This is a genomic window from Halomonas sp. XH26 (assembly GCF_024138895.1).
GTDB lineage: Bacteria > Pseudomonadota > Gammaproteobacteria > Pseudomonadales > Halomonadaceae > Vreelandella > Vreelandella alkaliphila.
Genome location: NZ_CP071889.1, coordinates 2,072,050 through 2,129,720 on the forward strand (window position 1 = coordinate 2,072,050; position 57,671 = coordinate 2,129,720).

The following is a 57,671-nucleotide window of genomic DNA, read 5'->3' on the forward strand; positions in this document are numbered from 1 at the left end:
CAGGAAGTCATTGATGCCGCTAACGAAGCAGGTATTGCCATGGTATTTACTGGCATGCGCCACTTCCGTCATTAATCGCCTCGTCTTGCCATAAAAACAGGCCCCCAGCGGATTTTTCCGATGGGGGCCTGCTTGCTGATAGTGCTGTTTATTTATAGCACTATTTATTTGTAGTACTTGCGCCTGCGCTTAACCTAGATCAATACACAGATATTTTGTCTCAAGGTACTCTTCCAAACCTTGATGCCCACCTTCACGCCCAAGACCGGACGCTTTTACGCCACCAAAAGGAGCGGCTGCATTAGAAATAAGGCCGGTGTTAATTCCCACCATGCCATACTCAAGTGCATCGGCGACGCGCCAAACGCGACCCAGATCTTGTGAGTAGAAATAGGAGGCTAAACCATACTCAGTGTCGTTAGCCATCTCGATAGCAGTTTCCTCTTCATCGAAGGGAAAAACTGCCGCCAGAGGGCCAAAGGTTTCTTCGTGAGCCACCTTCATCTTATCTGTTGCAAAGCTAATCAGCGTCGGAGTAAAGAAGTTTCCACCGAGTGGATGCGGATGGCCACCTAGCAGCAGCTCAGCCCCATTGTCGACCGCATCCTGCACATGCTCACTGACCTTTTTGACCGCCTCACCATCGATCAAAGGACCAATGTTAATATTGGGCTCGGTGCCATTACCTACGTACAGCTCACTATTCATAGCAACCGCCAACTTCTCACAGAAGGCGTTAATAACGCTGGACTGCACCAAAAACCGATTAGTGCATACGCATGTTTGGCCAGCATTACGAAACTTCGCAGCCATGGCACCTTCTACAGCGGCATCAAGGTCTGCATCTTCAAAAACGATAAAGGGCGCATTGCCACCCAGCTCAAGGGATATTTTTTGCACGTGCTCAGCCGCCTGAGCCATGAGCTTGCGGCCAACTTCCGTAGAACCCGTAAAGGTAATTTTGCGCACTTTGGGTGATTGAGTAAGTGCACTGGCGATATCTGCAGCACTGCCAGGCACTACATTAAACACGCCACGGGGAATGCCTGCTCTTTCTGCCAACATGGCGAGAGCCGTTGCAGAAAATGGCGTTTGGCTTGCAGGCTTAACGACAATCGTACAGCCCGCTGCTAACGCGGCGCCTGCTTTACGCGTGATCATAGCAGCCGGAAAATTCCAGGGAGTAATAGCCCCCACAACACCGACAGGCTGTTTTGTCACCACAATACGCTGGTTCGCTTTAGCGGCGGGAATAGTCTCGCCATAAACACGGCGCGCTTCTTCTGCAAACCAACGTAAAAAACTAGCGGCATAGACAATTTCGCCCTCCGCCTCTTTTACTGGCTTGCCTTGCTCGTAGGTCATGAGCAAAGCGAGATCGTGTTTATGCTCCAGCATGAGATCATGCCACTTCAGCAGCAGATCAGCTCGTTCTTGAGCGGTCAACGCACGCCAAGCGGGTAACGCAGCATCCGCTGCATCGATAGCGCGCTCAGTCTCAACTTTACCCAGTCGAGGCATATCGCCCACGGACTCACCCGTCGCAGGGTTTAAGACATTAATTTGCTCACCGCTGTCGGCGGCCACCCAGCTACCATCGATATAGGCAAACGGGCAATACAGCTGTGTTTCTTTCAGCGCTTCCATGACAGACTCCTGACCAAATATTGGCCTCACGGGCTCATTGACCTGTTCATGCTAAGACGAAACCGCGTGTTTAACCAAATCTTTGCAATGAAATCTGCCAAAGATTCTTAGCCGATATTTCAGCTGATTAACGTTAAGAACTCCTGCCGCGTTGCTTGGTTGCTGCGAAAACTCCCCAGCATCACAGAAGATGTCATGCTTGAATTTTGCTTTTCCACACCGCGCATCATCATACAAAGATGGCGTGCCTCAATCACCACAGCGACACCTCTTGATTGGGTAACTTGCTGCACTGCCTCAGCAATTTCACGCGTCAAGTTCTCTTGAATTTGCATACGCCTAGCATACATATCAACAATACGGGCAAACTTCGAAAGTCCTAGTACTTTTCCGCTAGGCAGATAGGCGATATGGCATTTGCCAATAAAGGGTAGCAAGTGGTGCTCGCACATGGAGTACAGTTCAATGTCTTTTACAAGGACCATTTCATCTGTTTGTGACTCAAATACTGCGCCATTAACAATCTCCTCAAGTGATTGCTGGTAGCCAGCATTCAAGAACTGCATTGCTTTTGCGGCTCTTTTGGGCGTATCGCGCAGTCCTTCACGGTCAGGATTTTCACCGATTGCGGCGATAATGTGGCGATAGTGTTGAGCAATGTCGTCGGTCATTTGAAGCCTCATCAAAACTGTACGTGCTAGCCACTGAAAAACGTCTGGACTACTAAAGCGTTTAATCAACAGCGAAATATTGCTATCTATCAATAGCTGAGAGCTGTGCGCCAATCATGTACAAAAAATATACGCTAAACAACTTTTGCACAATAATAAACACCACATCCCGTTATTTTAACGCACCTAACCCTGCTGTGGCAGAGTGCCGCGCACCCCCCTTTGAGACTATTTAAGCTGTGCTATCATGGGTCGAACTAGTCAGCTTAATTCGTAGCGCTCATCTGAGAGTTCCTTATGTCATTCAAACCTGCACCGTTTTTCTTAACTGCCCTATTGGGAACTGCATTGGCAACACCCTTGTTAGCCGCCGAACAGACATTAACACTACCTAAAGGTGCCAGTGTCGGTGTCGAGGTCATCGAAGAGTTTGCTTTTACCGACAGCCAATCGCGTTATGAAGATATCTTACTTCATCCAACCCAAGCTGGCAGTGCCTCGCATCAGTTGCCCGAATACTGCGTTTTAGTCGCCAATGCACAGTACACTAATGGACGCATTCGCATTACAACTCAAGACGCAACCTGCATTGAAACACACGATGCTGAAAGCGCTATTTTCACCGGTTCATTTAGTGCCAGTGCGTATGCAGAAGACGGTCAGTATGGTCTTGCCTGTGATGAGTCGCCTTGCACCTTATCGCCAGGCCAAGCATTCGTGGTGACACTGGATGAAAATATCGATATCAACGCTCAAGATAACCCTTCAGCGGAGATTAATGCTGCTCGACGAGAGGCTGATGGAGAAGGCGTAGCCAACCCCATCCCATCAGATCGGCCTGACCCCGATGCAAGCGCTGAAAACCCACGCTCCGTCAATCAACCTGAATAAAACCATGTCACTCATCGTCAATGGGGGCGATGCTTAATTAACTATCGGTGCAATTGTTATGCTAGCCAAATAGGCTTTTCAAGCTGTAACAACTGCTGCTCAAGCTGGCGGATGTGCTGATCCCAATAACCGCTCTCCGCCAGCCATGGGAACGCACGAGGAAACGCTGGATCATCCCAGCGAGAAACAAGCCACGCGGTGTATCGGATAAGACGATAAGCCCGCAACGGCTCGATTAGCGACAGCTGGTGTTGCGGAAATGTTTGCTCCTCTTCATAGCCTTCAACAATTTCACTTAGCTGTGCTCGCCAGCCAGATGGATCATCAACGGGTAACAGCATCCATACATCTTGGATAGCGGGCGCCATAAGGCAATCGTCAAAATCCACCAAGGTAAATGATTCATCTCTTCCTAAAACATTGCCCAGATGACAATCACCATGCGTTCGAATCATTTGATCGCTGGCGATGGGGTGCTTTTCAAGATGACGAAGAATTTTCTGTACAACGTTGTGATAAGCGCGCTGCTGATGCTTGCTTAGCCTTTTACTTTCGATAACACGGGCCTCAGCATCATGAATATCGCCCTGCCACTCTAATGTTGGACGGTACTGAAACGCCTTTCGTGATGACACTGCATGTAACCGCCCTAACGCATTACCTAATGCAAAAAGATGCGAAGGGTTGTCTAACTCAGGCGCTTGACCACTGCATTGAGGGTAAAGTGTGAAGCGAAATTGCTGGTAAGTATGGAGTGATTTGCCCTGCTGATCCCGCCAGGGCGCAACAACGGGCACATTAGCAGCAGCCAACTCTTGAAGAAAATCATGCTCTTCCTGAATGACCTCATCTGCCCAACGATCAGGACGATAGAACTTCACAACCCAGCGCTTACCGTCATCGTCACGAAACATCAGCACTCGATTTTCATAGCTATTAAGTGCAAACGGTTCGCCAGCTGGCCAAATCCCAACAGACTCCGCAGCAGACATCACGGTGTCCGGAGAAAGCGTACTAAACGGGTGTGGCATATACCGCTCCTGTGCAAATTAAGCCTGCATTCTATCAATTATGCACCAGAGGTGTTCGAGCAACTGCCCAAACATCGACACGTTTAGCCCCCGCACGAAGCGCTGCTTCAGCAAGTGCTTGGCAGGTCGCGCCAGTAGTAACAACGTCGTCAATAATCGTGAGATGTGATGGGAGTGGACCATTAATATGAAAGGCACCTACTAAATTTTTTGCTCGCTCATTTCTGTTTAACGTCCGTTGAGAAGGCAGCTGTTGACGACATTCAGCCGTTAACACGGGCAGTTTGACCCGCTTGCCTAGTTGATCAGCCAACCAGCGAGACTGATTAAAACCACGCTGCCGCGCTCGAGTGGTATGCATCGGCACAGGCAAGAGACCTCCTCCCAAATAGCTGGGAGCTTTACTCATCATCAGCTCTACCAGCAATATTCCCGCACGGGGCGACGCATTAAATTTAAAGTCATGAACTAACTCTTTTATAGGCTCTTCAAATAAAAGCTCCACCGTCGCGACGGTAAACGCTGGAGGGTTCTCTCTACAGTGCCCACAAACAAATTGAACGGATGCTATGTCCCCAACATCCAAAGGCTCTTTACACTGCCAGCAGCCATTGGCATTCCACGGCAACTGTGCAAAACACTCCTGGCACCAACCACCACTGGTTTGCCCAGGAGAAAGGCAAAACGCGCAGTAGCCTGGCAGCCCCTTTTTGGCCCAAGTGTTTGCACCATGTACCAACCGCGTCAGAAACATACTTTTCCCAGACTGGTTTAATTAACAATTTTAATGATACACCGTTGACATTAATACGAATGCTGTTAATATACGTCTCGTCTTCAGCGGATGTGGTGGAATTGGTAGACACGCTAGATTTAGGTTCTAGTGCCGTAAGGTGTGGGAGTTCGAGTCTCCCCATCCGCACCAATTTTTGATCCAACTTATACGGATCATAGCTTTCAGCGATATCAATCGCATTGCCAACCGAAGGTGTGACACTTAGGTGTGACATTCGGAATTTAAAAATGGCATACGGAAGCTACCTTTCAAGAAATCGTCATAACTCAATTTTCTACGCTCGTGTAATCATTCCTCTCGCTCTTCGAAGCCATTTTGGCGGGAAGCGGGAATTTCGGCTTAGTTTGAAAACCCCCTGCAAAGCAACAGCCAAGCGTCGTGCTATGGAAATTTGGCTCAGCTTCCAGGTTGTCTATGATGCCTTGAGGAATGGTAAGTCATTGAACGACATTCATATCCCTTATGGTGCCCTTGCGGCTTTAAAACCCCATCAGAAGTCGCAGCAAGCCCAGGCCCCTCTCTTTGCTTTATCTGACATACCCATACCCATGCAACGTCCGCCCTCAAAGCCACTAGCGCTTAAGGGACTGGTGCTTCATTACATGAAAGACGCCTATCTTGGCCAAGAGGTAGAGGTAGATTTTGGTTGTCCCGAAAAAGAAGCGGACATCATCATCAGGCTCAGGGATGACCTCGATCGGCGTATGGGCAGGTCCGCGCTCACTCAAACAGCTCATTCATCTTCACATACAGCCGTTGCTGACCAGAAGCTATTTACCGAGGTAGCTGATGACTATATAGAGCTGTATAAACGGAACCGTGAATACGACAAGACACTGCGGTCGAGCACTTTCGATAAAGAATCTCGAAACGTTTCTTTCTGGAAGTATTATTTTCAGGAGACCTGTCTTCATGAGATCGACATCAACGCATGTCGAGAAGCCGAACAGCACTGCCGTAACTACCCCAAAAATGTAGACGCAAAGATCGCCGCAACTATGTGCCGTTCGTCTCACGACAGACCTATCACAGGTTCCCAGGCGACCAAGAACCGCTTACTAGTGCTAAAAAACATATTAGAGCACGCGCGTAAATACGGCTGGATTGAGACCAACCCCGCCAGCGTTATAGACACAACGCAAAGACGGAGTGCCAGTGAAGTCGACAAGCACCCCTTCACCATTGAAGAGTTGAAGCTGATATTTCCTGGCTCAAGCTATGGCGACAGCTTCACTACCCGTTTCAAGAAGCGTGATACATCTTACGATTGCGCTAAATACTGGACGCCTCTTATCGCACTACTGTCGGGCGCTAGGCTTGGAGAAATCATCCAGCTTGAGCTAGACGACATCAAAAATGAGGCCGGAATCTGGTTCTTTGACATTACGACCGAAAGCAGCTCCAAAGATAGCGGCAAAGAGCTTAAGACCAAGGGATCACGACGACGTGTTCCCATCCATTCGGTGCTTATTAAGATTGGCCTGCTTGATTACGTTAAGCAAAGACGGGAGCACCCTCTTCGCCCCACTGGACTTTTTGATCAATATGTCCGAGGCGCACCAGGAAAAGGAAAAATAATCACCGAGTGGTTCAAAGGCGGGCCTAACGGAGTCGATAGACACGGTAAGCCACGTATTCGCTACGGCTATTTGGATAGATGTGGCGTTTTGTGCCGCCCAGATCAACGAGCTGATGGTTCAAGCGTGTCATTTCACTCGTTTAGACACACGTTTGCCGACGCTGCTCGACGAGGCAAACTGCCTAATGGCGAAATCTTGCGTGATGAAGACACCCGCTGGATATTAGGACACGCCAGCTCATTGATGACATCGCGGTATGGCAGGGGCAAAGAATTATCGTTTTTGCAGTCAGTAGTTGAAGCCGTCCAATATCCTGGGATTGAGTTATCGTCAATAAGATGGCAATCCTTTCAAAAGAAATCCGGTGTAAGCGCAGTCCATTCGTAAGCGAAACAACGAATACACACCGAAGCTGACGTCCAGCTTCGGTGCTGCTGCCTACTTCGTTAGGGCTTAGCAAGCTCTTCCTTGAGCCGCATAATGCTCATAAAACCCTTTCTCAACTCGTCGGTTATCTCGGGATCGCTACTGTCGGTAGCATGACGCCAAACCTCAAGTAGATTACGCTCATTCTGCGACGTAAACGCTCCAAGACTCTGCTCAATAGCTGCCAACGTATCCGGCACATACTCGCTCATCACTGCTCGGAATAACCACGCCAGGTCGACATCTAACACGCGCGCCATTGGCCGAACCTTATCCAGGGGCAGCCTTGTCTTACCGCTTCTTATCATGGTGATGACGTTATGGTTGCTGTAACCAAGCGCGTTGGCTAGATCTGCATTCGCCAAACCCAGCTCTTTCTGACGCTTCACAACAAAATCCGACACGCTGCTACCGTTCAACATCGCAATGCTCCTTCGTTAATGGACATGAGCATTATTTTCCGCTGAGGACTGGTGTGAAACGGAAAGTTAGCGGCGTAGTCAGCCCAATGTGAGCGGAAGTTTTCACAGCAATAATGTGACGTTTCGCCACTTATACTAAGGCCGAAAAATGTGACGTTTGTAAGCCAAGTATAAGAGTAAATGTGACGTTTTGTTTTGACCCTCTGAAACAACCTCAAACCCCCATGATACGGGGGTTTTCTTTTGCTCAAGATACCCTCAAAACGCCAAAAACAACGTCAACGTAACGTCACATTTTTGGGCGAATTTTCAAGACTTATAGTTAAGCGCAAAAGAAGCGTTTTAAGACGCTTCCCGATCCGACATATACGTTGACTAGCATCGAGCTGGGAAACGTCTCACAGACGAAATTTGACAGCTTCCCGACACACTCAATCGTCAATCGCTGACAGCAGGAAACAACATCACCCCGATCATGCTCAAAAAGCGCTCAGAGAGACGAACATCCAGGCAGAAGGCTCGGCGGCCGCCCGCTCACTCCGACCAATTTCCCTTACTTGTATTATTACTAATTACTTCGGAGAGGATATTTATATAGAGGGAATGAGGCATTCAATACAAGAACTCTGCCTCAACACGATCCTCGGAAATGAGGTGAAAGCCGCAGCTCCACATTTTCTCAACCTATTTTCTGCTTACAAGTAATACAAGTCCTTCGGAATAGGGGTTTATATAGATGGAGTGAGGCATTCAATACAAGAACTCTGCCTAAGCTGAAATCCTCGGAACAGGGGTTTCTCCCCTCGCAGGCTCAGGGAAAGCAGACCACCAAAGGCACGGTCTCTTCCGATCCAGGCTACCTCGTGTCTCAGGCTGTTCCGCTGACTTCGAGAATTCCGCCGAACACCACGAAAACAAGGTCTATTTTTTACAAGGCACAGCCTCGTCGGCACCCCCTCCCCGAACACCATGAAAACCAGACCGGTTTTTTCAAGGCACAGCGAATCAAACCGAAGAACCTCAGATAGAAACAAAATGCCAAGAGAGCAAAACAACAAGACCAGAACCGGAGAATCAACCGCTCATGGAGAAGCTTGAAGCCAGAGAAAAGGAATCTGATCGCGGAGACACCAGCCTATGAGAGAGCCGTGTAAGCAGCAGCCTACTCACAGAAGCCCGATTATTCACCGGTGAGAACTGTTTACGCCGTGTAAGTGGCAGAGCCTTGTGAGTTTTGCTCGTAGGCAGAGACCGTGTAGGAAAGACTGAGAGTGGCGAAAGCGTTAGGGAGGAGAATTTGGCGGGAATGCCGCCTCTGCCATCGCCACGCTCTTACACCGAACCTTGGCCGCCCACCATTGGGAAAGGCTTTGCCTACATACGCTCACCAAGCCAAGGCACTTCGGGAAAGGCTTTGCCTAGATTTTTCGAGAGAGCCACGGCGCTGCGGGTCTGCCGTTACCTGATTAGCTCGGCATTGAAAACGGCTCTGCCTACATTCATCTGAAGCTGCCAAGGCGTCTCCCTAATAACCGTGGGATCGGGAAAGGCTCTGCCTACATAGGATAACGGCTGCCAAGGGAGCTGCCTCACGACAACCGCCACGCACAGGGAAAGCCGAACGATTTCCAATCACGCCAAGGCAGTGATCACGGCAGTGTCCATGAGGTGCAAACCGAGGGGTAAAGGATGAGGCGAAGTTCTTGTATTGAATGCCTCACTCCATCTATATAAAACCCCTATTCCGAAGGTATTAGAATCTTGTAGCAGTAGAGATGGTTGGCGGAAAAAACGCCTTACTTAGATAGAAAAACAAACTCTCGGAGAAAGAAGAGAAAAACTGGCCAAGACGCCCCGCACCTGCTTCTCTTTGGCCATCACCTACTGACTCAGGTCGATCTCAGCCCCAAGGTGCTGAAAATACATGTCCGCCTGGAACACAAACTCAGCCTGATAACCTCGGAACTGAGCCTCGGTCATCATGTCACTTAGACTCTCAGGAAATTCGCCTCTCCAGATGGCAATCGCCTCGGCCATAGTGACGCTGCGGCTAACCTTTAACCGCGCACCCTTCGCCTTAACGAATAACCTTGGCCCTCTCTCAGGGTGCTTGGTCATGTAGACGGTAATTTCGGCGAGGTCGTTTGTCATCGTCGCTCTCCAGGATCTTGCTTAGGCAATCGACAGCTAGACCATCCAGCGGTGCTTTCTTCACCTTGAACGATCACAACACATTTGTTCCTCTGGTCTTTTCCGCTTCAAAACCCACCAAATTCACTCACCAAGACGTTTTCTCACGCTGATAGCTAGGTAGTCTTAGCTTTCTGCTATCGCGCCTTTAAACGCACTACAGAGCGATTGGTGAGAGATCGCAAGCTTCACAATAAACACCGGCTATGACTCTTGGCCCTGCGCTCGCGTCAATGTGATGTATATTCCGTCCTACTGGGACCGCCCATTCCGTTTGAACATGATTTCGTATCCCGTTATACAGTGACCGATTTTAAGTCGTCTCTGGAATCATTGGTCACGTTCATGAGAATACCCATGCGGAGGGCTTATAGTTTTTAGTGCCAGGGCGTCATCACAAAAGGAGCGAACAAGTTTACCGCTACCACACCGCCTAATCGGATACCCGCTATATCTATGCAGGTGCAGCCGATGACTTTACTGCCCATTTCGGGCAAATACGGAGTGGAAAAAATGCAACCAATCAAAGCAACAAAACCCTTACGAAGCCCGCACCACTGCTGGCTTTCGACCACCTAAGCAATAGTTAGTGTAGTAGCTGTTTAATTACACTAACTAACAGGTAATAAACGTGATTGAAAAAGAGACTGAACAACCGAGGTCAGTTACTCACTCTCTGCTGTGAAAGCATTGAAGATGAGGGAAGTGAGGGAATGAGCGCGCGGCGCGGCGCTCGTCAGATAGAGCTGATCACCCTTTCATGTCCGATCCAGCCTCTCCAGCACCAACGTATTGATACTGACCTTCACCCTCTTCGTATCTCACGTAGCTAGCTACGCTTTAGCCTTTCAGCATGAAAGGTGCAGAGCAATCCCGTCTCCGAAGTAGCAAAGACTATTTTCTTAACGATAACGGTCTTGCTCAGCGTTGACCTCACTCTCTCTGCTTCGGTGAGCAGCTACGGGATTAGGTTTTCCGTTTGCTTGAAGGAGTGTTTGCTGAAATCACTAGGATTAGTTTGCCTAGCGTTCTCCTTCGACTTTCCAGTTAATAAGCTCGGCACTCTCAGACAACAGCTCTAATCGAGTTACTGCTGGTTCAGATTTTCACGTCACCAGTCACACTCACCCTTTCACTGATGAATCACTCGCCGCTGTAAACAATAAAGTAAATTTAGATTAGAAAAGCGCGTCCTAGAATAAGCTGAGGAGCCAAGTCAGGAAGCAGACCGTTGAAAGATAAAACCGAAAAAGCGTTAGTGTCACCGGGCTGGATGCGTCTGTGGATGGTAGTCAGCGCACTCTGGTTCTTGCTGTGCGTAATCCTGTTCATCACTACTATTTTTCATCCCATCCTGTGTATTCCGAATTGCTTTTGATGGCTCTGTGGTCGGTGCTTCTACCAGCTCTGGCCTTTTGTTCCGGCCTCACCATCCGTTGGATTATTCGAGGTTTCCTTTCAAGCTAGCAGCAAACTACCATTGCTTTGCTTCCCATCCATAAAACACCTTCCAAAAGCCCTATTTAAGCCTTCCAGGACGTTCTTACTAGCGACCCAAGGAAGTCAGCCCCCTCCCAGCTTCGCTCCTTAAAACGCAAATTTGGAAGCGTTGGAGCTTAGTTGCAACGTAATCAATTCGCTGTTCACTTGACTCGGGCTATTCTTGAATCAGGCGAAGTAAGCAAGGAGCTTAAGCAAATGAAAATCTCAGTTGATGAGGCGCAGCAACAGTTAGAAGAGGTCATCGCGTTGGCACAGCAAGGACATGACATCACCATCAGCGGGGACGCAGGCACCGTGAAACTCACGAAGATCCCGACGACAGCGAATGGTGATGACCATGGCTGGCAGTCAATATTCGGCGTGATGAAAGATCAAATCACTTACGTGGAAGGCTGGGACGCACCGCTTACGGGTGATCAAGCAAAAGAAATATTCGGCGAGGAAAAAGCCTAGAGGTAGTGAGTGCAAGCCTCATCCATGGCCAGCAATGCTATGCTCCAGGCTTCCCTGATCAATGCGGGTGTTGAGGTTCGCGAGTTTCGGCCTCGCTACTACATTCACATCCCGCACCAAGTATAAGAACAGTCAAGTATAAGCGCCATTGGCTCAATTTAATCAGCCACTTACGATCTACCTCTCCGAAGCAATAATCTGCTTGCCATGTCTCCATCCCCTGTAGATAATATCACTGTGCATGCAGCCAGTTCGGAATGCACACACCTGCGGAGGTATCGGAGAAACATACGTTCGGCCACAGGTGAAAAGTCAGTGAAGTTATCAGTGATTCATGCCAGAGGGAGCCGACGAAAGGTGACCTACGCAGACAGCGATAAACTTACCGACGACAGCCAGAAGAGATCCGCGACAATAGGCTGTGCCTGAAGAGGTTCTCCTGATCACCATCAGGGGTCACTGAACGGGGCGTTGCGGGCGTTACATGGGATCGCCCGGATCTCACAGATCCATGTGACGTTGTTCAGTGCAGTGAGGGATGGCCCCATACGGATGTCGGATCGTTTGATCTTATACAAGCATGGGTGGCTGGAGGGGAAAAGCCTTACCGGAGCCTTGATGCGAATAGCGTCTGCTCTGGTAAGGAGTTTTCCACCCTCCCCACCGGATGCCATATTAAAAAGACTATTAAAAAAACTACTTTTATAGAAAAAACGAATAAACCCAAAAAAATCGACGATAACCAAATACCTCTGCTTATCACTGAAAATCACTTTACCTCTCAAGCCTTACTCTTAGCCAACAAGCGCACTAGACACCCAACACTAAGTCCTTACACCAAGTCATTTTAGCCTCTCTGCTCTCTGCCTAACTGACCTAACTGACCTAACTGACCTACTGACCTACTGACCTACTGACCTACTGACCAACCTGACCAACCTGAAAGTAACCGTTCAACAGCCGCTAATCCTAACTACCAAGTCAAAACTGAAATTCGCGAACGCGCGCGCCGACGTCGGGGACACTTTGCCGGAGAAGAGTTCGCCAATGAGTCGGGCCTGAACTGAAACCCCTAGGTTTTTTCGCGGATGCTGTGGGGAGTGCTGCCTATTCGAGAGACGAAATAGGCGCCTCCCTTATAGAACCAAGGGGCGGATTTTCTGGTGCCCCACTGCAACAAGCAATACCCTTATACATAGAAGCTAAGCGTCAGCTCTCTGGCTAGCGCTAGATCGAGCAGATAAGCGCCCTTGGGCGAGTTTGCATCCGACACATTCGCATACTAGCTCTACCCATTTCTTCTTAAGCTGAGCACAATATCATCCGCAATTGTTTGCCTGATCTCGATGAGCTCTCTTAAACGGTCTAGCTCTAACCTAACCATCATAACAGTGCCATCGGTCAAGTGTTTTTTTCCGTTGCCTCTGCACCATTCCTCAAAAACAACAGCCATATCCTTGGCTTCTACACCTTCAAAGTTGAAACCAGTTTCAGGATGAATATATCCAGAAAGACTACTCACCTGACTTGTGATCAAGTCTTGACAATGCCTGTAAATTTCGCCGCTGAGCGCATTGAAAACGCCCTCTTTTTGGATAATTTTAATAGTTGTCAAATAATCTTTGACACGGCCATCACCGTAATTATTGGATATACCGCCTGGATGACGCATCGACATTAAAAGAAGCATGCGATAAAGATTGACTCGACCCTCTTCTAAACCATTAATCGCTTTTTTAGCATCAAAAGTCAGCTCTCTAAGCTTAAGGCTGGCACCCAATACGTTTAATTCTGAGAACCCACCCCAGAGTGCGATGGATAACCCAATCACAAACGAGAGTCCAAGCATAGATACAAACGCTCCACCCTCTATTTGGCCAGCCAAAAGTAGAATCAATGCAAGGCCTCCAACGAAGACAGCTGACACAATAGCGGCCGTCTCACGCTCGTTTTTGTTAATCAGTGCTCTAAACTCAGCCCAAAGGCTCTTTTCCGTTTCCTGGCTCATGCCCACCTCGGTAAATTACGAATAAATTGATCGTCTTGAGTGCGACCAGTATCGACCGAGATAGGTAACGAACACAAAACCATCCCAATAGCTAAACGCTCATATTAGCCACCAGCTTCCGCCTTTCCTGAAATCCAAATGGCAACAGCGTTGTTGAAGGCTGGCTGACAGACACTGCATGCAGAGGATTTTACAGAGACCAGCAATGCTAATCATCCTGCCATCATCGGGATTAGTGGTTTTTCTTGCTGACGCGAAAACCTGCGGCTAAACACTTCGCAAAAGATGTTTAAAAGCGCGTAGCATTGCGCTGAAGGGTTTCACAGCGCAGAGAGGGAAAAGCGCTCACGGTGCAAATTTGAGCGCTTGAGGGCATCATTTATGTCGGCGTTAACTTGCTTGCTTACTCATTTGCAGGTTAGCTTCATCCAACCACCCCTCCTCAGCAGCCTTACGGCAAGCTCGCTTCACCGATGGAGTGGAAATTCCAAAATGCTTGGCAGTCTTGGCTATCGACTGCTTGTTTTGTGATCGCCACAGCGCCACTGCTCGATCATCTATGACCTTCTCACGACCAAACTGTAAGCCGTCTTTCTTTGCCCGCGCGATACCGGCCATTTGCCGCGCCTTTATGTTACTCCGTTCTAATTCGGCAATTGCAGCTAGCATCGTTAACATCGCCTTACCTATCGGAGTGCCCAACTCAAACCCCTCTCTAATTGAGATAACGGCCACTCCTTTCGCGTGCAGGGATTCGACGGTGTTTAAAACATCGATGGTATCGCGCCCTAACCTATCGATGGCATAAACAACCAAAGTGTCACCCTCGCGCACATAGTTCATTAAATTGCTAAAGCCCTCACGCTTCTCCGTTTTAACAACACCAGAGACAGCAGCATCTTCAAACCAACGATCAACTGAGTAGCGAGACTCTATTTCACTTTTTTGCGAACCAGTCTGTTGATCGTCAGTGCTCACTCTTAAATAACCGACAATAGCACCCATAAAAACTCCTTCGGCATATAGCTCACAACTTGGGTTAGCAGTATTATATATGGATCAAAGCTATTTTTACGTATAAGAGCCTGGCAGTCATGCACTTTTCAAACTGGATCTTAAAGTGAACCTTTCGATACAGGAACTATAAGAACTAAACATAAACCCAACGAATAAGTGACGCGTCACGCTTTACTTTGAAAGCATTAAATAGCAAACCAACTTGTTTCATACAGACATAAAAAAATGCCGACCCATAAGAGGCCGGCAATTGATCATTAGATAGGTATTGTAACATGAACCAGATAGCTTCGTGCGATACTCGCAACGGAAAAAATGCAACAAAAAGTGTAAGTAACAACTTACTTAAAACAAATACAAACGCAGAGCGGGTGCGCCTTTGGCACCTTAACAAGGTTATAGGGCAGCACCTTTGCCCAGTAGCTCTTCCCTTAGAGTCTATGATATTACCTAGATGGAAGGATAAGGAATTGCGCTGCCAACTGAACAGACATAGCCTCTCCTTAGAACTAAGGTTTTACTTTCTAGCCCTGGCAGATCTTGTTAGTCCGTTACAGGGATGGAAAATCGGTTTCATAACGGTCAATTTCTCTGAGTCAGTGACACAGGCGCTGACTGACAAAGACAAACGCTCCAAAGCAGGAGCCTACGCGAACCGGATAAACAGGCGCCTCAAATACCGAGGCGTTCAGGCTCATTGGTATGGCGTTCTCGAAGACCAGAAAGGAAACCTTCATAGTCATTGCATCATTGCCTACCACGAACGTGACGAATCCACCGTTAAAGAGTGCTTCAAGCAGGACACCGACATGGTCTACTCCGGCTGTAGACTTCAGCACAGATACAAACAGCGCTCTCGCAGTAATAGCAAGCCTCAACTTAAGAGCCAGCTTTTCTTCCATACTGACGCCCTCGGAGGGTTTGAGCTGGCTCCAATCGACATAGGCGCGGCTGATTACATGTCGAAGTCTCTGGAAAAGAAAAGCAGCTACATGGATATCGGAAGCTGCCGCATCTTCGTGCCTAACCAACTGCGTTCATCAGCAAGATCACTATATGAAGCCGCCTGGACACAACAGAAACGACTGAAATCCAACCAGAGCAAACTCACCGGCCTTAACTGCCATCAGTCGCTTACCTACTTGCTCAAAGGTTGGAAGCCAAACGTAAGCCCAGCTGACGATCGCCTTTATGATGAACATGCTACGGAAATCGACGATCAACTTGCTTGGAATGAATTTCGTAACAGCGAACCACAATACGATTGGGAGTATGAAGAAACCGATCCTGGCGTAGATGCCTATTGGGAAACCAAGAAGCTAGTGAAAGAGAAGATGCGGGAACGCGACTACGAGAACTTAATCACCGCTGTTGATTGGCTGCTCAAACAACTAGAGCTACGCGATGCACTGCATACCGAACTGGCCTATGAGCAAAATATGGCCGATGCCGAGCTGTTGTTTAGGCAGCAGCGACAATGTCATCAACCGAGAGAGCGTGATTACGAGAGGTCTGTGGCTGATGCTGAGGTCATACAAGATGAGCCGTTTGATCCTTGCTTCGCAACCGCGACTGATCTAACCACCAAGAAGCATGACAAGATGGCATTAGCAGATGCGACCATTCGAACAAGCGCCAAGGTAGGCCGGAAATGGCAACATGCTCCATCCCTATCACAGCGGATGTCGTCCACTGCTCTGCATATGTCTCGTATCGATCTAAAACTTGCCTTGGAGAGTAGGCAACCACAACGTGACACGCTGAGATACCTCATCAGCAAAACGTCCCTGAAGCGCTCTCCCAGCCTTCTAGCACCAGATAGAGCATGGAGGCGAAGAGAGGAATTACCGCAATTATTTAAGGGTGAACTCCGACACTCAAATACCACTGACCCACCCTTTTTAAACAGCGGGTAAATACATGCTAAGTAACACCGAAGCAGCGCTAACCATGCAATCAGCCTGCCTCGGCGCGATACACATTCAGACACCTTAAGGTTTACTTTTTGTAGCTTTTGAACGTCAGATCACGTATCCAACGCTGACCATCTATCACCGCTTCGGTGATATGAATAAACGCGTAGGCTTTCATCTCAACTATAGTCATCAGGCGAGACATTTGCTGGGAAGACACAGGGATACGTGCTTGAAAATACCCTGGCACTGGGCCTCCAAAGGAGTTGAGAGAATTTATTCGAGCCAACCCGCCCTCAATCTCATCAGCAAGCAAATGATCCCCAATTGTATTTGGCACGCTGTGAAGTGCCTCTGTGAATTCAGGGGATATATCGTAAGCACCCGTATCTAAGAAGGTCAGACTATAGTGCTCTTGCCCTCTTTCCTCAGGGTGGCGGCATTTTCCGGACATCACCAATTCGGTCGCGAAACGATGGAGCTGATCGCCCCACAAGGTTTTACCCGCTATTCTATGATTTAGGCTAAGCGGGATACACGAACTGGTAACTTCGTAACCAACTAACTCCATTACGATTTTTGATAAGCCGTCATTCAGCACTTCCGCGTCATTTTTTTCAAATGCAAGCATTTCGTCTACTCTCACTAACACCTGTTGATGACATGACCATACAACAGAGTTAATTTAAGATGGACCTGAAGGAAAAGCGAGCACATAAACTTGCAAAGGCTTGCTAATATAAAAGGTAGTCGAGACAGGTTAGTCAGGAATAGACCATGACTACTCAAAATTGGATTATGATAGCACCAGTGCTGGCCATGCTTGGAGTGGCGATACTGTTAATTCCAGTGATACTACGAGCTCACAAGAAATACGCAAAGATGGCCGCTGACATACGCCGTCAAGAAGCATCACAAAAAAGATCAAAACTCAAGAATGGTAAAACTAGAAAAGCTAAGTGAAGTGATCCGCAAAAACAGCTGTAACGTCGTCGCTTTCCGGACGAAATTCAAGAATATTCGCCAAGAGAAATACACTTCGTTTTGGAGCTAAGGGCTGAATTGATGAAGCCTCTAGAGGCTAGAAGTGATACGCGAGCCCAATATATATATTAGGCTCAGCAAGCCCCGAAGAGTTAAGATTTTTGCAATTTTTTCACTAACGACTCTTGAACTAAATTATATTTTTTTTCACGCTCTTTGAATGCTTTAACTCCTCCCTCAAGAATATGACAAACATGCTGCCTAATACCCATATCACTTAGATAGTTATAACTTTCATCACCTATTTTGCTGTAACTTAGCTCTAGACTTCCACCAACATACTCAAAGCGATATCGATCACCAATTAGATCTTCTTCATGTCCACGTTGGTCAGCAACTATCACACATTCGGCATCAGCAGAGACTACTAAATTAGCATTATGAGTAACCATAATTATTTGTCTTTTTGATTTACACCTTTTGACAAAATCTTTTAACTCAGAGTATATCGTCCTATTATCAAGATTGTCTTCAGGCTGGTCTATTAATATTGGATGAGTCGAGTTACTCAACTCAAGCATCAGATTCAGCAAAACCAAACCTCGTTTACCAGGTGACATTTGGACTACATTGTCATTCTTATATGTAACTATATAGTTAATTTCAAAATAGTCTTCAAATAAACGCTTAAAGGCATCTTTTTCTGTAGAATGCTTTCTAAGGGTTGGCGACTTTGGATCGCTTATTCTATTAGCAATAGCATTAAATATTTCGTCTATATTAGCAATATCAGTTAAAATAAAATCGCCATTTTCATCTACTAGGCCATTAAGCAGAAAAGATAAATTCCCTTTACGATTAAAGCAATCAATAAAATCATTAAATCTATGCGAATTAATTGATAAGTTTGCTTCGACAGAAATATCTTGATCAAGATTTTGATTAGCAACATCTTCACATATATCAATATAACAGCGAACCATTACATGAAATTTTTCTTTTATTTCTTCTCTACACTTTAAACCATTTGAAACAATTTCATTTCTGTAACGTGACTTTTCTTTAATTAATTTAAGTTTATTGCGCTCATTTTCAATTTGCGAATTTAGTCTTTTCAACTCAGAAAGACCATTCACCATCTCCTCCAGTGGATTTAGTGATTTTTCTACGCCTGAAATTTTTCCATCCAACTCACTAATTAAAGAAAAAGCTTTAGCACTTTTTAACTCTACTGCTTCTCTATAAACATCAAAACTGGAACTCAAATTCTTAACTAAATCATCATTTAAATATTTTAAAACTGTAGAATTACCGACAAACCCAGATTTAGACCGGAGGTCGCTCGAAATATTTTCTAACCAAGTTAATCTGTCAGTTTCTACTGTTTTTGCTATATTGATCAAACCTTTTCCAATATCCCAAAATTTATCCCTTGCTTTAAACAAACGCTTTTTTCTACGAGTTAATTTTTCGTATAAAGAAGATTCAGAAGGTTTAAACTTAGATTTTTCGCGAAGTTTTTCAGAAGTCTTCTCTAGGCGCGAGATTTCTTCTATTATTGCTTCTTCGCTGCCAATCTCAGCTATTTCTTTGTTTATAAAAGTCAATTTCTCGCGAAGTTCAAACCGATTATCAATACCATTAGATATTTCTTTTTTGAGCAACGTAATTTCATTTTTATTTTCATCGACTAATTTTTTATGCTTTTTATTTTGCATAAGAACACTAGCAACTAGCTCATTTAAATCTTCCTTACCATCTTTATCAGCCAGTTTATTTATGTATAGTTGAGGGATATATGTTATAGCCTTAAAACTAACTTCATTTTCTTGATTAAAGTCCTCTCCGTCACCAATGATAGACAATTCACCATTACCCCACTCGACCTCAAACCCTACACTTTTCAAGTCATCATAACTGGATGAGTTCGATGTAGTTATATTATGACGGACCTCTTCAGGGTTTATAGCTTTAGCAATATGATAAAGCAGCATAGATTTGCCAGATGATTTTCCACCTATAACGGTATTCAAATCTTCATTAAAATTTATCCAATCTCTCCCAAACAAATGTTTTCCTGATTTATCAACATACCTTACTCTGCGAATTATTTGATACGGAGGCTTACCCTCTGGCTTTAACTCTTGAATTTTCACTCGCTCTGGCTCAAATAAAACTTGTTTCAAACCGTCAAAGCAAGGGTCAGCTTTTATCCAACAAAAACGGTCAAGATCAGGTTTGAAAATTTTATCCTTTACGTGGGCATCAGAACCGTGAATACATGGAATTATCTTTCTATAATCTTGGATAACATCTTCAACACTTCGATTCTCACTACCCATAAAATGAGCAATATCTTTTGGTCGGGCTGAAAAAATAAAATCGGTAAAATAATATATATCTTTCCGAAGCTCCTGAAATCCATTCTCCCTAATACCAGAAGCACCATCTTTCGACGAATTAGCAACTACAACAACTGAGTTTCGTCTTAGCCAAGAATCTTCTTTTAACCATTTCTTAAAGCTGTCAAAAGACGGCTTAAACTGAAGAGCACCTGTCTTTAAAGCAGCCTCCGGACTTAAACTTGGATCGATTGCTTTTCCATAACTCATTAATCCCTGCTCAGTGCAGGCATAAGTTTGATCATCATAATCAATTGTAAATCTAGCTAAAGCTGCATCGATGCGTTCAATATGATCTTCATCATTGGGGCTAATGATTAAATGTATATTAATACCTTTATCTTTTTCTGTCTCCGGGCTAACCCTAAACTCAATATTTGGAAATATTGCTTCTATATTTTCCAAACGACCGGCAGCTTTATAATCAATGATTTTTTTATAGCCTGAAATAGTAAAATAGTCTGTAGCACCTAATACAGCCACTTCACTTCCTTTTTCTTCCAAAGCTTCAATATAATCATCCCATTCATTTTTAAATCGATTATCTAAAATTGAGTCTGGGGTGTGGACATGTAAATCCCAGCGACGCCATTCCGAACCATGCTCATAACGTTTCATACCTATCCTTTCCTTAATTACCAAATAGTCAATGTTTTATATATATTAAGTAGCGTATTAGTAGGAAATATATTGTTAATAACTTTATTTTTTTATTTGGCCACCAGGCGCCCAGTGGTATTATCTATTCGAAAATAAGTTATTGTGCCATTAACAATCCGGGTGACAATTTCACGAGCCGCATCCAGCTCCACATCAAACCATTCTCGGGGCCGGTAGGTGCTGCCATCGCGGCTGTGCAACAAGACATTCACCCGCTGCTGATGAAGCATGGCATGCACTAAACGCTCAAATCGGCGCGGATCGAGGTTGTAACACTCAAAAGAAGCGACAATCTGAACTGGCGCTTCCAAATACGTTTGCTGCCTTTCCGCTCCGGCAAGGCGCTTCTCCAACGCTTTTTCGGAGTAGCCGATCTTGTGAAGGTTACGGATGCCCGCTAGTGCTGGATCTTTACTCAGCGAGCGTAAAATGTAGATGACGCCAGTCCGCTTATCATGATGGGTAATGCCTTGCATCGAGTCGAATGTGCTATCGGGCCGCAAGATGCGACGCCCTGTTGCGTCTTTGTAAAGCGCTCTAGCAAGCGAGCGAAGTAGCAGGTTAGATTCGGTGCCGTTATCAAAGATCACGCGAAGGCGGGGATTGTAGCGGCCATTTTCGCCCTCGTTAGCCCCCACTTCGTCCACTAAGCACATCATGCCGTTAACAACGAAGAAGTCGCCCTTCTCGATTTGCGATTCACGCTGAAAACGGATGGCTTCGGCATCGCCTTCGGTAAGCTCGTCACGAACCTGGTCAAATAAGCCTGAGAACCGATAGAAATCAGAGCAATGCGTTCGCTGTGCAATCTCATCAGGCGAGTCGCGCTCGCTGCGTTCTGGAATATGAGTCATATCAAAGATTGACTCGACGCCCTCGTCACCGCTGCTCAACAGCCCTAGAGCATCACTGTTCCAAATGTCATCAAGCGAAGTAACGCTTTCAGGAGACAGGGACTCATCCGTCGTTGCAGATTTAATCGCCTCGGCCTCAACTAGCCAACCTTCCTCATAATGCGAGGCTTCAGCATCACGTTGTGCCGTCTCCCCAATATCCTTCTTAGCGCTATCTAACAGCCCGAGCGAATCAACCCCTGCCAAAGCCCTAACATGTTCAGGATCGCGCCTTAGCGCCGCTAAATGAACCGCTAACGTGGCCTCAGACAAGTCATCAGCCGCTTGATCCGGCTCACGCTCATTCTGTGTAACAAAGGACTCGACCGCCTTCAGCGTTGCTACCAAACGCTGGTCAGCAGAAGGCACAGAGGAAGAGATAGCTGAAACATCCAACAACCCCAACTCATCACTATCTGAAAAAATGTCATCTAGCGTTCGACGTTTTAACGGCTCTCGACGGGTTCTGATCATGCCGACGCCCCGCGCATCCTCTCTCTCTTTTTCTTTTGGATATAGGCCAGCGCTTCTGCGTAACGAACCTCCATGTGATCATCGCTGTGGATCGAAGGCGGGTGCCCTTTCTCTTGAGTAAAAGCAACAATCTTCGGCCACAAAACAACAGCTTCCTCCTCGGACATCTGCGTCCGATTCCCGACCACCGTATCTTGAATGACTTTAAGCACAGGTGCGGTTAACGCTTTGGACAGGATTTCGTAGGCACCCTGGAAGGGGTTGATTTGATTAATCAGGTCGACGTTGAGATGTTCGATATTGACGAACTTTTCGCCGATCTTGATGAACTGACGGCTACCCTTAACTTGGTCATTTCCAGCGTTATCAGCAAATTCTCGGCCATCTGGTGCCTGATCAGGATCTACCGGCTGACCATCACTATCAGTCTTATAAACTTGATTTGGCTCGTGAATTTCGGCCCCATCCGGTAGATCTTCTTCACTAAACAAGCCGCCTGATGAACGAGCACTAATGGTGGTCAGGACAGTCTCGCGCAATAGCTCCTGCTCGCCCTCATCTAAATCAGGATGCATCCGCTCGATGATCTTCGGTAGCTCAACCTGATTGATAACTTCTGGCTCGGCGTCTTCTTTAACGGCTGTAGCGGCTACTTCCGGCTTTTGTAGCAAAGCCGCAATGATGTCTTCCTGGCCTCCTGACTCCAAAATCCCCATTACCTTGTCGGATACTGGCTTCTGGGTGTCGTCAATGATGACTGTATTTGGAGCGACCTCTTCATTTGGCCTCATGCGTGAACGTGGCTTGAAGGACACGCTAGGAGCCAGCACCTGCTCCATTAAGAGCGACACCGTTATAGCCTTGAGCAAATTATTGACGCTGACTTTTACATCCGCATCGTCAGCATTCGGTTCGGCAATCAGGTTGGTAAATTGGGCGTGAGTTTTACCTTTGCTATCACGGGTAGCCCTTCCAATAATCTGAACAATCTCAGTCATGGAATTGCGGTAGCCGATGGTCAACACATGCTCGCAATAAGGCCAGTCAAAACCCTCTTTAGCCATTCCTAGAGCAATGATCACATCGACATCTTCAGGACGTTCGACATTGCGGAGATACTCTTGAACATCTCGGCGGACTGGCGTGTCAGTCACTAGGTCAGCGACCTTTAATACTTTGCCGCTGGGGTGACGCACCTTCACGATACCTGTCTGACTGTCTTGCACTTCTACTTCGCCCAGTGCATCCAGAATATGGTCGACCTCGCCATACTTGTCCTTGGTGCTTTCCATACTGTTTACGTTGGGAATATGAACGATGGTCTTTTTGTCTGGATCAAGCACCTCACGAATGGCATCCAGATAGCCACCTTGATAGAAGTGGTAGCCAATACCCAGCGATTTGAGGTAACGATAGCCGTTAAGCTGCTCGTAATAGGTGTAAGTCACCTTATCGAATGCGGCTTCATCATCAGGTAGCAATATGGGAGCAGCATCACCACGAAAATAGCTTCCAGTCATGGCGACGATATGCGCATTCGAGCCGCGCATGAGGTCATCAATCAATCCCCCCAGGCGGTTACCTTCGTCTACGGAAACATGGTGGAATTCATCAATGGCAACCAGACAACCATCAAAATCCGAGGCTCTAAGTTTGGCAAACGCATACCGCAAAGTGGCATGAGTGCAAACCAGCGTGCGGGCGTTAGGGTCATCCAGGAAGCGACAGAAGGTATCCACCTTACCGTTATCACTGCCCGCTCGGCATAGATCGTAGCGATCATCAACATGCCAGTCAGCGTCAAAGCCGTGAGAAGTCAGATCGGTGTTCTTAAACGATGCGCCAATCGACATCTCTGGAACGGCAACAATGGCCTTACGCAACCCCAGATGGTGCAGCTTGTATAGCGCCAGAAACATCAAGGCACGGGATTTGCCGGAGGCAGGCGGCGCTTTTAGTAGGAGATATTGGCTATCGCGCTTTTCATAAGCTCTCGCCTGCATTTCACGCATACCCAGGTCATTACTGGTCGCGCTCTTTCCGTTGCGGGCATATTCAACCTTGATCAGCTCAGCCATATCTTATCCGTGCGTGGTATTAGTTTTACGTGCTTTCTTGGTATTTCCGGCCTTGGCGACCTTTTCAGCCTCAATCAACTCCTCGTAGCGTGCCAGCAGATATTCTTGCCGTTCGGCGGTGTCACGGAAAGGACGATCGCGGTAGAGCTTCTCGACGGCACGATCCAGCGCCTGATGGGCCTCTAGCAAATTCTCGGGCATCTTGTCGGGGTCGTAGAGCTGAGCCATCGTCTTATCGGGATGGGCAGCTCGGGCAAGAATGACGACACGCCCTAACTTCTCAATTTCTTTTCTCTTATGTTCAGATACGTCGGGCCAAGGAAAAGTGTTATAGACAATAGTTGCTGAATAACGATAGCGACTCTCAAGACGACCACCGACAAGACGAAGCCAGTCCATATGCATCTGTGTTGATAGAATGGCAAACTCATAGAGCGAGCCATCAGGAATCATTTGCACCAGATTTGTGGCGATCACTGTGTGGTCAAACATGCCAACTGGGGCATACAAACGCCTTTCTGAAGAAACACTAGGAACGAGAATATAGCTCCCCTCTTCCGGCTGCGCGACCTGTAGAAACTGGTGTGGCCTTGTAGCGCCCAATAGTGCCGCAGCATGTCCTGCATCAACTCTTAAATCTCGAACCGCGTCGACCCTAGATTTAACCTCAGGAATGCTCAATATTTCTTCAGGAGCGCCCACCAGCCACAGACACCACCGCAAGCTACCACTGAAAAACTCCATAGAGCCAATTAAAGGCCGTATCCAAGGCTCAAGTCCTGGCTCTCTCTCAAGCAAAATCTCTTTTTCAGACTGAGAGAGAATAAAGTTCCCACCGTCTGTGGGCTTATTACCGAAAATCATTCTAGAGGCGCTTCCGAAAGGGGATCTGCGACTTGCGACAACCGTGCCTTTCCCCTCAAGTAGATAAGGGCTTATATTCTCTACTTGTCGAGCATGCCACCCGCCATCAATATTTTGATATAAAAGCTTTTTTTGGTCGTAGCATACTTTCCTCAAACCAATGATCACCACATGGACACCTGCATTTCCCTGTGCACTATTTCGCCAAGCAAACGTCTGGTAGGCGAAAAAAATCTCAACGCCCGACTCCATGATTGCAGGCCACAATGTGGCGACTTGCTGGCCTTGACAGATAGAGTTAGTGGCCACAAATGCAACTTTTCCACCCTCTCTCAAATACTCAGCCCCTTTATGAAACCAGCAGGCAACATAGTCTAGATAGCCGAGGGGCTTCTTTCCAAAAACCTTTTTCATGTCATGCGACTGCTCGACACTTCTACCCGTCGTTCCATGAAATGGAGGATTTCCGCAAACAAAAATCTCTACTTCCTCACTCCTAGGACACACATTGCTCCAGTCCATATCAAGGCTATTTCCAGCCACCAAATTAGCCGTATCTTTTAGAGGTAAAGCAGGCTGATAGTGACCAAATTCATTTGCAAACAACGTGTTCATTTGATGTTCAGCCAGCCACAGCGACAGCTGCGCCACCTCATGTGCGAAGTCATCGATCTCAATGCCGTAAAACTGGCTGAGACGAATCCCGCTCATGAACATCTCTTGCTGGCCGGATGCTTCTTGGAGTGCCCTGAACACCGCCATCTCCAAGCGGCGCAGCTCCTTGTAGGAGATTATCAAGAAGTTGCCCGACCCCATCGCCGGATCGAACACGCGAATCCGCGTTAGCCGTTCCAGCAGCGCCTCAAGCTTTTTCCGATTGCCTTTAGACTTGTTCAGCTCAGCGTATAATTTGTCCAGGAAAAGCGGTCGAATGACCTTCATGATATTCGGCACAGAGGTATAGTGCTGTCCCAAAGAGTCACGGCTCTCTTCATCCACCACAGCCTGGAACATTGAGCCAAAGATGTCAGGGTTTACGGCCTCCCAGGCGAGTTGACCGCACTCGATCATCATCCGTCGGCCCTTGCCGCGAATTTCGGGCACGGGAAGGTCATCACGGAAAAGTCCGCCGTTGACGTAGGGGAACTGCTCAATGTGCTTGGGAAGATCTGAAGGTCGTTTGCCTTCTGGCTGGTTCATCACCCGAAAAAGCTGAGCCAACAGCTCAGGCAACCCTTCACCACTCTCATCGCTGGCCTCAGTAATGACCTTGGTGAAGGCATTTTTCGGGAAGATGCCGGTGTCCTCAGCGAAGTAACAGAACAGCAGCCGGGTCAAAAAGACGTTGAGCGCGTGCAGCTGCTCCGGCGTGCTGAACTCGTTGACCTCCTTCAGACGGTCGAACAGCCGCCCCATCTTGGCCGCCGCCTTCAGGTCGGCAGACGCCTCCTCGAAGTGCTTGGTGCGCTCCAGACCCGCCATAGGGGCAAAGAAAAGGTATTGCGTGGCCAAATCGCTAAACGGCACTTCAAGACGCTCACTGGACTTGGTATCCAGCGCTGTCAGCTCGTGAAAGTCTGTAACAACCAGAAAGCGGCATTTGTGTCGGGCTGGCTCATCTTCATCTGCCAACACTTGCAGGGCTTCATGGACACTCTCGCCATGCCGCACCGGCATGAAGTAAAGCCAGTTTTTTAACGCAACATGGCCCTCGCCCATTCGGCTGGCCACGTTTCGCTGCCCGCCATTACGAACTTGCGTGATGGTTGCCTTTGGAAAGCCGTAAGCGTCCATGAATGCATAAATAAATTCGTTACGGTCGGCGTCTGGCTGCGTTGCCGCTGTCAGCGTATCCATACAATAAGTCTGATCAAAAGCCATTCGCCTAACACTCCCCCGCAAGTTAGCTCCCACTGAGCTTTAGTTCATTTTCATTAGAGTCTACTTAGGCAACCACTGCGTGTCACTTGAAAGACACCCTTATTGCGAGCAGCCACTAGGGGAAGAAGTAACAGGAAAGCCTCTTTTGAAACGCGGGTTGTCAGCGGACGAATCAGCCGCTAGGATACGGAGCTGTTTTCACTCCACTTAGGTGTGACACTCTTGAAAATTGGTAAGCAAGCGCTATCCGATAAGCGATTGATTTGGAAGGGAGTTTTGGTGCCCTGTGTGTGGGAGTGATCTTCTCCCCATCCGCACCAATTTAAAGGTCTTTACCTTCGAAAAATTCGGTAGCTTCATGCTAACCGAATTTTTTTGTTTTACGACCCCAGCATTACTCAACTAGCTGACCCCAACCTCTTTTTGAGCTACGTTAGCAGTTATCAATGCCACTTTGATTTGAGAAGGACCTCAACCCATGGAATGGCTTAAAGATAACGCCCAAGCAATCTCTGCGATTGCCAGCATCTGCACCCTTCTTGTCTGGGTATTTTATGCCCAACTGCTTTACAACGGCTATGTCCGCCAGCGACGCCCTAGGATTATCGTTAACAGAGGCAAGGGTGTTGGCAAAGACGCGCTCTGCTTGATAAGCAACATGAGCAGTGAAGCCATTTATATTCAGCATTTAGTTGCTGTATTACACACGAATGAGCACAGCTATGAGCTTGATGTTGTGGAATATCAGCAGCAAAGCGGCGATGATGAAAAAGCAGGTTATCGGACACACCAAGGCCCCCTAGCGTCGGGCGACTATCTTCACATACAATCCTTTGGCGCTATCTTGCAGCAACTTATCCGCCACTATGGTATTGATGAGCACTCTTTAAGACAGCATACGCCTCAACTCGAAATACGCGTCATCGCTATTTATAGCTCTGAAGATATGCCTGTCGGCGCAACACGGCACTTTGAATTAAACTTGTCAGCCGACCCGCTTCAACAACTAACCCCGCTGCAGGTCGATACGAAACGTATGACCAGCCGCCGAGAAAGACAACGCGTACTGCAATGGGCTAAAGATATTGAAATGTACAAAGCAAAATAACAAGTCGCATTCGGACAACATTTTTCTAGGGACCCTTCGATGAAATCAGTGCTCGCTGTCGTTTGCCTTGGCGTATTTTGTGCACTGTCGCCACTCTCTTATTCTGCTGAAACCTCTATTGCTGGAGCTACCACTGCAGAGACCTATTCTATTGAGGAGGAAGATAGCGACTTACCGGAGTGGGCTGAAGCGCGCGTTGAGCCATTTCGAGCAAGCATTGGCAACTGGGTAGACAACACATCAAGAAACATTGACTCTTTTTTTGGTGGTGATCAATCAGCTTCTGTCGATAACAGATCTTACCTTCGCCTTGGCCAGGAAATTGACTGGATGGAAGGCGAAGGCACTAGCGGAGACATTAGCGTGCGCTATCGCATCGATCTTCCCACGACAGAAGACCGCCTTCGCTTAATCATCGAAAGTGATCCAGAAGAATCACAAGGCACGTTGGCTGATCAAGGCTCTGGGCGGCTCTATAACGATCAGCGCGATCGTAGAACATCGACATTCGGCCTTGATTGGTTAGAAAGTAGAGACAAACGTGAGAACTGGAGCAACCGCTTTGGCGCTGGCGTACGCCTTCGTCTGCCTCTTGACCCTTATGTCCGCTTTACCAGCGAACGCCTGTGGGACTTTAAGGATAGCCCCTGGCAGCTAGAATCATTTAATCGACTATCCTGGTTTAACAACTCAGGTTATTCAGCACGCACCGAGTGGGATTTTGGCCGCCCGCTTTCCACCAATCGCCACCTGCGATTTATCACCAATGTGCAATGGCGTGAAGAGGAAGACACGCTTGAATACAGTGAGGTAGTGCAGCTAAACCAGCGTTTGAACCGCCGTAGTGCACTTCGCTATTCAGCTATCGCTATTGGCGAAAGCCTGTCTAACCCACGAATGACAAACTACTACCTGCAAACTCGCTACCGCAGAGATATTCATAAAGGAATACTGTTTGCAGATGTCATTCCAGAACTGCATTTTCAGCGAGAGGTTAGCTACGACCCGCGCTGGGCGATGACATTACGGGTAGAAATGTATTTCCAGCGCGAACTCCAGCGCGATTACTTCCACTTCTAGCAATTAGTGGCCCACCGCGAACACGCGATAAGCCACTGGCAATTCAGCCAATGGCCTATTAGCTAGTTGCCACCGTTATTTAAAGCCGCAAACCGCCGTCACACTCGATAATTCGCGCCGTGAAGTAATCATTTTCAAAAATGAAGGCAACGCTTTTCGCGATGTCATCCGGATTACCCAACCGCTTAAGAGGCACACTGGAAGAGATTCTTTCCAACATGTCAGGCCGCATGGAAGCTGTCATGTCGGTTTCAACAAACCCTGGCGCTACGGTTCCAGTGCGAATACCGTAACGGGCAAGCTCTTTGCCCCAGGTAACTGTCAACGCATGGACACCAGCTTTAGCAGCAGCATAGTTACTTTGCCCCATATTTCCGGCTCGGGAAATACTTGAAATATTGACAATAACGCCCTGGTGCCCAGCTTCTACCATCTGCGTTGCCGCTTCCCGGCCGCACAGAAAAACGCCAGTTAAATTGACATCAAGCACTTTCTGCCAAGCAGATAGCGACATACGTTTTTCAACCACCCCTTCTTTTGCTTTGATCAGCAAGCCATCGTCAGTGATCCCTGCATTATTAATACAACCGCCTACCGGTCCCATGCGGGCCGCAATGTCAGCAAATGCCTGCTGCACTGACTGCTCATCAGCCACATTGGTCACAAATGCGTGTGCTTGAATATCTTGAGACGCTAACGCTGATACCGCCTCATCCAATGCTGCTGCACTCATATCCAAAAGCGCCAACCGAGCACCTTGCTTGCCTAGCCGCTCCGCCATAGCAAAGCCCAGACCGCGAGCTCCCCCGGTAATCGCGATCACTTTATTTGTCAGGTTCATCTGATTCTCCTTAGGCCGATACTTATAAAGACCGATACTTTAAATTGCTTGCTAAGCGCTACCTATATCGCCTCGTAAAATGGCGCCATTGTGCATCGCAGCATAGAAGCTATTGAGCGAAATATCGAGCATTAGAACACATACGCAAGCAAGCTAACCGAACGCTGGCTGCTTGTTTTCGTGAATTCTGCCACCATATTGACGAATTACGTTTGTTATGGAGTCTGTCATGCCCATTCTTCTTTTTATATCGCTGTTTACGTTAGTTGATTTTGTACTACTGTTTTCGATCGGTAGCCAAATTGGTTTATTAACCACTCTGCTTCTAGTACTGGGCACTGGTTTCATTGGACTACACCTAATTCGCAAAGAGGGTGTTTCCACTCTGGCGCGCGCGCGACAGCGCATGCAAGTGGGCGAAATTCCCTCTCAAGAACTGTTTACCGGGGCCGCTCTGATTTTCGGAGGCGCCCTACTTTTGGCCCCAGGCTTTCTCTCTGACGCGCTAGGCATCGCCTGCCTGCTGCCTAACGCTCGCCAGTTAATATTTAAAGCCCTCACCTGGCTAGGCTTAAAAAGCACTGCTGACCAACAGCAGCAAGCAAGCTACGAACAGGCCCAGACATCACGCTCAAGCAGTCAAGAAGGGCCGATTGAAGGTGAATTCATTAGCCGCGATGAAACAGCAAGGCGGCGCTGAAGGCTCATCGAAGAAGAATGCCAAAAAACCACATTTTTTTATCACTTACCCCTTGAAAGGCTACGAGCAGCCCCCACTTTTGAGTCAGCACACAAGTTCGGCGGATGCACTAGCTTTCGCCATTAACATGAAGGTGACTTACCTTCACTTTTCGCGGGCAAGAGGCCCACGAAAATCTCATTTAGCTAACTGCCCTTATGGGCTTTGACGATACTCAGGAGAACGTGAGCATGAATATCCGTCCTTTGCACGATCGCGTCGTTGTTCGTCGCGTGGAAGAAGAGCAGAAAACCGCTGGCGGCATCGTGCTTCCGGGCAACGCCCAGGAAAAACCCACTCGCGGTGAAGTCCTGGCGGTTGGTAATGGTCGCATTCTCGACAACGGTGACGTTCGCCCGTTGGACGTTAAAGTTGGCGACTCGGTGATTTTCAAAGACGGTTTCGGCGTTGAGAAACAGAAAATCAACGGCGAAGAAGTTCTGATCATGAGCGAAGCCGATATCTTGGCAGTTGTCGAAGGCTAAATCTCGCCTCGACTACTTACTTTTCCTTTTTAATTTCAATGTTTAGGAAATAACGAACATGGCAGCTAAGCAAGTTAAGTTCTCCGATGATGCCCGCAAACGCATGGCACGTGGCGTTGACGTTCTGGCCAACGCAGTAAAAGTTACCCTCGGTCCGAAAGGCCGTAACGTGGTACTGGACAAGTCCTTCGGCGCACCGACCGTTACTAAAGATGGTGTATCAGTTGCCAAAGAGATCGAACTGAAAGACAAGTTCGAGAACATGGGCGCGCAGATGGTTAAGGAAGTTGCTTCCAAAACGTCTGACGCTGCAGGCGACGGTACCACTACGGCAACGGTTCTGGCTCAAGCCATTGTCGCAGAAGGCTTGAAAGGCGTTACTGCGGGCATGAACCCGATGGATCTTAAGCGCGGTATCGACCAAGCGGTTAGCGCGGCAGTTAAAGAGATTCAGGCAATGTCTGTTCCTTGCACCGACACCAAGTCGATTGCTCAGGTAGGCACAATCTCTGCTAACGGCGACAAGCGCATTGGCGAGATCATCGCTGAAGCGATGGAAAAAGTCGGTAAAGAAGGCGTCATCACCGTTGATGAAGGCCGTGGCTTCGAAGACGAGCTGGAAGTCGTTGAAGGTATGCAGTTTGATCGCGGCTACCTCTCGCCCTACTTCGTTACCAACCAAGACACTATGGCTGTCGAGCTGGAAGACCCTTACATCCTGCTCGTAGACAAGAAAATCTCCAACATCCGCGAATTACTGCCGGTGCTGGAAGCGGTTGCTAAGCAAGGTAAACCGCTCGCGATTATCGCTGAAGATATCGAAGGCGAAGCGCTAGCAACGCTAGTTGTGAACAATATGCGCGGCATCGTTAAAGTTGCTGCAGCTAAAGCACCTGGCTTCGGCGACCGTCGCAAAGCGATGCTGCAGGATATCGCTATCCTGACTAACGGCACCGTGATTTCTGAGGAAGTTGGCCTGACGCTTGAGCAAGCGAACCTGGATCACCTGGGTACCGCTAAGCGCATGACGATGTCTAAAGAAAACACCACCATCATCGATGGCGCTGGTGTCGAAAATGACATCGAAGCACGCGTTAACCAGATCCGTGCGCAAATCGAAGAAACCTCTTCTGATTACGACAAAGAGAAGCTGCAAGAGCGCGTTGCCAAGCTGGCAGGCGGCGTTGCTGTTATTCGCGTCGGTGCGGCTACCGAAGTTGAAATGAAAGAGAAGAAAGCTCGTGTTGAAGATGCGCTGCACTCAACCCGCGCTGCAGTAGAAGAAGGCGTTGTACCTGGTGGCGGTACTGCACTGGTTCGCGTCATGGCTAAAGTACAGGGCCTGACTGGCGACAACGAAGACCAGAACCACGGTATCAACATGGCGCTGCGCGCTATGCAGTCTCCGCTGCGTCAGATTGTTACCAATGCCGGTGAAGAAGCTGCTGTTGTTATCAACCGCGTGAAAGATGGTGAAGGTAACTTCGGCTATAACGCACAAACGGGTGAGTACGGCGACCTGTTCGAAATGGGTGTTCTGGACCCGGCTAAAGTAACCCGTACTGCACTGCAGTCCGCTGGTTCTGTCGCTGGCCTAATGATCACCACTGAGTGCATGATTGCTGACGATCCTGAAGAGAAAGACGCTGCTCCAGACATGGGTGGCATGGGCGGAATGGGTGGCATGGGCGGCATGATGTAATGCAACCCTGAGCCTATCGCTCTGACGTTTAACGTCGTTAAGAACCCCGCCATGGCGGGGTTCTTTTATGTGGCAATGCCTCTCTCTAGCTCTAACGGTAGCTAAAATCATGCTACCATCAGCGCCTTTATCCGGCAGCTGTAGGTCTTCATTACCGTGCTCTCCAATATTCGCATCGTACTAGTGCAAACCTTCCACCCAGGCAACATTGGCGCTACTGCTCGCGCGATGAAAACCATGGGCTTATCCGAGCTCTTATTGGTTAATCCGCGCGCATTCCCAGATGACGAAGCAACTCGCATGGCAGCGGGTGCAACAGATGTGCTTGAAAATGCCCGTTGTGTAAGCAGCCTTGAAGAAGCGGTTAGTGATTGCGTACAGGTAGTCGGTGCAAGCGCAAGGCTCCGCAGCCTACCGCTCCCGCATTTCGATGAACCTGATGACATGGCGCAGCAGGTAATTGAGAACGCCGCACAAGCGCCGGTTGCACTGGTATTCGGGCGTGAACGCTCAGGTCTCACCAACGACGAAATACGTTGCTGCACACACCAAGTCAGCATACCTGCCAACCCTGAATACGGTATTTTAAATCTATCGCAGGCCGTGCAGATTTTAGCCTATGAAGTACACCGTGCTTGGCGGAAGCGCGATGATAGTCACTTCATGTACCAACGGCCACTTGAAGCCACGCCGCCCAGCCGCGAGCAGTTTGTGCACTTCCAGGAGCATCTTGGACGTCTGATGCAGCAAAGTGGCTTTCTTACCCAGCCCCATGCCCGCACTGAAGAACAGCTGCAGGCGCTGTTCTCCCGCGCCCAACCCAGCCGCAAGGAACTCTCCTTACTTCGCGGCCTGCTCAGCGCTTTCGAGACACATCTACCTGGGCAATAATCATGGTTTTAGTATAAAAAAGGGCAGCTCATGGCTGCCCTTCTTGGTCTGCGTGTTGGTTTGCGTGAAAAAACTTAAAGCGACATCGCTGCCAACCACCCAAAAGCAATCAGCGGTATATTGTAGTGCAGGAAGGTAGGCACCACGCTGTCCCACATATGATCATGCTGTCCATCAACATTTAGACCCGAGGTTGGCCCCAACGTGGAATCAGACGCTGGCGAGCCAGCATCGCCCAGTGCAGCCGCCGTACCAACCAGCACAACTGTCGCCATTGGCGAGAAACCAAACTGCACCGCCAGTGGTACAAAAATCGCTGCGATAATGGGAATGGTTGAAAACGATGAGCCAATTCCCAGGGTAATAAACAAGCCTACCAGCAGCATAACAAACGCCGCTAAACCGCGGTTATCACCAAACAACTCAAACGCACCTGTCACTAGCGACTCGATATCCCCTGTCGCTTTCATTACTTCTGCAAAGCCAGCTGCTGAAATCATGATGAAGCCGATTAACGCCATCATGCGCATACCGCTGGTAAATAGATCGTCTGCTTCACGCCACTTAAAAATGCCGCCCAGCGAAAGCAAACCAATCCCGACTAGCCCACCAATAATCATAGAGCCGGTATATAGCTGTAAACCTAACGCAGCCACAATAGCCACGCCCGACATCACAAGCCCAAACGTATGAGGCTTTGCAGGCGAGTGACCTTGGTGGGCATTAGTCGCCACTAGATCTTTATTAGCGTATTCACGCTGCCCACGGTAGCTGAAAAAAAGTGCTACGAGTAAGCCAATGGCCATTCCTCCTACCGGAATAGCCATTGCCATGGGCACCATGCCCCGGGTAATTTCCAAGCCCAGTGACTCGCCAGCGCTATTTAAATTTGCCAGCAGAATATCATTCAAAAAGATCGCGCCAAAACCAACAGGTAGCAGCATATACGGAGCGGTTAACCCAAAGGTAAGTGCACACGCCACCGCGCGGCGGTCAAGCTGGAGGCGATTCATTACCACTAACAACGGCGGAATCAGCACTGGGATAAACGCTATATGCACCGGAATGGCGTTTTGTGATGAGATAGCCACTAAGAGCACTGCGACGAGCAAAAACACCTTTACCCGTGCCTGATGTGCCGCAGTCGCTTCTTTTCCCAACATCGTAATCAGGCGATTGGCCAGCATATCTGGAAGCCCTGAACGGGAAATAGCCACCGCAAAGGCCCCAAGCGTGGCATAAGCAAGGGCTACTTGCGCGCCTCCACCAACACCATCATTGAATGCACTGAGCGTTTCATCCAACGAAAGACCGCCAACCAAGCCTCCAACCAGCGCGCCTACAACCAGTGCAAACACCACGGATACCCGAGCAAGCGAAAGCGCCACCATGACTAGCACAGCAAGAATTACCGCGTTCATTAAGATTCCCAGTTAGATAAGTGAGTGAGCTTACAAAAACTGGGGATTCTATCAGATCAGTGGTTTCTCGGTAGCGGTAATGACAGTAGTAATCACCACAACAATGACAACACTCAACCCTCTCTACGGTCAGTGGCTCAAGTAATCTCCTGGGCACTATCAGGTGGCAGAATTAAAACTCGGTTTAATCCGCCCTATTGAGAAGCGCTAGGCAATCACTGGCTATCACTCGCTCTTCATCGGTTGGAATGACCCAAACGCCCACACGGCTACTTGGCAAAGAGATGCAACAGGCATCGCGCTTATTGGCTGTTTCATCAAGCTGCATACCCAACCAGTCACACTGCGCCACAATACGTGCACGCACAGGTGCTGCATGCTCACCAATACCGGCGGTGAATACCAATTGATCAAGCCCGCCCAGAGCGCCAGCTAAGCTGGCGATTTCCCGCGCGGCGCGATAGCAGTAAAGCTCAACAGCCTCTTCGGCTTCAGGGGCATCACTTGCAAGCAACTCGCGCATATCGCTACTTATTCCGGAGACACCGAGCAGTCCTGAACGCTTGTATAAAAGCGTCGACACGTCCTCAACACTCATTTCTTCATGACCAATTAAGTGAAGCACCAACCCTGGATCCAAAGCACCAGAACGTGTCCCCATAGGCAGTCCATCAAGCGCAGTAAAGCCCATGCTTGAGGCTACGCTGACACCGTCGTGGATAGCACACATACTGGCACCATTACCCAAATGCGCCACCACCACCCGTGAACGGGGTGCATCATCCGGCAATACATTGGCTAGCGTGCGCTGAATATAATCGTAGGAAAGGCCATGGAAGCCATAACGTATCAACCCCTTGGCCGTCCATTCCCGCGGCAAAGCAAACTGCCGAGCCACCCAGGGCTGATGAGCATGAAACGCGGTATCGAAACATGCAATCTGGGGTACGTCTGGCAGACGTGCCATTAGTAGTTTGATAGGTGCAAGTCCATGGGGCTGATGCAGCGGCGCTAAGCTTGAAAATTTTTCCAACTCGATCACGTCGTTAGCGCTTAACCTAGTCGCTTCATAGTAGGTTTGGCCGCCATGAACGACGCGATGCCCAATGGCAACCAGGGTGCTTTTATCCTCACGCTGCTCAAGCCATGTCATCAACTTTGTGATGGCCTCTTCATGGTTTACTGCTGGCGTTAGCCCCAGCGCCTCCAGAGTTTGCAAATCATAGCGATACGGGGGCTGCCCAGGTTCGCGATGCGCTAACGACACGCTACATTGCGACGTTGCCAAGCCCGAAAAATGGCCGCTGTAGGCGAGCGTCAACGCCTCCTGGGATCCACCGTCAGCGCCTTCAGCAGTGATATGATAAAGAGCAAACTTGACGCTGGAAGAACCACTGTTAAGCACCAGTATTTCCTGCATGGTTATGCTCCTGAAGGGCTACTTAGTAGGCTCCGACGCTGATAGTCAGCTAGTAGTAACGCTAATGCACTGGATGCCATGCGCGTCAATGCATCATCCGCGCGGCTTGTCAGCATGATGGGTACCCTAGCGCCGACGACAACGCCCGCCCCCGTCGCATCCGCCAGGTGAGTAAGTTGCTTCATCAACATATTGGCCGCTTCAAGATCTGGTGCAAGTAGGATGTCGGCACGCCCTGCCACTGGCGAAATGATGCCTTTGGTTCTTGCCGCCGCTTCTGAGACAGCATTATCGAAAGCCAGCGGACCATCCAGGGTGCCACCGGTAATCTGACCGCGCTCAGCCATCTTACACAGGGCCGCCGCATCAATCGTAGACGTGATTTTGGGGTTGACGGTCTCAACAGCAGAAAGGATCGCCACACGGGGATTGTCGTTACCCAACGCGTGAGCCAACTCTATCGCGTTTTGAACAATATCGCGTTTTTCAGCCAGCTTAGGATAGATATTGATCGCCGCATCCGTGATCAACAATGGTCGCGGGTAGGTTGGCACATCAAAGGCCATCACATGACTTAGGCACCGCTCGGTACGCAACCCTGTGTCGCGCTTAAGCACTTCACGTAAAAGCTCATCGGTATGCAGCGCGCCTTTCATCAACGCACCTACGCGGCCCTGACGTGCTAATGCCACCGCTTGTTCAGCAGCCGCGTGACTGTGGGGAACATCTACCAGCTCAAATGCGCTGATATCCACCTCGGCTTTTTCAGCGGCGAGCTGGATTTTCCCTTTAGGCCCAACCAGCACAGGAATAATCAAACCTTGTGCCGCAGATTCAACCGCACCACAAATGGCGCTTTGATCTACTGGATGAACGACTGCGGTGGGCATTGGCTCTGGATGATCGGCAGCGGTTAGAATCTCATGCAACCTGCCACGCTCGGTTAAACGCACTTTGGGCAGCAACGCGCGAGGCCGTTGAATTTTTTTAATCGGTGCCAATACGCTAGCGTCACCTTCAATGACCGTATCACCCCGTTGATTTTCGCAACGGCAGGCAAAGGTGATCCTATGGTGCTGATCGTCTTTTTCGATAGCCCGCACGGATACCCGCAGTACATCCCCCAGCCTTACGGGTGCCTTAAACTGCAACGACTGGGTAAGATAGACCGTGCCCGGTCCGGGCAGCTGCGTTCCCAGCACAGTGGATATCAGCGCGCCGCCCCACATGCCATGAGCAATGACTTCCTGAAAACGGCTGCTCTTAGCAAAGTCGCTGTCGACGTGTGACGGATTAATGTCACCTGACATCACAGCAAACAGTTTGATGTCCTCCATGGTCAGGCGTTTTTCTAGGTGGGCTTCATCACCGACCGTTATTTCGTCATAGGTGCGATTTTCAATTAGATCATTAGCGTCATTGGCCGACATCGAGTGACTCCTTTAAACCACTTCCTTAAACTAGGAAACTTCCTTAATCACCCAAACGTTAGAAGCGAATATGGTGGCCTGCATCTACGTAGTGGGTTAAACCCGTCAGTGATGCTCCAGCATCAGAGGCGAGATAAACGACGGCATTGCCGACATCCTGCACGCTGGCCAAGCGACGTAATGGTGAGCGCGTTTCGCCGTCATAGGCCAACTCATCAAACGCCTTAAGTCCAGATGCTGCCCGTGTGCGAATAGCGCCAGGCGATACCGCATGAACACGGATACCTTGAGGGCCAAGTTCGGCAGCCATATAGCGCGTGGCAGACTCCAATGCGGCTTTCACGGGGCCCATTAAGTTGTAGTTATCAACGACCTTCTCCGCACCGTAGTACGTCATATTGAACAGACTTCCGCCCTCTTTCATCAGCGGCTCGGCATGCTTGGCCATGCGAATGAAGGAGTGGCAAGAGATATCCATAGCGAGTGCAAACCCCTCTTTGGAACAGTCAACTACTCGTCCGTGTAAGTCATCAAGGGGAGCATAGGCAATCGAGTGGACGACAAAGTCTAGCCGGCCCCAGCGCTTGCGCGCGCGAGCGAATAACGCATCCAACTGATCATTGTGTTGCACATCACACAGCATTAATTCCGGCTCCCCCATATCGCCTACCAGCGGCGTGACAAACTTTTCGGCATTGGGAGAAGCGTAGGTCACTAAGCACTCAGCACCGGCGTGATGCAGCGCCTGGGCACAGCCAAAAGCGATACTGTCTTGATTAGCAAGGCCAGCAACAATCCCGACCTTGCCTTGCATAGAAAAAGGATTCAGCACCACTGGCCTCCTACTAATCAATTATGAAAAATAAGCCTACACCAACAAATGAAGAGGTTCGTCGGTATAACCCACACCTACCTGTCCTAACGTAAGCATTTTTTATGTCATTTAAGCGTCGCTAATAAACGTGGATCATTTGTGATACAAAACGTACGACTTTAGTCAAAGCACACTTGTTGCTTTGCAACATACTACCTAGTATGCCGCCCTCAACTTATTACCGACACTGCTAATTCGTACGACAGTTGATAGCTTCTAAAAAAATCCGACCCGTGAGATAGTTAGTTAACGCGTTAACAAACTACATAATAAGGGACGTAAAATGGTATTGCCGCGACATCGCACGCTACTCTTTATCGTGCTAGCAAGCTTGGTTATTTCCACTGCTATGGGTCTTCGACATGGTTTTGGGCTTTTCCTTGAGCCGATGAGCAGCGATTTCGGCTGGGGGCGCGGCGTGTTTGCCTTTGCCCTTGCGGTTCAAAACCTTATCTGGGGGCTCTCGCAGCCTTTCACCGGTGCGCTGGCTGACCGTTTTGGAGCGGCGAGAATTATTGTCGTAGGGGCCATTTTATATGTAGCTGGACTGTGCTTTATGAGCCTTTCCACCAGCGCACTAGGCATGACTCTAAGCGCTGGATTCCTCATTGGCTTAGGCCTATCTGGCACTACATTTTCAGTAATTTTGGGGGCAGTGGGACGCGCTGTAGCTCCCGAAAAACGCAGTATGGCGATGGGAATCGTGAGTGCCGCTGGCTCTTTTGGACAATTCGCGATGTTACCCGGCACACTGGGGCTAATTGAGTGGCTTGGCTGGTCAGCAGCTCTTCTAGCTATGGGTGCCATTGCTGCGCTGATGATTCCCCTGGGGGCGATATTAAAAGACCGTCCAAGTCCCAGCGCGCTGGGTGATTTAAGCTTACGCGACGCACTCAATGAGGCGGTCGGTCAGAAAGGCTTTTGGCTACTATGCCTCGGCTTTTTCGTCTGCGGCTTCCAAGTTGTATTTATTGCTGTCCATCTACCTGGGTATTTATTCGATAACGGTCTGGCCATTCAGGTGGGCACCACAGTGTTGGCACTGGTCGGTTTGTTCAACATTGTGGGTACCTACACGGCAGGATGGATGGGAGGAATTTGGTCAAAACCGCGCCTACTTAGCTGGTTATACTTAATTCGCGGCGCGATAATTGCCGCTTTTGTCATGTTGCCGCTGACCTCTACCAGTGCTTATTTATTTGGTATCGCCATGGGTCTACTTTGGCTCTCAACCGTGCCGTTAACCAACGGCATTGTGGCGTCTGTATTTGGTGTTCGCCATTTATCCATGCTGGGCGGCATTGTATTCTTATTTCACCAGCTAGGATCATTTATGGGTGTCTGGCTTGGCGGATATCTTTATGATCTCACTGGCCATTATGACACTGTCTGGAAGATTGCCATTGTGCTCTCACTGGTCGCCGCTGGTCTGCACTGGTTTATTAGCGAAAAACCGTTAGCACGAAACGTCGCCCCTCAGGTGGTCTCATGAAGCAACTAACAGCGTTTACACTGTTGATCGTACTAGCAACGCTACTGCTGGGCGGAGTGGTGCTAGCCTGGTGGGGCTGGCACTCTTTAGATGGCTCGCTGCTGCTATTTGGCAGTCGATTGTGCTGAACATTTTCTCATAGCGACTTTGGGATTCTTACTACTTGACCATTCCATACCCCGAACATTTGGTCGTCGTAATAACTACTTTCATCGCTGTCGTACTAGCGGTGCTGCTTCACTACGAATCACTGTGGCTTATCTCACGACAAATTGAACGATCACATAAGCCTCATCGCCAGCGTATCCTTGGTATGGCATTTGGTGTTTTATTGACGCACGTTGCCGAAATTTGGCTGTTTGGCATGACCGGATGGTGGCTAACAGCGCTCAACGGTATTGGCGCCCTGCAAGGTTATGACAGCTTTAATCTATTAGATTATATATTCTTTTCTGCCGTCACCTACACCACAGTCGGTTATGGGGATATTTATGCAACGGGCCCCGTTCGATTCCTATACGGAACGCTGGCATTAACAGGCTTTGTCCTGATCACTTGGTCGGCATCGTTCACCTTTATTGAAATGCAAAAACATTGGCGAGTGGGAAGATAACCAAGCCACCTTTATGTTAAGGATTCAGCATGTTTGAAGTGCTTATTTTATCGTTTGCTCTTGTCTTCGGGATTATTGCCCGTCAGCTTAGCTTACCGCCCTTGGTGGGCTTTTTGGCCGCCGGGTTTGCACTCAACGCCTTCGGCCCTAGCGTTGGCCTGCCCAGTGAAGCAGGTCCATTACTAGAACATCTTGCCCACTTAGGCGTTCTATTGCTGCTCTTTACCATTGGCCTAAAACTTAACGTGAAGAGCCTTGCTGAGCCCGTCGTGCTTGGAAGCGCATTTATACACCTAGCCATTACCTGCTTATTTTTTACGATTGGCTTCGTCGTGTTTTTATCGCTATCTATGGATAAGGCAATATTGCTTGCCATTGCTCTGTCATTTTCAAGCACCGTTCTTGCCGCTAAGGTACTTGAGGCTAAGCGAGAATTGCGGGCTCTCCATGGCCGAATTGCCATCGGTATTTTAATTATTCAAGATTTGGTCGCCATTGCAGTACTCAGCTTTTATAGTGGCCAGACCCCCAGCCCATGGGCACTACTGGTATTTTTACTACCACTACTTAGACCCCTTCTTTATTGGTTAATGAGTATTGCCCAACACGATGAGCTGCTGGTGCTGCTAGGCGCTGTGCTAGCAATTGCTATCGGTGGAATGGGGTTTGAAGCCGTCGGGTTAAGCTCAGAGGTAGGTGCCTTAGTCATGGGTCTATTGCTTGCCAAACACCCGCGCGCCCAGGAGCTTTCAAAGGCGCTATGGGGAATAAAGGAAATGCTCCTAATCAGCTTTTTCTTACAAATAGGAATGGCTGGGCTACCCGACACCAATGCCTTGATTTTTGCCGGAGTTCTCGCCTTAGCACTGCCCTTAAAAGGACTATTATTTTTTGCGCTGTTGATCGCATTTCGTATCCGAGCACGTAACGCTTTTCTGGGAGGTTTAAGCCTAACTGCCTACAGTGAATTTGGCCTAATCGTTGCCTCTAGTATTTTAGAGGAGTGGTTGGTACCGCTCGCCATCGCTGTCGCATTATCTTTTGTCATTTCGGCACCTCTAAACCGCTTGGCTCATGGACTTTTCGATCGCTGGGAAAGGTCGTTAACACGCTTTGAGCGTGATACACGCCATCCAGATGAACAGCCCGTTAATATCGGTAATGCTACCGTGTTAATACTTGGCATGGGACGCACAGGTAGCGCTGCCTACGACTTTTTTAACGATAAGGGGGTGTCAGTTGCGGGTATTGATTCTGATCCTAATAAATCGGAACACAAACGCCACGTCTACTATGGCGATATAGAAGACGTGGGATTTTGGCATCAATTAGATATTTCCAAGCTGTTGGCAGTAACGTTGGCCACCCCAGAGCTTGAAAGTAAATTAATTGCAACTCGCGAGCTGCGTAAAGCAGGCTTTACTGGACAGCTGCTTGCGGGCATACACTTTCAGGATGAAGCAGCCCCATTACATGAGGCAGGTGTCGACCAAACCTACTTATTAATGACAGGGGCTGGTATTGGCATCGCAGAGAAGGCATGGGAAAGTCTCCAATCTCGCTCTTAAGCGTTATCGGCAGTACCGATCTTACGATGCCCCATAAGCGCATTAACACGCTGTGCCTGGGTGAAAACAACAGGGTCAGGAAAAAGCAGCAAGTCGCTACTAGCACAATGATTAACCAGCCATACTGCTTGGTCATTATTTCTTCCTCCTGTGCTAGGATCCCAATAAGTACAGCTGCAGCTCAACAAAAAAGCTTTATGCAAACAGTTTAGCCATGGCTAACAATTATCTAAAAAAATGCGCTACCATCACTAATTAACGTTTCCACTAACCTTGATAAATTTTGCCAATGAGTGAATACCAACAGCAACACTCTCCTACCGCATACGGCCAAGATGGAGATGCGCTACCGCCAGTGGAACAGCATGCGCAGCAGTATGAGACGGTGCGTAATGCCCACGAAACGGAACTGATCGAAGATTATGTCGAGTTAATTGGCGACTTATTACGCCACCGTGGAGAAGCGCGCGCAGCAGATATCGCTACTCGAATGGCCGTTAGCCAAGCTACCGTCTCTAAAATGATTCGCCGCTTGAATGAGCTGGGTCTAGTGACAAGCAAGCCCTATCGCTCACTTTTTTTGACCGAAGAAGGGCAAAAAATGGCCGAAATTTCCCGGTCACGCCACGATGTAGTGCTGCATTTCTTGCGTGCCCTTGGGGTCGATGACAGTACAGCGCGTATTGATGCAGAGGGCATGGAGCATCATGTTAGTGATAAAACACTCACGATCATGCAGCGCTTCACCGAGCAACAGCGAACATAATTACGCTACTGAATTCACTTGATGGGTACAGCTGAGAGGCGATTCACTTGGGCTATTCGCCCGTTCCAGATCATCTCAATATGAGTGGTCTGGATAATATCCTGGACGAACTGCGGCGTCATTAACGCCCAGCAAGTGGCATCTGGTTGCCGAACCGAATGATAACGCAAACCGGTACGTTGCTCTTTGCGAATCTCTCTGCCTAACGTGCGCGCTGCTCGATAATCGTCGGCATCATAAATGACATGGGACGATTGAAGCACTAAGCCATCACGACATGCTATTTCATCAAAAATGCACTTAAGCCCGCGGAAGATAAACCGTTCAAAATGTAACGATGGTACGTTTTTCCAATAGATTTCCTGATGGTGCCTCACTTCACTGATTGCCGTTGGTAGTGCATCCGCAATGTAAAGCACACCAAAGCTGCCGTCGCTAAAGCGAGAACCTTCCGGGTTAACGTGGGTAAAAGGCGCTGTCGCATAAGAGCATCCTCGGATCCCAAAGGGAATCTGATTGTGAGGAATGAGCCCCAAATCACCAGCCTCGTTACGCAGCCTTGGATTCGTCAGCGCCTGCAGGGCATAAAGCGCTTCAAACTCATCGAGGCTCGCAACATCGTCAAACAGCCCAATGGGAGGAAATTTACTGTTGACTAAGCGATACCCCACTACCTCTTTCGATTGACAAAGGGGCAGCGAACCTTCGCTTATTCCCGCCGAATCTACCACTGAGCACCTCGCAAGCTATCAATACGCTTGAAGGTTTCATAAAGTGCTGCGAAATCTCCAGTACCAATCACCTCAAGCGGCGTACGCCCGTTAAAGTAAGGATTGTGATTTGCCATAGAGACGAACCCGTAAACATTATCAGGGTTTTCAAACAGCATTCGCAGTGCCGCATGAATATTGAGCAAATAACTGATTCGTGCCAATTGATCACTGTCTAACTTGATCTCAGCTAAATCTCCCCGCCGCGCGCGGGCATAGCTGCTGTGGGAGACGCGTAGAATAGATTCGCCCTGCTCACCTGTCGCCCGCCATTTATCCAAAATACGCACAGCGGCTTTTAGACCAGCCGCAGCGGCGGCCTTGTCCTGAATAACATTGCTGGCTGTTTGCATAAGCACCTCGTACCCTGTCTGCATCCACCTATCCATAGATACTAAATCAAAAGATTTGTGTCTGCAAAGACTATGCCTGTCAATACCGTATCTACAAATACAACTTAATTCATAAGACTATTCACCTAAATGCGTAACCTTAGACTTATCAGGCACCTACACTCAACACTGCGGTAATCAGTTAGCAGTTCGGGCAGATGCCCAAACCAAGCTCTGTCAGGAGTATCTATTGACGAGATGGGAGTTCCCAATTAAAAGAACACTATTGATCAGCTTAACCTTATCGATAATAAAACAAGCTGACGATAGCTTGCGAATAATGAGCCGGCACATTAATCAATAAGGCTTAACAACATCAGCCACACACGATTAAAAAGCCAATTATCTGCAGGCAACAAGAACCCAAGCGCGATGACAATTCTTACTGGGAACTTGCTACCAGCGGCTTCTTCTCCCCCTTACCTCTTCTTTGCAGTGAATAAAAACGCACTAAAAGAAAATAGAACAGCAGCAATTATTGATCAGCATGTGTTGTTGCTTACGCAAAACGTAGAATCAACCAGACGGCTATCGCTAAAGAATAAAGCGCTGTCTTTCCCAGTACTGGATTGAGTGCCGCCCCATCTCGCTGCCAAAACACTACATTTAATCCTACGCCTATTAAGCCCAGGCAGCTCCATACCCCCCAGCGCCAAACTTCTGTTGAGTAAGGCAGAGATATCATCCAAGGGCCGAGCGTTAAGAAGCTAAAAAGCCATCGAGTGGCTCGTGGCCCGAGCCGCACCGCTAGTGTTCGTTTACCAGCCCGCGCATCAGTAAAGCGGTCACGAAGATTATTAACGACCAAAATAGCAGCCACGGGTAGCCCCATTAGCAATGCGCTGATGATGGCTCTTTCGTTTACTGGGCTTTGTTGGGCCAGCAGGCTACCTAACACGGCCACTGGGCCAAAAAACAGCCAGACGGCCACTTCTCCTAATCCCAGATTGGCATAGGGACTCCTACCACCGCTGTAACCCAGCACACCAAGCAGCGCTAGCCCTCCAAACACCCACAATAACCAATGCCCAAAGAGGGCTAGCCATACACCCGTTACCAAGGCAATTCCTAGCATTAGCAGCAGTCCTGCCCGCAGCTCACTAACTCCTAATAAACCAGACTGGAGTGCACGTGCTGGCCCTAGACGATCGTGTTGATCGACGCCCGAAAGCCCATCAAAAAGATCATTGGCCAAATTAACCGCAAGCTGTAGCGCTAATGCACTAACCAAGCATAAGAACGCGGTGAGCCAGGAGAAATAGCTTGGTAGGACTAACGCCTGCCCTAGCAAAATGGGGCCTACCGCTGCAGGCAAAGTACGCGGGCGAAGTGTTTGAATCCAGATGGCCAGTTTATTGCTGGAAAACTCACCTTGAAATGGCTTAGTACGCGTCATTAATTGTCTTCTTTGGGTTATTGATCATTCCTGAGGCATAGCAGCGATTCTAACCCCGCCCTAGTCGATTAATTTAACAAAGGTACTGCTTCGCTTACCGTTAGGACAAATGTTAACGCATACAAAGGCTCGCCATTAAAGACAAATTGGTGGCAATTTTTTATGCGAAGAAGACAGAGTTAACGACGGGACACGACAAAGCATCCTTTCACAGAACCACTGCCAAAACGGATGAAATCAAGAGGAAATTTATGCCAACTCAAGGAGGGTCGATTCAGAGGCTATCTTAAAATCCTCTTTACCGAAGCTCCTCATATTAAAAATATACTTAGATCACTTCTTAGACTCTATCAAGCAGATACAGTTTGAAGTAAAAACTGCTTTCAGCAATGCTTCACTAACCGCCAGTTGCATTCATAAATCGCAAAACCTGAACCTCACCATCGGTCGTAAAGTGGTGCCGCTCAGGCTTTTTCGTCATCGCCCCCACAATGGCTGCTTTTAGGCGCTGGATCTCCCCCGGATAACGTCGCATTACAGCGCGTAAATCTACCGAATGCTCATTGCCCAAGCAGAGGAGTAGTCGCCCTTCCGCCGTCACTCGAACACGATTACAGGCAGCACAGAAATTGTGGCTATGGGGAGAGATAAAGCCAATGCGCGATTGGCTGTCTGCCATGCGGTAATAGCGGGATGGCCCTAGGGTGGTCTCGGTGGTGGGTAGGAGTGGGTAGTGGTTTTCTATGGTCTCACGAACCGCATCAGTGGAAAGAAAGGTTTCACCACGGTTATGCTCGCTGATTGCGCCCAGCGGCATTTCCTCGATAAAGCTGATATCGACTTGTTCATCCCGGGCAAAGTTTACCAAGTCGATAATTTCGTCGTCATTACGCCCCTTAAGCAATACAGCGTTGAGCTTAATCGACTGAAAACCAGCGCGGCGTGCTGCACGGATACCCGCGATCACTTGGTTTAAGTCACCTGTTCGGGTTAATGCTTTAAAACGCTCGGGCTTGAGCGAGTCAAGGCTAATATTGAGCCGATCAAGCCCGCCTTGCCGCAAAGCATCGGCATGTTTGACCAGCCCTGAGCCGTTGGTGGTCATAGCCAGCTCGCGCAGTCCCTCCAATTCAGCGAGTTTTTGCACTAGCGTTAGCACGCCCTGGCGTACCAGCGGCTCACCGCCAGTTAGACGAATTTTTTCCACGCCCAGCTCGACGAATGCCTGCGAAAGGGTGGCTATTTCCTCGAGAGTTAGCAATTGGGCTCGAGGCAGGAAGGTCATCTCCTCAGCCATGCAATACACACAGCGAAAGTCACAACGATCAGTTACCGATATACGTAGGTAACGCACTGTACGGCCAAACCCATCGACTAGCGCACTCATTTTTCGGGCTCCTCTTGGGAACTGACATTAACGGGCAGCCGAGCAATGAGTCCTTTTACCTCAGCGGTCACTTCGATGATTGTTTGCTCATCATAAAACTGCCCCCGCCGCTTGCGCAGGCCGTTTTCATATAGCTTTACGTGCTCTGTAGGTATCACATCCGCGTTGGCGAGACAGTGGCTGGCACAGTGCATCTGGCACCCATCAATGGCTACGATAGGCCGCCCGGAGCGGGCAATGCGCACTAGGCCAGGCACACCACCACCGACGCCGGCAATGCATGACATTTCTGCCTCTCCTGCATGGTCAAGTCGCAGGGCAACACTATTGGCTAGTTGCGCAACATCAGAGCAGCCGGAACAAGCATAAATCAGTGCGCGGGGTTTGTGATGTGAAGACATACCCTCTCCTATAAACTACCAAGGTCAGTGGCCACGGCTGGAAAAGTGATTCAAGCGGCGAACTGATTGATGGGGTAGTAGTGATACGCCTCCCCTTCTGCCACATCGATTTCGGGGTTAATCATTAAATAACCATCAGCTTGGCTAGCCGCACCAAGCATATGCGAGCCCTGTCCGCCCGCTAACTGCGCCACCGGACTCCCCTGTGACCAATCCAACACTACCCGTAATAGCTCGCAGCGCCCTTTGGGCCCACGCTGAGAGAAGCCCGCTGTTACTGGAAAACACTGTAACGAAGCTAAGTGTCGACCCTGCATAGCATGAATAAACGGCAGCGCCAGCAGTTGCCAGCCCACCAGGGAGGCCACGGGATTACCCGGCAGCGCCATTAACGGCGTGCAAGTGGAAGGCTCCGCGCCTAGATAACCGAATGCAAAGGGCTTTCCGGGTTTCATCGCAACACCATGAAAATATAGCCCACCGTGCTGCTCGATCACCGGACGAACGTGATCCTCCTCGCCTACCGAAACGCCACCGGTGCATATCACCACATCTGCAATGGTTTGTGCGTGCTCAAAGGCCTGGTGCAATGACTGCGGCGAATCAGCGATGACGCCCAGATCCAGTACATCGCACTGTGCTTGTGCGAGCAGTACGTTAAGCATGGCGCGATTGCTGTCGTATACCTGTCCCGGCGATCGCACCGTGCCTGGGGCAATCAGCTCATCGCCGGTTGAGAGCAATGCCACCCTTAGGCGCCGCTGGACGGCAACGATATTGATCCCGTGGCTTGCCAGAAGCGCAATCGACGCTGCGTCAAGAAACTTACCCGCAGCGAGTAGCGGGGTTCCCATGCGGGTCTCCTCGCCTTGACAGCGAATATTAGCGCCTAGCACCAAGCTACCCTCGAGGTGTATATGCCCACGCTGATCAAGTGTCACCCGCTCTTGAGGCACCACAATATCCGCCCCTATGGGTACCGGCGCGCCGGTGAAAATACGCGCGCAGCCCCCTTCGGGTAGCAGCATGACACCTGCGCCAGCTGGCACGCGTTGAAGAATGGGTAGGCCTGCACCGAGAGGTGCCGCTTGGTAATCAGCCAGACACAGCGCGTAACCATCCATAGCGCTATTGTCCACGCCCGGCATATCGAGAGGTGCAACCACCATTTCTGCCAGCACTCGCCCCGCCGACTGTTCAAGGGAGACGTTTTCTACGGCATTAATCGGCGTGGCTGCGTCGATAACTCGTTGGCGTGCATCAAATAAATTTAATAAGCCGGGCGTGACTATTTCTGCGCATTGACAGTTCATAAGCGCTCCGAAACATGCGACGTCGTTTCTACTTGACGTCCACTACAAGCAGGAGCAGAAGGCAACACCATTGCTACAAAGTTGCAGGGCCGAGTGCGGGAGTCCAACTGCAATGAGATGATTTTTTCCCACGCCAATTCACATGCTTTGGGCGAACCGGGCATCGCAAACAACAGTGTCTGGTTGGCAACCCCCGCCACTGCCCTAGATTGAATAGTCGACGTGCCAATCGTTTGCAGAGAGTAGTAGCGAAACAACTCGCCATACCCCTCAATTGCTTTGTCAAAAAGAGGAACTAACGCCTCAGGTGTGGTATCGCGAGCAGTGAAGCCCGTACCGCCATTTACCAGGATCGTCTGAATTTCGTTACGCGCAATCCATTCCGAAACCACAGCACGAACCTGATAAATATCATCAGGCACGATGCGCCGCTCCATTAGGTTATGGCCGCTTTCAATAAGATGCGCGGCGAGTAAGTCACCACTGCCATCTTGATCGAATCCACGCGTATCGGAAACGGTTAACACCGCGATGCCAAGCGGAATGAAAAGAGCATCTACAGGAACATGGGACATCAAGCCTCTCCTATTAGCTTTCCTATTGCTTCAAGCTATTGCATCAAGCTGCCGCCAGCATCGTCATCCAGCACAATCCCTTCGACGCCTATTTCGCTCTCTAACATCAGCAAATAGTGACGCAGCGCACGTCGAGTTGCCTGCTCCCGAAGGCTATGGCGCACCCGGTCAATCACTTGATCGAAAGGTAACGCCCTACCTTCTCTGCGCTCGTCAATACTGACCACATGCCAGCCATAGCGAGACGCCAAGGGGCGCTCATGTAGACCTTCGGGCAGGTGCTGCAAAGCGCGGTCCAACTCTGGAACGGTTTGCCCCGACACTAGCCAACCCAAATCACCATCCAGCTCTTTTGAAGGGCACGCGGAGTGGTGTTGAGCAAATTCGGCAAACCGTTCGGGTATCTGATTAAGCTGTTCGAGTAGCTTTTCGCCAAGCTGGTAAGCATCGTCGCGACCCTGGGAGTCATCGGGTGCGGCCGCGAGCAGGATATGCCGAACGCGTAACTGCACTGGTTCGCTAAAGCGCTCACGGTGGGTGTCAAAAAAGCGCTGGCAATCTGCTTCCCCCGGTTCGGGCACCTCAAGCTCCTGTTCGAGCAAAGCAGCAATCGCCGCATCTTCCTGTGCCTCGCTAACGTCCTGTGTCAATAGTAGGCCCAGGACGCTAGCACGCTGGCGAAGCAGCTCTCTGACCACCAACGCACGGGCTGCCTGAAGCTGGGCCTCTCCCGCCGTTTCGGCGGGGTGGTACTGCATCTCCAACGCAATCGTTGCTTCATCGATAGGGGTATCACCGACACGTACCGGAGGCGCAGCAACGCCCCCAGGTAACTGTTCGATATCAATCATCTGCATATTATTTCTCCTCTAGGCCTGGCCGAGCACAAGCCAGTTTTTAGCCACGACGGCGGACAAGCTGATAACGCCGGGTCACATAGCCAAACGGCGCGCTCCACACATGCACCAAGCGGGTAAAGGGGAACAGCAGGATGATGGTCAGGCCGATAAAGATATGCAGTTTGTAGATCCACGACACTTCCTGCATGTAGTCCGCCGCACCGCCGCTGAAGAAGACAATCGACTGCGCCCAGCTGGAGAGCGTTAGCATCATCTCGCCGTCCATATGGCCCAACGAGAAGATGATGGTCACCATACCTAGGCACGCCTGTAAGACGATCAAGCCCAAGATCAAGGTATCCATCATGCTCGACGACGCCTTTACGCGCGGGTTGGCCAGACGACGATAGAGCAACATGGCGCCGCCCACCACGCACATGGCACCGGCAATACCGCCCACCACGATAGCCACTAGCTGTTTAGTACCGGCGTGCAGGAACGGCTCATAAACCCAGTGCGGCGTGAGCATGCCCACCAAGTGACCGAAGAAAATCACGATAATCCCGATATGAAACAGGTTGCTGCCCAGGCGCATGTTCTTTGAAGAGAGCATCTGGCTAGAACCGGTCTTCCAAGTGTACTGACCATGATCAAAACGGAGCAGGCTGCCAAGCAGAAACACCGTGCCCGCGAGATAGGGGTAGTAACCGTAGATCAGATGGGTTAAGTAATGCGCAATCGCGTCATACATGGTGATTCTCCTATTAACGATCGGCGGAAGGAGCGGAAGAGGCATTTAAAGACGGAGCAGGCATAATGCGTACCGGCTGGCTCTGAACGGTGTGCTTGCGCTCAACCAAGCGGCGACCTTCAGCAGACTGCAGCGCACAGTCTTCGTCAGAGGTCGCTGAGAAACGCACCGCTTCTTCTTCCCATACGGCGTCCAAGGCTTCGGGGGTGTTGTCCGGCACTTCTTTTTTGACCTGGGGCCGATGCTCCTCGACATCTCCCTCGGCGCCGATTAACGCCAATAGTGACAGCGGTACTAGCGCGTGATCCGCTCCCCGCTCCTCCAGCCGTGCCGTCAGCAACGCTAGAATATGGCGTATTTCGCCCAGCCAGCGGCCTATCTCGGCGTCGTCGCACATTGAAAGGTATTCAAGAAATACCGGTAGATGATCGGGCAGTTCACGGGCATCCAGCTCAAAACCGGCCGCGCTGTACTCGGCCATGAGATCCACCATGGCCTGACCACGATCACGGGACTCACCGTGAACGTGTTCGAATAGCAGCAGCGACGTAGCCCGCCCCTTATCGAACATGGCGACGTACTCGGCCTGTAGCTCAAGCAGGTCGCCCTCTTGGAGACGCTGACACCACTCCATTAGCGACGGTTTGAGAGCCGCCCCCAGGCGGCGCTCGGCATTGAGAATTTCGATGAGCTCGCCGCTGGCATCCTGCAGTTCCTGGGTCGGGTAATCGAGCAGGCGGGCCAGTACGCGTAGGCTACGCATACCCTGTAGCGGTTCGAGCGACGGCTCTACCGGGATCGGCGATTGGGTAGCGGCTTCAGTCATGACGAGACTCCTCAAGTTGTGGCTGCGGGTCGAAGACCTCTACCGGTTTCACCAACACGCTGGTCTGCTTACGGCCATTAAACAAGTTGGGCTGGCTCTCACCATGGCAACCATCACCAAAGGTAAAGCCGCATCCGCCCCGTTCCGGGAAGGCTTCGGTGGCCATTTCTCGATGGCTGGTGGGGATCACAAAACGATCCTCATAGTTGGCAATGGCTAGGTAGCGGTACATCTCCTCTACCTGAGCGACGCTCAGACCCACGGCATCGAGCACGTCGGCGTTGGGTGAACCCTCTACGTGCTTGCCGCGCATATAGACCCGCATCGCCATTAAGCGCTTGAGTGCCAACACCACGGGCTCCTCTTCACCGGCAGTCAACAGGTTAGCTAGGTACTTCACCGGGATACGCAGCGATTCAATCTTGGGCAGGATGCCGTCGAACTCGACATGCCCCGCCTCAGCGGCGGATTGAATCGGCGACAGCGGCGGTACGTACCACACCATCGGCAGCGTGCGGTATTCCGGGTGCAGCGGCAGCGCCAATCCCCAGTCGATAGCCATCTTGTAGACCGGAGAGGCCTGGGCGGCTTTGATGACGTTATCCTGGATGCCATCCCGCTTGGCCTGGGCAATCACTTCCGGATCGTTGGGATCTAGGAAAATCTCGCACTGGCGGTGGTAGAGATCACGCTCGTCAGGGGAGCTTGCCACTTCCTCGATACGGTCAGCGTCATACAGCAGCACGCCGAGATAGCGGATGCGGCCCACACAAGTTTCGGAACAGATAGTCGGTTGACCGGCCTCGATACGCGGGTAGCAGAAGATACACTTCTCGGACTTACCGCTTTTCCAGTTGTAGTAGATCTTCTTGTAGGGGCAGCCAGAGATACACATACGCCAGCCACGGCACTTGTCCTGGTCGATTAGAACGATACCATCTTCTTCCCGCTTGTAGATCGCACCACTGGGGCAAGCCGCTACACAGGTTGGGTTCAAGCAGTGCTCGCACAGGCGCGGCAGATACATCATGAAGGTGTTTTCGAACTGGCCGTAAATATCTGCCTGCACCTTGTCGAAGTTGGCGTCTTTGCGCCGCTTGGCGAACTCGGTGCCAAGAATCTCTTCCCAGTTGGGGCCCCACTCGATCTTTTTCATGCGCTGACCGGAAATCAGCGAGCGCGGGCGCGCCACCGGCTGGTGCTCGCCGATCTTGGCGGTATGCAGATGTTGGTAGTCAAACGTGAACGGCTCATAGTAGTCGTCCATTTCAGGCAAGTCGGGGTTGGCGAAAATGTTCGCCAGCACCCGCCATTTGCCACCAATACGCGGTTCAATCCGACCGTCGTTACGGCGCATCCAACCGCCCTTCCACTTGGCCTGGTTCTCCCACTCTTTGGGATAGCCGATACCGGGCTTGGTCTCGACATTGTTGAACCAGGCGTACTCCATACCTTCGCGACTGGTCCAGACATTTTTGCAGGTCACCGAACAGGTGTGGCAACCGATACACTTATCAAGGTTGAGAACCATGCCTACCTGGGAACGAATTTTCATTTCACGGCCTCCTGAGCACTGTTCTTTTGAACACTGTCATTGCCTTCACCATCCAGCCATTCAATGTGTTTCATCTTGCGCACTAACACGAACTCATCGCGGTTTGAGCCGACGGTGCCGTAGTAATTAAAACTGTAAGAGAGCTGCGCGTAGCCGCCGATCATATGGGTTGGCTTGGGGCAGACCCGGGTGACCGAGTTGTGAATACCGCCCCGCGTACCGGTGACCTCAGAGCCAGGCACGTTCACGTTGCGCTCCTGAGCGTGGTACATCATCACCATGCCCGCTTTGACCCGCTGGCTGACCACTGCCCGCGCAGCAATCGAGCCGTTGGCGTTGTAGACCTCGATCCAGTCGTTGTCCTCGATATCGATCTCAGCCGCATCTGCCTCGGAGAGCCACACCACCGGGCCGCCTCGGTTAAGCGTCAACATCAGCAGGTTGTCCGAGTAAGTGGAGTGGATGCCCCACTTCTGGTGCGGCGTGAGAAAGTTCAGCGCCTTGCTCTTGAAGCCGTTGTCGGCGGGAAGCTGGAAGCCTTTGGCCGCCTTGGTATCGATGGGCGGACGATAGACCAGCAGGCTTTCACCGAATGCGCGCATCCAGGCATGATCCTGATAGAACTGCTGACGACCACTCACGGTGCGCCATGGAATCAGCTCGTGAACGTTGGTGTAACCGGCGTTATAGGAGACATGCTCATCCTCAAGGCCGGACCAGGTCGGGCTGGAGATAATCTTGCGTGGCTGAGCGACGATATCGCGGAAGCGAATTTTCTCTTCGTGCTTAGGCTTAGCCAAATGCGTGTGATCACGCCCGGTAATCTTGGAAAGCGCATCCCACGCTTTTACTGCCACGGCGCCATTGGTTTCCGGTGCCAGGGTGAGAATCATCTCGGCGGCATCGATGGCGCTGTCGATCAACGGACGCCCTTTATGCGGACCATCCAGCTTGCGATGGTTGAGTTTGCCCAGCAGCTCGACTTCCGCATCGGTGTTCCAAGCGATACCCTTGCCGCCGTTACCGATGCTTTCCAGCAGCGGCCCTACGGAGGTGAAGCGCTCATAGGTTTCGGGATAGTTGCGCTTGACTTCAATCAGCGATGGCATGGTCTTGCCGGGAATCGGCGCGCATTCGCCCTTCTTCCAATCCATCACCGCCGGTTGGGCCAACTCTCCTGGCGAGTCATGCTGCATCGGCAGCGTGACCAGGTCGGTCTCTTCGCCCAGGTGGCCGACACACACCTTGGAGAATGCTTTGGCAATACCCTTATAAATATCCCAGTCACTGCGCGATTCCCAAGCTGGGTCGGTGGCGGCAGTCAAGGGGTGAATAAAGGGGTGCATGTCAGAAGTGTTAAGGTCGTCCTTCTCATACCAGGTCGCCGTAGGCAGCACGATATCCGAGTAGAGGCAGGTGGTGGACATGCGGAAATCCAGCGTCACCAGCAGGTCGAGCTTGCCTTCCGGCGCCTCGTCACGCCATACCACTTCTTCGGGCTTCTGGCCGCCGAAGTCGCCCAGATCTTTACCCTGAATACCGTGGCGAGTACCCAGCAGGTACTTGAGCATGTACTCATGGCCCTTACCGGAACTACCAAGCAGGTTGGAGCGCCAGATGAACATATTACGTGGGAAGTTCTCTGGCGCATCCGGGTCTTCCGCTGCAAAGCGCAGTTCACCCTTCTTGAGCTGCTGAACGGCATAATCGGCTGTCGACATACCCGCGGCTTCGGCTTTTTTCGCTAGGCGTAGCGGGTTAGTGTCCAGCTGTGGTGCTGACGGCAGCCAGCCCATGCGCTCAGCACGCACGTTAAAGTCAATCAGGCTACCGGGGTAATCCTCGGCCTTGGCCAACGGCGAAAGAATCTCTTTAATCTCGAGCTTCTCGTAGCGCCACTGGGAGGAGTGACTATAGAAGAAGGAAGTAGAGTTCATATGGCGCGGCGGGCGCTGCCAGTCGAGGCCAAAGGCCAAAGGCGTCCAGCCGGTCTGTGGGCGCAGTTTTTCCTGACCAACATAGTGAGCCCAGCCGCCACCGCTCTGACCGATACAGCCACACATAACCAGCATATTAATCAGGCCGCGGTAGTTCATATCCATGTGGTACCAGTGGTTCATACCGGCACCAACGATGATCATGCTACGGCCGTTGGTTTTATGGGCGTTATCGGCAAATTCACGGGCAATGCGGGTGCACTGCTCTGCAGGGACGCCGGTGATTTTCTCCTGCCACGCGGGGGTATAGGGACGAATCTGATCAAATGAGGTCGCGCCATCATCTTCGCCGTCGCCAACAAAGCCACGGTCGATACCGTAGTTGGCACACATCAGATCAAAAACGGTGACCGCCAGCATGTCGCTGCCATCGGCTCTCTTCAAGCGTTTGGCGGGCAAATTGTGGAACAGTAGGTCATCGGCGGCGCCTACACCGGCCCCTTTGACGTGCTCAAAGTGCTCGTGCTCGATGCCACCGAAGTAAGGGAACGCCACGCGCGCGACGCTATCGTGGTGGTTGACCAAACTTAGCAACGGCTTGATTTCAGTGCCTGCGGCGTCCAGCGATTCCAGATTCCACTTGCCCACTTCGTCGCCGGTTTCGCCCCAGCGGAAACCGATGGAGCCGCGTGGCACCACCAGCTGGTCACGGGTTTCGTCCCAGGCGACGGTTTTCCACTCGGGATTGTTTTCCTGACCCAGGGCAGCATCAAAATCACTTGCACGCAGTTGGCGACCCGGTGCGAAGCTGCCATCTTCACGCACTTCCAGTTCCACCAGGAACGGCATGTCGGTATAGCGGCGCACATAGTCCGTGAAGTAAGCACTCGGGTTATTGAGGTGGAACTCTTTGAGAATGACGTGGCCCATGGCCATCGCCAGGGCGGCATCGGTACCCTGCTTGGCGGACAGCCATTCGTCGGTCAGTTTGGAAACTTCGGCATAATCCGGAGTAATCGAAACCGTCTTGGTACCCTTGTATCGCACTTCGGTAAAGAAGTGCGCATCCGGGGTACGCGTTTGAGGCACATTAGAGCCCCAGGCGATAATATAGCCGGAGTTGTACCAGTCAGCGGATTCAGGTACGTCGGTCTGCTCACCCCAGGTCATTGGCGAGGCCGGCGGCAAGTCACAGTACCAGTCGTAGAAGCTCATGCAGACGCCGCCTATCAGCGACAGGTAGCGGCTACCCGCGGCGTAGCTGACCATCGACATGGCAGGAATCGGCGAAAAGCCAAGGATACGATCAGGGCCGTACTGCTTAGCGGTGTAAACGTTAGAGGCAGCGACCAGCTCGTTGAGCTCATCCCAGTTACCGCGAACGAAGCCGCCCATGCCGCGGGCACGCTTGTACTGTTTAGTTTTGGCAGGGTCTTCAACAATAGACGCCCAGGCGTCGACCGGGTCTGGATTAGCCTTGAGCGCTTCGCGCCATAGCGCCAGCAACGGCTTACGAATCAACGGGTACTTGAGGCGGTTAGCGCTGTACAGATACCAGGAGTAGCTGGCGCCGCGGGGGCAACCACGCGGCTCATGGTTAGGCAGGTCGGGACGGGTACGGGGGTAGTCAGTCTGCTGGGTTTCCCAGGTAACTAAACCGTTTTTGACGTAGATCTTCCAGCTACAGGAGCCGGTGCAGTTCACCCCATGGGTGCTGCGTACCACTTTGTCGTGCTGCCAGCGGGCACGATAGCTATCTTCCCACTGGCGGGATTCGCTGCGTAGTTCACCGTGTTCGTTGGCAAAAGGCTCGCGGGACTTGCGGAAGAAATTCAGCCGATCTATGAAGTGACTCATGGTCGATCTCCAGGCTCCTCGGAAATTTGCGTACCCGCCAGGCGGGCTCCATGGAGTGGATTCTGCGTGATCGACAAGGGAATTACTGCGTGATTACCTCCATATACACCCTATCTACCCCTAAGGTGATAGAGCGGCCAACGTAAAGGAATAGACGGTTGGCGCTGTTGAAATTACACCGTGCTTGAATGCTTGCTGTAGCGGAGCGGAATATGCTCGCAGGCCTTCAACTACGTTTACATTGCAACTCACTGAACATTCATACAACATGCTTTTTATAGCCGGATTACTCTCGGAGCAAAACGCACTCCATGCACCTCACCCGATTCACTGATTATTCGATACGCGTATTAATCTTTCTTGCTACCAAGGGAGAGGAGCGCTCTACCATTCACGAGATTGCCGAGACCTTTAATATCTCACGCAATCATTTGATGAAAATCGTTCAAGAGCTAAGT

Annotated in this window: 48 protein-coding genes and 1 tRNA gene (2 of these 49 only partly in view); 19 read left to right on the forward strand and 30 right to left on the reverse strand. The window is 50.0% G+C overall.

All coding sequences use genetic code 11. From position 1 onward, the window contains the following. A protein-coding gene (gene purH, locus J4377_RS09655) for a bifunctional phosphoribosylaminoimidazolecarboxamide formyltransferase/IMP cyclohydrolase (RefSeq protein ID WP_253485367.1) crosses the window boundary here: on the forward strand, positions 1-75 show its end. The gene continues 1,506 nt to the left of window position 1, outside the view; 75 of the gene's 1,581 nt are visible here — the last part of the coding sequence; its start codon lies beyond the left edge, outside the window; the stop codon is at positions 73-75. Between the two features lie 114 nt (positions 76-189). Here the strand turns inward: purH and J4377_RS09660 are convergent, their stop codons facing one another. Together J4377_RS09660 and folE are read right to left on the reverse strand one after the other, a co-directional pair. Continuing rightward, positions 190-1,647, reverse strand: coding sequence for an NAD-dependent succinate-semialdehyde dehydrogenase (locus J4377_RS09660; protein ID WP_253485369.1), 1,458 nt, complete (start codon positions 1,645-1,647; stop codon positions 190-192). Positions 1,648-1,766: 119 nt separating this feature from the next. Next, positions 1,767-2,318, reverse strand: a complete 552-nt coding sequence (folE, locus tag J4377_RS09665; protein WP_038484772.1) for a GTP cyclohydrolase I FolE — start codon at positions 2,316-2,318, stop codon at positions 1,767-1,769. A gap of 297 nt (positions 2,319-2,615) precedes the next feature. Between folE and J4377_RS09670 the strand changes: the two genes are divergently transcribed. After that, the gene (locus J4377_RS09670; protein WP_095603016.1) at positions 2,616-3,209 is read left to right on the forward strand and encodes a hypothetical protein; all 594 of its coding nucleotides are present in this window, start codon (positions 2,616-2,618) and stop codon (positions 3,207-3,209) included. Between the two features lie 56 nt (positions 3,210-3,265). Here the strand turns inward: J4377_RS09670 and J4377_RS09675 are convergent, their stop codons facing one another. Both J4377_RS09675 and J4377_RS09680 read right to left on the reverse strand, forming a co-directional pair. Next, positions 3,266-4,240 carry a serine/threonine protein kinase gene (locus J4377_RS09675; protein WP_095603017.1) on the reverse strand — a complete coding sequence of 325 codons (975 nt, stop codon included), beginning with the start codon at positions 4,238-4,240 and terminating at the stop codon, positions 3,266-3,268. A gap of 34 nt (positions 4,241-4,274) precedes the next feature. Beyond that, a complete protein-coding gene (locus J4377_RS09680; RefSeq protein WP_095603018.1) occupies positions 4,275-4,994 on the reverse strand; it encodes a ComF family protein in 720 nt (239 codons plus the stop codon). An 86-nt stretch (positions 4,995-5,080) separates the two neighbouring features. Here J4377_RS09680 and J4377_RS09685 point away from each other — a divergent pair. Continuing rightward, a tRNA-Leu gene (locus tag J4377_RS09685) sits at positions 5,081-5,165 on the forward strand. Between the two features lie 98 nt (positions 5,166-5,263). Then, a complete protein-coding gene (locus tag J4377_RS09690) occupies positions 5,264-7,003 on the forward strand; it encodes a site-specific integrase (protein WP_198349665.1) in 1,740 nt (579 codons plus the stop codon). A gap of 59 nt (positions 7,004-7,062) precedes the next feature. Here J4377_RS09690 and J4377_RS09695 read toward each other — a convergent pair whose 3' ends face one another. Further along, positions 7,063-7,464, reverse strand: a complete 402-nt coding sequence (locus J4377_RS09695) for a helix-turn-helix domain-containing protein (protein ID WP_198349664.1) — start codon at positions 7,462-7,464, stop codon at positions 7,063-7,065. Between the two features lie 1,881 nt (positions 7,465-9,345). Beyond that, positions 9,346-9,615, reverse strand: coding sequence for a hypothetical protein (locus tag J4377_RS09700; RefSeq protein WP_198349663.1), 270 nt, complete (start codon positions 9,613-9,615; stop codon positions 9,346-9,348). Between the two features lie 1,737 nt (positions 9,616-11,352). Between J4377_RS09700 and J4377_RS09705 the strand changes: the two genes are divergently transcribed. Beyond that, on the forward strand, positions 11,353-11,610 hold the full coding sequence (locus J4377_RS09705) for a hypothetical protein (RefSeq protein ID WP_253485371.1): 258 nt from the start codon (positions 11,353-11,355) through the stop codon (positions 11,608-11,610). Positions 11,611-12,898: 1,288 nt separating this feature from the next. Here the strand turns inward: J4377_RS09705 and J4377_RS09710 are convergent. Next, positions 12,899-13,618, reverse strand: a complete 720-nt coding sequence (locus J4377_RS09710; protein ID WP_253485373.1) for a hypothetical protein — start codon at positions 13,616-13,618, stop codon at positions 12,899-12,901. Between the two features lie 390 nt (positions 13,619-14,008). Next, positions 14,009-14,623: a recombinase family protein gene (locus J4377_RS09715; RefSeq protein ID WP_198349660.1), complete on the reverse strand. Its 615-nt coding sequence runs from the start codon at positions 14,621-14,623 to the stop codon at positions 14,009-14,011. Between the two features lie 287 nt (positions 14,624-14,910). Here J4377_RS09715 and J4377_RS09720 point away from each other — a divergent pair, with 287 nt between their 5' ends. Then, positions 14,911-16,551, forward strand: a complete 1,641-nt coding sequence (locus tag J4377_RS09720; RefSeq protein ID WP_253485375.1) for a hypothetical protein — start codon at positions 14,911-14,913, stop codon at positions 16,549-16,551. 82 nt (positions 16,552-16,633) lie between these two features. On the opposite strand, the gene J4377_RS09725 is transcribed toward J4377_RS09720, so the two are convergent. After that, on the reverse strand, positions 16,634-17,179 hold the full coding sequence (locus tag J4377_RS09725; protein ID WP_253485376.1) for a hypothetical protein: 546 nt from the start codon (positions 17,177-17,179) through the stop codon (positions 16,634-16,636). Between the two features lie 146 nt (positions 17,180-17,325). On the opposite strand from J4377_RS09725, the gene J4377_RS09730 reads away from it, so the two are divergent. Further along, positions 17,326-17,511, forward strand: a complete 186-nt coding sequence (locus J4377_RS09730) for a hypothetical protein (protein ID WP_253485377.1) — start codon at positions 17,326-17,328, stop codon at positions 17,509-17,511. A gap of 173 nt (positions 17,512-17,684) precedes the next feature. On the opposite strand, the gene J4377_RS09735 is transcribed toward J4377_RS09730, so the two are convergent. The 4 genes from J4377_RS09735 to J4377_RS09750 all read right to left on the reverse strand — a co-directional run bounded on the left by J4377_RS09735 (position 17,685) and on the right by J4377_RS09750 (position 26,784). After that, a complete protein-coding gene (locus tag J4377_RS09735) occupies positions 17,685-20,552 on the reverse strand; it encodes a TrlF family AAA-like ATPase (RefSeq protein ID WP_253485378.1) in 2,868 nt (955 codons plus the stop codon). A gap of 92 nt (positions 20,553-20,644) precedes the next feature. Then, the gene (locus J4377_RS09740; RefSeq protein WP_253485379.1) at positions 20,645-21,961 is read right to left on the reverse strand and encodes a GIY-YIG nuclease family protein; all 1,317 of its coding nucleotides are present in this window, start codon (positions 21,959-21,961) and stop codon (positions 20,645-20,647) included. Beyond that, entirely contained in the window at positions 21,958-24,039 is a 2,082-nt protein-coding gene (locus tag J4377_RS09745) for a DEAD/DEAH box helicase (protein WP_253485380.1), read from the reverse strand. The genes J4377_RS09740 and J4377_RS09745 overlap by 4 nt, the downstream gene beginning before the upstream one ends. Before the next feature lie 3 nt (positions 24,040-24,042). Further along, positions 24,043-26,784 (reverse strand): DNA methyltransferase, encoded by a 2,742-nt coding sequence (locus J4377_RS09750; RefSeq protein WP_253485381.1) that lies wholly within the window; start codon positions 26,782-26,784, stop codon positions 24,043-24,045. 478 nt (positions 26,785-27,262) lie between these two features. Here J4377_RS09750 and J4377_RS09755 point away from each other — a divergent pair, with 478 nt between their 5' ends. Continuing rightward, complete coding sequence (locus tag J4377_RS09755) at positions 27,263-27,892, forward strand: hypothetical protein (RefSeq protein ID WP_038484784.1); 630 nt, start codon at positions 27,263-27,265, stop codon at positions 27,890-27,892. 39 nt (positions 27,893-27,931) lie between these two features. Beyond that, positions 27,932-28,972 (forward strand): hypothetical protein, encoded by a 1,041-nt coding sequence (locus J4377_RS09760; protein ID WP_253485382.1) that lies wholly within the window; start codon positions 27,932-27,934, stop codon positions 28,970-28,972. A 79-nt stretch (positions 28,973-29,051) separates the two neighbouring features. On the opposite strand, the gene J4377_RS09765 is transcribed toward J4377_RS09760, so the two are convergent. Beyond that, positions 29,052-29,813 (reverse strand): SDR family oxidoreductase, encoded by a 762-nt coding sequence (locus J4377_RS09765; protein ID WP_038484790.1) that lies wholly within the window; start codon positions 29,811-29,813, stop codon positions 29,052-29,054. 229 nt (positions 29,814-30,042) lie between these two features. Between J4377_RS09765 and J4377_RS09770 the strand changes: the two genes are divergently transcribed. The 4 genes from J4377_RS09770 (at position 30,043) to J4377_RS09785 (ending at position 33,630) form a co-directional block, all read left to right on the forward strand. Further along, on the forward strand, positions 30,043-30,513 hold the full coding sequence (locus J4377_RS09770; protein ID WP_038484793.1) for an FxsA family protein: 471 nt from the start codon (positions 30,043-30,045) through the stop codon (positions 30,511-30,513). Between the two features lie 230 nt (positions 30,514-30,743). Continuing rightward, positions 30,744-31,037 (forward strand): co-chaperone GroES, encoded by a 294-nt coding sequence (locus J4377_RS09775; protein ID WP_009724706.1) that lies wholly within the window; start codon positions 30,744-30,746, stop codon positions 31,035-31,037. A 58-nt stretch (positions 31,038-31,095) separates the two neighbouring features. Beyond that, positions 31,096-32,739, forward strand: coding sequence for a chaperonin GroEL (gene groL / locus J4377_RS09780; protein ID WP_030072731.1), 1,644 nt, complete (start codon positions 31,096-31,098; stop codon positions 32,737-32,739). A 156-nt stretch (positions 32,740-32,895) separates the two neighbouring features. Then, on the forward strand, positions 32,896-33,630 hold the full coding sequence (locus J4377_RS09785) for an RNA methyltransferase (protein ID WP_095603019.1): 735 nt from the start codon (positions 32,896-32,898) through the stop codon (positions 33,628-33,630). 74 nt (positions 33,631-33,704) lie between these two features. Here J4377_RS09785 and J4377_RS09790 read toward each other — a convergent pair whose 3' ends face one another. The 4 genes from J4377_RS09790 to fabI form a co-directional block, all read right to left on the reverse strand. Beyond that, the gene (locus tag J4377_RS09790) at positions 33,705-35,051 is read right to left on the reverse strand and encodes a Na+/H+ antiporter family protein (RefSeq protein ID WP_253485384.1); all 1,347 of its coding nucleotides are present in this window, start codon (positions 35,049-35,051) and stop codon (positions 33,705-33,707) included. A 184-nt stretch (positions 35,052-35,235) separates the two neighbouring features. Further along, positions 35,236-36,471: an acetate/propionate family kinase gene (locus tag J4377_RS09795; RefSeq protein WP_253485386.1), complete on the reverse strand. Its 1,236-nt coding sequence runs from the start codon at positions 36,469-36,471 to the stop codon at positions 35,236-35,238. A 2-nt stretch (positions 36,472-36,473) separates the two neighbouring features. Next, complete coding sequence (locus tag J4377_RS09800; RefSeq protein WP_253485388.1) at positions 36,474-37,901, reverse strand: bifunctional enoyl-CoA hydratase/phosphate acetyltransferase; 1,428 nt, start codon at positions 37,899-37,901, stop codon at positions 36,474-36,476. A 58-nt stretch (positions 37,902-37,959) separates the two neighbouring features. Further along, positions 37,960-38,733, reverse strand: coding sequence for an enoyl-ACP reductase FabI (fabI, locus tag J4377_RS09805; RefSeq protein ID WP_038484812.1), 774 nt, complete (start codon positions 38,731-38,733; stop codon positions 37,960-37,962). A gap of 325 nt (positions 38,734-39,058) precedes the next feature. Between fabI and J4377_RS09810 the strand changes: the two genes are divergently transcribed. From J4377_RS09810 to mntR, 5 genes are all read left to right on the forward strand, one after another. Next, the gene (locus J4377_RS09810; protein WP_038484815.1) at positions 39,059-40,267 is read left to right on the forward strand and encodes an MFS transporter; all 1,209 of its coding nucleotides are present in this window, start codon (positions 39,059-39,061) and stop codon (positions 40,265-40,267) included. Continuing rightward, on the forward strand, positions 40,264-40,395 hold the full coding sequence (locus J4377_RS18840; protein WP_269438752.1) for a hypothetical protein: 132 nt from the start codon (positions 40,264-40,266) through the stop codon (positions 40,393-40,395). Before J4377_RS09810 ends, J4377_RS18840 begins: the two co-directional genes overlap by 4 nt. 35 nt (positions 40,396-40,430) lie before the next feature. Beyond that, complete coding sequence (locus J4377_RS09815; protein ID WP_038484818.1) at positions 40,431-40,880, forward strand: ion channel; 450 nt, start codon at positions 40,431-40,433, stop codon at positions 40,878-40,880. Between the two features lie 29 nt (positions 40,881-40,909). Continuing rightward, positions 40,910-42,448 carry a cation:proton antiporter gene (locus tag J4377_RS09820; RefSeq protein WP_198349647.1) on the forward strand — a complete coding sequence of 513 codons (1,539 nt, stop codon included), beginning with the start codon at positions 40,910-40,912 and terminating at the stop codon, positions 42,446-42,448. 289 nt (positions 42,449-42,737) lie between these two features. Beyond that, on the forward strand, positions 42,738-43,214 hold the full coding sequence (gene mntR, locus J4377_RS09825; protein WP_038484825.1) for a manganese-binding transcriptional regulator MntR: 477 nt from the start codon (positions 42,738-42,740) through the stop codon (positions 43,212-43,214). 14 nt (positions 43,215-43,228) lie between these two features. Here mntR and J4377_RS09830 read toward each other — a convergent pair whose 3' ends face one another. The 12 genes from J4377_RS09830 to J4377_RS09885 form a co-directional block, all read right to left on the reverse strand. After that, positions 43,229-43,945 carry an RES family NAD+ phosphorylase gene (locus tag J4377_RS09830; protein WP_253485389.1) on the reverse strand — a complete coding sequence of 239 codons (717 nt, stop codon included), beginning with the start codon at positions 43,943-43,945 and terminating at the stop codon, positions 43,229-43,231. Further along, positions 43,939-44,337, reverse strand: coding sequence for an antitoxin Xre-like helix-turn-helix domain-containing protein (locus J4377_RS09835; RefSeq protein WP_095603026.1), 399 nt, complete (start codon positions 44,335-44,337; stop codon positions 43,939-43,941). Before J4377_RS09835 ends, J4377_RS09830 begins: the two co-directional genes overlap by 7 nt. Positions 44,338-44,875: 538 nt before the next feature. Continuing rightward, positions 44,876-45,772, reverse strand: a complete 897-nt coding sequence (gene menA / locus J4377_RS09840; protein ID WP_253485391.1) for a 1,4-dihydroxy-2-naphthoate octaprenyltransferase — start codon at positions 45,770-45,772, stop codon at positions 44,876-44,878. Positions 45,773-46,169: 397 nt separating this feature from the next. Then, complete coding sequence (gene moaA / locus J4377_RS09845; protein WP_253485393.1) at positions 46,170-47,159, reverse strand: GTP 3',8-cyclase MoaA; 990 nt, start codon at positions 47,157-47,159, stop codon at positions 46,170-46,172. Then, positions 47,156-47,560 carry a putative zinc-binding protein gene (locus J4377_RS09850; protein WP_089038509.1) on the reverse strand — a complete coding sequence of 135 codons (405 nt, stop codon included), beginning with the start codon at positions 47,558-47,560 and terminating at the stop codon, positions 47,156-47,158. Before J4377_RS09850 ends, moaA begins: the two co-directional genes overlap by 4 nt. Before the next feature lie 50 nt (positions 47,561-47,610). After that, positions 47,611-48,873 carry a gephyrin-like molybdotransferase Glp gene (gene glp / locus J4377_RS09855; RefSeq protein WP_253485394.1) on the reverse strand — a complete coding sequence of 421 codons (1,263 nt, stop codon included), beginning with the start codon at positions 48,871-48,873 and terminating at the stop codon, positions 47,611-47,613. After that, positions 48,870-49,448, reverse strand: coding sequence for a molybdenum cofactor biosynthesis protein B (moaB, locus tag J4377_RS09860; protein WP_253485395.1), 579 nt, complete (start codon positions 49,446-49,448; stop codon positions 48,870-48,872). The genes glp and moaB overlap by 4 nt, the downstream gene beginning before the upstream one ends. A gap of 35 nt (positions 49,449-49,483) precedes the next feature. Next, positions 49,484-50,305, reverse strand: a complete 822-nt coding sequence (locus J4377_RS09865) for a peptidylprolyl isomerase (protein ID WP_038484870.1) — start codon at positions 50,303-50,305, stop codon at positions 49,484-49,486. A gap of 40 nt (positions 50,306-50,345) precedes the next feature. After that, complete coding sequence (narI, locus tag J4377_RS09870) at positions 50,346-51,038, reverse strand: respiratory nitrate reductase subunit gamma (protein ID WP_038484872.1); 693 nt, start codon at positions 51,036-51,038, stop codon at positions 50,346-50,348. A gap of 13 nt (positions 51,039-51,051) precedes the next feature. Beyond that, positions 51,052-51,864: a nitrate reductase molybdenum cofactor assembly chaperone gene (gene narJ / locus J4377_RS09875; RefSeq protein ID WP_253485396.1), complete on the reverse strand. Its 813-nt coding sequence runs from the start codon at positions 51,862-51,864 to the stop codon at positions 51,052-51,054. Next, complete coding sequence (gene narH, locus J4377_RS09880) at positions 51,857-53,419, reverse strand: nitrate reductase subunit beta (protein ID WP_089038514.1); 1,563 nt, start codon at positions 53,417-53,419, stop codon at positions 51,857-51,859. The genes narJ and narH overlap by 8 nt, the downstream gene beginning before the upstream one ends. After that, positions 53,416-57,213: a nitrate reductase subunit alpha gene (locus J4377_RS09885; RefSeq protein WP_253485397.1), complete on the reverse strand. Its 3,798-nt coding sequence runs from the start codon at positions 57,211-57,213 to the stop codon at positions 53,416-53,418. Before J4377_RS09885 ends, narH begins: the two co-directional genes overlap by 4 nt. A gap of 311 nt (positions 57,214-57,524) precedes the next feature. Between J4377_RS09885 and J4377_RS09890 the strand changes: the two genes are divergently transcribed. Further along, positions 57,525-57,671 carry the beginning of an Rrf2 family transcriptional regulator gene (locus J4377_RS09890; protein ID WP_253485398.1) on the forward strand. Its footprint extends 300 nt past the window's final position, so 147 of the gene's 447 nt are visible here — the first part of the coding sequence; it begins with the start codon at positions 57,525-57,527; its stop codon lies beyond the right edge, outside the window.

Coding starts and splice junctions, on each gene's coding strand:
- J4377_RS09885 (WP_253485397.1), bottom strand. CDS start 57,213: ATGAGTCACTTCATAGATCGGCTGAATTTCTTCCGCAAGTCCCGCGAG.
- J4377_RS09760 (WP_253485382.1), top strand. CDS start 27,932: ATGAAATCAGTGCTCGCTGTCGTTTGCCTTGGCGTATTTTGTGCACTG.
- J4377_RS09775 (WP_009724706.1), top strand. CDS start 30,744: ATGAATATCCGTCCTTTGCACGATCGCGTCGTTGTTCGTCGCGTGGAA.
- J4377_RS09800 (WP_253485388.1), bottom strand. CDS start 37,901: ATGTCGGCCAATGACGCTAATGATCTAATTGAAAATCGCACCTATGAC.
- J4377_RS09795 (WP_253485386.1), bottom strand. CDS start 36,471: ATGCAGGAAATACTGGTGCTTAACAGTGGTTCTTCCAGCGTCAAGTTT.
- J4377_RS09865 (WP_038484870.1), bottom strand. CDS start 50,305: ATGCAGATGATTGATATCGAACAGTTACCTGGGGGCGTTGCTGCGCCT.
- J4377_RS09770 (WP_038484793.1), top strand. CDS start 30,043: ATGCCCATTCTTCTTTTTATATCGCTGTTTACGTTAGTTGATTTTGTA.
- moaA (WP_253485393.1), bottom strand. CDS start 47,159: ATGAGTGCGCTAGTCGATGGGTTTGGCCGTACAGTGCGTTACCTACGT.
- J4377_RS09740 (WP_253485379.1), bottom strand. CDS start 21,961: ATGATCAGAACCCGTCGAGAGCCGTTAAAACGTCGAACGCTAGATGAC.
- J4377_RS09690 (WP_198349665.1), top strand. CDS start 5,264: ATGGCATACGGAAGCTACCTTTCAAGAAATCGTCATAACTCAATTTTC.
- J4377_RS09850 (WP_089038509.1), bottom strand. CDS start 47,560: ATGTCTTCACATCACAAACCCCGCGCACTGATTTATGCTTGTTCCGGC.
- J4377_RS09670 (WP_095603016.1), top strand. CDS start 2,616: ATGTCATTCAAACCTGCACCGTTTTTCTTAACTGCCCTATTGGGAACT.
- narH (WP_089038514.1), bottom strand. CDS start 53,419: ATGAAAATTCGTTCCCAGGTAGGCATGGTTCTCAACCTTGATAAGTGT.
- menA (WP_253485391.1), bottom strand. CDS start 45,772: ATGACGCGTACTAAGCCATTTCAAGGTGAGTTTTCCAGCAATAAACTG.
- J4377_RS09675 (WP_095603017.1), bottom strand. CDS start 4,240: ATGCCACACCCGTTTAGTACGCTTTCTCCGGACACCGTGATGTCTGCT.
- groL (WP_030072731.1), top strand. CDS start 31,096: ATGGCAGCTAAGCAAGTTAAGTTCTCCGATGATGCCCGCAAACGCATG.
- J4377_RS09755 (WP_038484784.1), top strand. CDS start 27,263: ATGGAATGGCTTAAAGATAACGCCCAAGCAATCTCTGCGATTGCCAGC.
- J4377_RS09705 (WP_253485371.1), top strand. CDS start 11,353: ATGAAAATCTCAGTTGATGAGGCGCAGCAACAGTTAGAAGAGGTCATC.
- J4377_RS09745 (WP_253485380.1), bottom strand. CDS start 24,039: ATGGCTGAGCTGATCAAGGTTGAATATGCCCGCAACGGAAAGAGCGCG.
- J4377_RS09720 (WP_253485375.1), top strand. CDS start 14,911: ATGAACCAGATAGCTTCGTGCGATACTCGCAACGGAAAAAATGCAACA.
- J4377_RS18840 (WP_269438752.1), top strand. CDS start 40,264: ATGAAGCAACTAACAGCGTTTACACTGTTGATCGTACTAGCAACGCTA.
- J4377_RS09765 (WP_038484790.1), bottom strand. CDS start 29,813: ATGAACCTGACAAATAAAGTGATCGCGATTACCGGGGGAGCTCGCGGT.
- J4377_RS09660 (WP_253485369.1), bottom strand. CDS start 1,647: ATGGAAGCGCTGAAAGAAACACAGCTGTATTGCCCGTTTGCCTATATC.
- J4377_RS09750 (WP_253485381.1), bottom strand. CDS start 26,784: ATGGCTTTTGATCAGACTTATTGTATGGATACGCTGACAGCGGCAACG.
- J4377_RS09790 (WP_253485384.1), bottom strand. CDS start 35,051: ATGAACGCGGTAATTCTTGCTGTGCTAGTCATGGTGGCGCTTTCGCTT.
- J4377_RS09820 (WP_198349647.1), top strand. CDS start 40,910: ATGTTTGAAGTGCTTATTTTATCGTTTGCTCTTGTCTTCGGGATTATT.
- narJ (WP_253485396.1), bottom strand. CDS start 51,864: ATGACTGAAGCCGCTACCCAATCGCCGATCCCGGTAGAGCCGTCGCTC.
- mntR (WP_038484825.1), top strand. CDS start 42,738: ATGAGTGAATACCAACAGCAACACTCTCCTACCGCATACGGCCAAGAT.
- J4377_RS09700 (WP_198349663.1), bottom strand. CDS start 9,615: ATGACAAACGACCTCGCCGAAATTACCGTCTACATGACCAAGCACCCT.
- folE (WP_038484772.1), bottom strand. CDS start 2,318: ATGACCGACGACATTGCTCAACACTATCGCCACATTATCGCCGCAATC.
- J4377_RS09680 (WP_095603018.1), bottom strand. CDS start 4,994: ATGTTTCTGACGCGGTTGGTACATGGTGCAAACACTTGGGCCAAAAAG.
- J4377_RS09725 (WP_253485376.1), bottom strand. CDS start 17,179: ATGCTTGCATTTGAAAAAAATGACGCGGAAGTGCTGAATGACGGCTTA.
- J4377_RS09810 (WP_038484815.1), top strand. CDS start 39,059: ATGGTATTGCCGCGACATCGCACGCTACTCTTTATCGTGCTAGCAAGC.
- narI (WP_038484872.1), bottom strand. CDS start 51,038: ATGTATGACGCGATTGCGCATTACTTAACCCATCTGATCTACGGTTAC.
- J4377_RS09735 (WP_253485378.1), bottom strand. CDS start 20,552: ATGAAACGTTATGAGCATGGTTCGGAATGGCGTCGCTGGGATTTACAT.
- J4377_RS09715 (WP_198349660.1), bottom strand. CDS start 14,623: ATGGGTGCTATTGTCGGTTATTTAAGAGTGAGCACTGACGATCAACAG.
- moaB (WP_253485395.1), bottom strand. CDS start 49,448: ATGTCCCATGTTCCTGTAGATGCTCTTTTCATTCCGCTTGGCATCGCG.
- J4377_RS09695 (WP_198349664.1), bottom strand. CDS start 7,464: ATGTTGAACGGTAGCAGCGTGTCGGATTTTGTTGTGAAGCGTCAGAAA.
- glp (WP_253485394.1), bottom strand. CDS start 48,873: ATGAACTGTCAATGCGCAGAAATAGTCACGCCCGGCTTATTAAATTTA.
- J4377_RS09835 (WP_095603026.1), bottom strand. CDS start 44,337: ATGCAAACAGCCAGCAATGTTATTCAGGACAAGGCCGCCGCTGCGGCT.
- J4377_RS09710 (WP_253485373.1), bottom strand. CDS start 13,618: ATGAGCCAGGAAACGGAAAAGAGCCTTTGGGCTGAGTTTAGAGCACTG.
- J4377_RS09730 (WP_253485377.1), top strand. CDS start 17,326: ATGACTACTCAAAATTGGATTATGATAGCACCAGTGCTGGCCATGCTT.